Origin of the sequence: Streptomyces sp. NRRL B-1347, assembly GCF_000720325.1 — a bacterium.
Taxonomy (GTDB): Bacteria; Actinomycetota; Actinomycetes; order Streptomycetales; family Streptomycetaceae; genus Streptomyces.
This window is the reverse complement of record NZ_JOJM01000071.1, coordinates 1-41,330: the sequence shown is the minus strand read 5'-3', so window position 1 is coordinate 41,330 and position 41,330 is coordinate 1. Positions and strand designations below refer to the sequence as shown.

39 protein-coding genes are annotated in these 41,330 nt (G+C 73.2%); 24 read left to right on the top strand and 15 right to left on the bottom strand.

What is annotated here, in order from left to right; translation table 11 throughout:
- Positions 1-108: 108 nt before the first annotated feature.
- Together IG74_RS0137555 and IG74_RS0137550 are read right to left on the bottom strand one after the other, a co-directional pair.
- Complete coding sequence (locus tag IG74_RS0137555; protein WP_051856214.1) at positions 109-1,029, bottom strand: SCO1860 family LAETG-anchored protein; 921 nt, start codon at positions 1,027-1,029, stop codon at positions 109-111.
- Between the two features lie 332 nt (positions 1,030-1,361).
- Positions 1,362-2,450, bottom strand: a complete 1,089-nt coding sequence (locus IG74_RS0137550) for an amidohydrolase family protein (RefSeq protein WP_030686630.1) — start codon at positions 2,448-2,450, stop codon at positions 1,362-1,364.
- Between the two features lie 98 nt (positions 2,451-2,548).
- On the opposite strand from IG74_RS0137550, the gene IG74_RS0137545 reads away from it, so the two are divergent.
- From IG74_RS0137545 to thpD, 5 genes are all read left to right on the top strand, one after another.
- On the top strand, positions 2,549-3,652 hold the full coding sequence (locus IG74_RS0137545) for a pyridoxal-phosphate-dependent aminotransferase family protein (RefSeq protein WP_030686628.1): 1,104 nt from the start codon (positions 2,549-2,551) through the stop codon (positions 3,650-3,652).
- 385 nt (positions 3,653-4,037) lie between these two features.
- Positions 4,038-4,595, top strand: coding sequence for a diaminobutyrate acetyltransferase (gene ectA / locus IG74_RS0137540; protein ID WP_030686626.1), 558 nt, complete (start codon positions 4,038-4,040; stop codon positions 4,593-4,595).
- A gap of 73 nt (positions 4,596-4,668) precedes the next feature.
- Positions 4,669-5,940 carry a diaminobutyrate--2-oxoglutarate transaminase gene (ectB, locus tag IG74_RS0137535; protein ID WP_030686624.1) on the top strand — a complete coding sequence of 424 codons (1,272 nt, stop codon included), beginning with the start codon at positions 4,669-4,671 and terminating at the stop codon, positions 5,938-5,940.
- Positions 5,941-5,985: 45 nt separating this feature from the next.
- Positions 5,986-6,390 carry an ectoine synthase gene (locus IG74_RS0137530; protein WP_030686622.1) on the top strand — a complete coding sequence of 135 codons (405 nt, stop codon included), beginning with the start codon at positions 5,986-5,988 and terminating at the stop codon, positions 6,388-6,390.
- 69 nt (positions 6,391-6,459) lie between these two features.
- Positions 6,460-7,359: an ectoine hydroxylase gene (thpD, locus tag IG74_RS0137525; protein ID WP_030686620.1), complete on the top strand. Its 900-nt coding sequence runs from the start codon at positions 6,460-6,462 to the stop codon at positions 7,357-7,359.
- A 75-nt stretch (positions 7,360-7,434) separates the two neighbouring features.
- On the opposite strand, the gene IG74_RS0137520 is transcribed toward thpD, so the two are convergent.
- Positions 7,435-8,496 (bottom strand): alkene reductase, encoded by a 1,062-nt coding sequence (locus tag IG74_RS0137520; RefSeq protein WP_030686618.1) that lies wholly within the window; start codon positions 8,494-8,496, stop codon positions 7,435-7,437.
- A 193-nt stretch (positions 8,497-8,689) separates the two neighbouring features.
- Here IG74_RS0137520 and IG74_RS0137515 point away from each other — a divergent pair, with 193 nt between their 5' ends.
- Complete coding sequence (locus IG74_RS0137515) at positions 8,690-9,184, top strand: MarR family winged helix-turn-helix transcriptional regulator (protein ID WP_030686616.1); 495 nt, start codon at positions 8,690-8,692, stop codon at positions 9,182-9,184.
- On the opposite strand, the gene IG74_RS0137510 is transcribed toward IG74_RS0137515, so the two are convergent.
- From IG74_RS0137510 to IG74_RS0137500, 3 genes are all read right to left on the bottom strand, one after another.
- The gene (locus IG74_RS0137510; RefSeq protein WP_030686614.1) at positions 9,174-10,265 is read right to left on the bottom strand and encodes an aminotransferase class V-fold PLP-dependent enzyme; all 1,092 of its coding nucleotides are present in this window, start codon (positions 10,263-10,265) and stop codon (positions 9,174-9,176) included. The genes IG74_RS0137515 and IG74_RS0137510 overlap by 11 nt on opposite strands.
- A gap of 96 nt (positions 10,266-10,361) precedes the next feature.
- Positions 10,362-11,096 (bottom strand): DsbA family oxidoreductase, encoded by a 735-nt coding sequence (locus tag IG74_RS0137505; protein WP_030686612.1) that lies wholly within the window; start codon positions 11,094-11,096, stop codon positions 10,362-10,364.
- A 54-nt stretch (positions 11,097-11,150) separates the two neighbouring features.
- Complete coding sequence (locus tag IG74_RS0137500) at positions 11,151-11,561, bottom strand: winged helix-turn-helix transcriptional regulator (RefSeq protein ID WP_051856210.1); 411 nt, start codon at positions 11,559-11,561, stop codon at positions 11,151-11,153.
- A 62-nt stretch (positions 11,562-11,623) separates the two neighbouring features.
- Between IG74_RS0137500 and IG74_RS0137495 the strand changes: the two genes are divergently transcribed.
- Complete coding sequence (locus IG74_RS0137495; protein ID WP_030686607.1) at positions 11,624-12,742, top strand: Gfo/Idh/MocA family protein; 1,119 nt, start codon at positions 11,624-11,626, stop codon at positions 12,740-12,742.
- 94 nt (positions 12,743-12,836) lie between these two features.
- Here IG74_RS0137495 and IG74_RS0137490 read toward each other — a convergent pair whose 3' ends face one another.
- Positions 12,837-13,463, bottom strand: a complete 627-nt coding sequence (locus IG74_RS0137490) for a DUF1349 domain-containing protein (RefSeq protein WP_030686605.1) — start codon at positions 13,461-13,463, stop codon at positions 12,837-12,839.
- A 5-nt stretch (positions 13,464-13,468) separates the two neighbouring features.
- Positions 13,469-14,998 carry an aldehyde dehydrogenase (NADP(+)) gene (locus IG74_RS0137485; RefSeq protein ID WP_030686603.1) on the bottom strand — a complete coding sequence of 510 codons (1,530 nt, stop codon included), beginning with the start codon at positions 14,996-14,998 and terminating at the stop codon, positions 13,469-13,471.
- Between the two features lie 166 nt (positions 14,999-15,164).
- Between IG74_RS0137485 and IG74_RS0137480 the strand changes: the two genes are divergently transcribed.
- The 5 genes from IG74_RS0137480 (at position 15,165) to IG74_RS0137460 (ending at position 20,561) form a co-directional block, all read left to right on the top strand.
- Positions 15,165-15,938 carry an IclR family transcriptional regulator gene (locus tag IG74_RS0137480; protein ID WP_030686600.1) on the top strand — a complete coding sequence of 258 codons (774 nt, stop codon included), beginning with the start codon at positions 15,165-15,167 and terminating at the stop codon, positions 15,936-15,938.
- A 96-nt stretch (positions 15,939-16,034) separates the two neighbouring features.
- Positions 16,035-17,048: a hypothetical protein gene (locus IG74_RS0137475; RefSeq protein ID WP_030686598.1), complete on the top strand. Its 1,014-nt coding sequence runs from the start codon at positions 16,035-16,037 to the stop codon at positions 17,046-17,048.
- Positions 17,045-18,319 (top strand): sensor histidine kinase, encoded by a 1,275-nt coding sequence (locus IG74_RS0137470; protein ID WP_030686596.1) that lies wholly within the window; start codon positions 17,045-17,047, stop codon positions 18,317-18,319. Before IG74_RS0137475 ends, IG74_RS0137470 begins: the two co-directional genes overlap by 4 nt.
- Before the next feature lie 70 nt (positions 18,320-18,389).
- On the top strand, positions 18,390-19,049 hold the full coding sequence (locus IG74_RS0137465) for a response regulator transcription factor (protein ID WP_030686594.1): 660 nt from the start codon (positions 18,390-18,392) through the stop codon (positions 19,047-19,049).
- Between the two features lie 63 nt (positions 19,050-19,112).
- Positions 19,113-20,561, top strand: coding sequence for a peptidoglycan D,D-transpeptidase FtsI family protein (locus IG74_RS0137460; RefSeq protein ID WP_030686592.1), 1,449 nt, complete (start codon positions 19,113-19,115; stop codon positions 20,559-20,561).
- 9 nt (positions 20,562-20,570) lie between these two features.
- Here IG74_RS0137460 and IG74_RS0137455 read toward each other — a convergent pair whose 3' ends face one another.
- From IG74_RS0137455 to IG74_RS0137435, 5 genes are all read right to left on the bottom strand, one after another.
- Positions 20,571-21,323, bottom strand: coding sequence for a type II CAAX prenyl endopeptidase Rce1 family protein (locus IG74_RS0137455; protein ID WP_051856208.1), 753 nt, complete (start codon positions 21,321-21,323; stop codon positions 20,571-20,573).
- Between the two features lie 128 nt (positions 21,324-21,451).
- On the bottom strand, positions 21,452-22,090 hold the full coding sequence (locus IG74_RS0137450) for a TIGR03086 family metal-binding protein (RefSeq protein WP_078869395.1): 639 nt from the start codon (positions 22,088-22,090) through the stop codon (positions 21,452-21,454).
- A 110-nt stretch (positions 22,091-22,200) separates the two neighbouring features.
- On the bottom strand, positions 22,201-23,592 hold the full coding sequence (locus IG74_RS0137445; RefSeq protein WP_030686585.1) for a S28 family serine protease: 1,392 nt from the start codon (positions 23,590-23,592) through the stop codon (positions 22,201-22,203).
- 60 nt (positions 23,593-23,652) lie between these two features.
- Complete coding sequence (locus IG74_RS0137440) at positions 23,653-24,819, bottom strand: hypothetical protein (RefSeq protein WP_030686583.1); 1,167 nt, start codon at positions 24,817-24,819, stop codon at positions 23,653-23,655.
- Entirely contained in the window at positions 24,816-25,778 is a 963-nt protein-coding gene (locus IG74_RS0137435) for a 5-dehydro-4-deoxyglucarate dehydratase (RefSeq protein WP_030686581.1), read from the bottom strand. Before IG74_RS0137435 ends, IG74_RS0137440 begins: the two co-directional genes overlap by 4 nt.
- Before the next feature lie 277 nt (positions 25,779-26,055).
- On the opposite strand from IG74_RS0137435, the gene IG74_RS0137430 reads away from it, so the two are divergent.
- From IG74_RS0137430 to IG74_RS0137395, 8 genes are all read left to right on the top strand, one after another.
- Positions 26,056-26,865, top strand: coding sequence for an NAD-dependent epimerase/dehydratase family protein (locus IG74_RS0137430; protein ID WP_030686578.1), 810 nt, complete (start codon positions 26,056-26,058; stop codon positions 26,863-26,865).
- Positions 26,866-26,966: 101 nt separating this feature from the next.
- Positions 26,967-28,196 carry an alpha/beta hydrolase family protein gene (locus IG74_RS0137425; protein ID WP_030686576.1) on the top strand — a complete coding sequence of 410 codons (1,230 nt, stop codon included), beginning with the start codon at positions 26,967-26,969 and terminating at the stop codon, positions 28,194-28,196.
- A gap of 213 nt (positions 28,197-28,409) precedes the next feature.
- Entirely contained in the window at positions 28,410-29,171 is a 762-nt protein-coding gene (locus tag IG74_RS0137420; protein ID WP_030686574.1) for a DeoR/GlpR family DNA-binding transcription regulator, read from the top strand.
- Between the two features lie 131 nt (positions 29,172-29,302).
- Complete coding sequence (locus IG74_RS0137415) at positions 29,303-30,673, top strand: ABC transporter substrate-binding protein (protein WP_030686572.1); 1,371 nt, start codon at positions 29,303-29,305, stop codon at positions 30,671-30,673.
- Positions 30,670-31,620, top strand: a complete 951-nt coding sequence (locus IG74_RS0137410; protein WP_030686569.1) for a carbohydrate ABC transporter permease — start codon at positions 30,670-30,672, stop codon at positions 31,618-31,620. Before IG74_RS0137415 ends, IG74_RS0137410 begins: the two co-directional genes overlap by 4 nt.
- The gene (locus IG74_RS0137405) at positions 31,617-32,492 is read left to right on the top strand and encodes a carbohydrate ABC transporter permease (protein WP_234334573.1); all 876 of its coding nucleotides are present in this window, start codon (positions 31,617-31,619) and stop codon (positions 32,490-32,492) included. Before IG74_RS0137410 ends, IG74_RS0137405 begins: the two co-directional genes overlap by 4 nt.
- Positions 32,489-33,478 carry a zinc-dependent alcohol dehydrogenase family protein gene (locus IG74_RS0137400; RefSeq protein ID WP_030686564.1) on the top strand — a complete coding sequence of 330 codons (990 nt, stop codon included), beginning with the start codon at positions 32,489-32,491 and terminating at the stop codon, positions 33,476-33,478. Before IG74_RS0137405 ends, IG74_RS0137400 begins: the two co-directional genes overlap by 4 nt.
- 208 nt (positions 33,479-33,686) lie before the next feature.
- Positions 33,687-34,925: a TerD family protein gene (locus IG74_RS0137395; RefSeq protein ID WP_030686562.1), complete on the top strand. Its 1,239-nt coding sequence runs from the start codon at positions 33,687-33,689 to the stop codon at positions 34,923-34,925.
- A gap of 74 nt (positions 34,926-34,999) precedes the next feature.
- Here the strand turns inward: IG74_RS0137395 and IG74_RS0137390 are convergent, their stop codons facing one another.
- Positions 35,000-36,451 carry an alkaline phosphatase PhoX gene (locus IG74_RS0137390; protein WP_030686560.1) on the bottom strand — a complete coding sequence of 484 codons (1,452 nt, stop codon included), beginning with the start codon at positions 36,449-36,451 and terminating at the stop codon, positions 35,000-35,002.
- 215 nt (positions 36,452-36,666) lie between these two features.
- Between IG74_RS0137390 and IG74_RS0137385 the strand changes: the two genes are divergently transcribed.
- The 4 genes from IG74_RS0137385 (at position 36,667) to IG74_RS0137370 (ending at position 39,571) form a co-directional block, all read left to right on the top strand.
- On the top strand, positions 36,667-37,434 hold the full coding sequence (locus IG74_RS0137385) for an SDR family NAD(P)-dependent oxidoreductase (RefSeq protein ID WP_030686556.1): 768 nt from the start codon (positions 36,667-36,669) through the stop codon (positions 37,432-37,434).
- Positions 37,435-37,638: 204 nt separating this feature from the next.
- On the top strand, positions 37,639-37,875 hold the full coding sequence (locus IG74_RS0137380) for a hypothetical protein (protein WP_030686554.1): 237 nt from the start codon (positions 37,639-37,641) through the stop codon (positions 37,873-37,875).
- 60 nt (positions 37,876-37,935) lie between these two features.
- Positions 37,936-39,093 (top strand): hypothetical protein, encoded by a 1,158-nt coding sequence (locus IG74_RS0137375; protein ID WP_030686551.1) that lies wholly within the window; start codon positions 37,936-37,938, stop codon positions 39,091-39,093.
- A 25-nt stretch (positions 39,094-39,118) separates the two neighbouring features.
- Entirely contained in the window at positions 39,119-39,571 is a 453-nt protein-coding gene (locus IG74_RS0137370; protein WP_030686549.1) for a hypothetical protein, read from the top strand.
- Positions 39,572-39,700: 129 nt separating this feature from the next.
- Here the strand turns inward: IG74_RS0137370 and IG74_RS0137365 are convergent, their stop codons facing one another.
- Positions 39,701-41,188, bottom strand: coding sequence for a hypothetical protein (locus IG74_RS0137365; protein ID WP_030686547.1), 1,488 nt, complete (start codon positions 41,186-41,188; stop codon positions 39,701-39,703).
- Positions 41,189-41,330 lie beyond the last annotated feature (142 nt).

Genomic DNA, 41,330 nt, shown 5'->3' with positions numbered 1-41,330 from the left:
GGGAAAGGGCCGCTGCGGAGCAGCGGGGTTCCGGCCCGGGCCTGGTGGTGCCCGTGACGGGCGGGTGGGTGGGAGAGGCCCGCCCCCGGCGGAAGCGCCCCGGAGGAGTCAGCGGCGGCGGGTGTAGAAGAGGGTCCCGCCTCCGGCCAGGAGGAGGACCACGGCCCCGCCGGCCACGTAGGGCGTCAGGGAGGAGCCCCCGGTCTCCGCGAGGTCGTCCTTCCGGGGAGCCTCCTTCTTGGCCGTGACGGGCTCGGCGGGCTTCCCGCCCTGGGGCTCGGGCAGCGGCTTGGCCCCGGGCCCGGGGGCCTCACACGTCGCCCCCGCGAGGGTCACCGTGCCCTTGACCGCGGCGACGCCGAGCTTCAGCGGATCGACGGACACCTGGAGCCGGAGCGCGGTCGCGGCGGCCGTACGGGACGTGGTGCGCGTCGCGGAGAGGTCGAGCCGGACCTCGCCGACGCCGGGGACGGACACCTGGGTCGTACCGGCGGACTTGACGCTGACCTTCTTGCCGAGGACGGTCACGCTGCCGACGAACGTCGACGAGGCGACGGGCCGCTTGCCCGCGGTGCACACGGCCTTGGAGGTGACCTGGTCGACCGCCACCAGGGGCAGCAGCGGCAGGCCCGGCACGTGCACCTTGGCGCGGGCGACGTTGCTGTAGCCCTCGGCGGTGCCGCCCTTCACGGTGGCGCGCGCGGTGGCGACGTCGGCCCGGAGCACGCTGAACGGCTGCCCGCCCTCGACGCCGTCGAGCTTCGCGGTGAGGGTGGTCCGGCTGGCGCTCGCGGGCGCGCTCACGTCGTTCAGGGCGACGTTGAGCGGTGCCCGTACGGTCTTGTTGAGCAGGGAGACCTCTAGGCCGGTGCGGAGCACGACGGCTCCGGCGCGGCCGCCTCGGTGGTCGTCCGTCGCGTGCGCGGTGGCCGCGGTGCCGAGCGCCGCGGGACCGGCGGCGACCACGGTGGCGGCGGCGAGCGCGCCGATGCGGCGCGTGGGCAGGCGGCGGAAGGCGTTGCTGGTCAAGGTGGTGGAACCCCCACATGAGTCATGAAGGCGCCGCCGCGCACGCCACACGGGGACATCGCGTGCGCGGGGCGCCACTGAGGCCGGCGCGCGCCGGGAGGCGCCGCCGACTCCGGCATCTTTACGCACTGAGAGTGAACGGGCAGCAACCTGGCGTGAGTTCACTCCATCGGGAGGTTTCCGCCCCTGCTTTCGAATCGGCTGACACGGGCGTTCCCCCGAACCCCCCGCATCACGTCGGCGCGTGGGGCACCGGGCACGGCGGGACCCCGTCCAACGAGCCCGGCATCCCGTTCGTCACCGTCCGTCAACGCCGTGCCCGTGAAGGGTCGTCAGCCGACGACGCGGCCGGCGAGCACCACGCGCCGGGGCGCGGCGAGCACTCGTACGTCCGCTCGCGGATCGGTCTCGTACACGACGAGGTCACCGGGCGCGCCCTCGACGAGCCCGGGGCGCCCCAGCCAGGCCCGCGCGCCCCACGTCGCGGCGGAGAGGGCGTCGACCGCGGGGATGCCCGCCTTGGTGAGCTCCGCGACCTCGCCGCCGATCAGGCCGTGCGCGAGGGAGCCCCCGGCGTCGGTGCCCGCGAACACCGGCACTCCGGCGTCGTACGCGGCCCGGACGGTGTCGTAGCGGCGCGCGTGGAGGCGGCGCATGTGGTCCGCCCACTTCGGGAACTTCCCCTCGCCGCCCGCGGCGAGCCGGGGGAACGTTGCGATGTTCACGAGGGTCGGCACGATCGCGACGCCCCGCTCCGCGAACAGCGGGACGGTCTCCTCGGTCAGGCCCGTCGCGTGCTCGACGCAGTCGATGCCCGCCTCGACCAGGTCGCGGAGCGAGTCCTCGGCGAAGCAGTGCGCGGTGACGCGGGCGCCGAGCCGGTGCGCCTCGGCGATCGCCTCCTGTACGGCGCCGCGCGGCCAGCACGCCGTGAGGTCGCCCGCCTCGCGGTCGATCCAGTCGCCGACGAGCTTGACCCAGCCGTCCCCGCGGCGCGCCTCCCGCGCGACGTACGCGGTGAGGTCGCCGGGCTCGATCTCGTGGGCGTAGTTGCGGATGTAGCGGCGGGTGCGGGCGATGTGGCGGCCCGCCCTGATGATCTTCGGCAGGTCCTCGCGGTCGTCGATCCAGCGGGTGTCGGACGGCGAGCCCGCGTCGCGCAGGAGCAGCGCGCCCGCGTCGCGTTCGGTGAGCGCCTGCTTCTCGGCCTCATCGGCCGGGACGGCTCCGTGGGCGTCGAGGCCGACGTGGCAGTGCGCGTCGACGAGGCCGGGCAGCACCCAGCCCTCGACCGTCACCGCGTCGCGTGCGGCGGGGCGTTCGAACGTCACCCGCCCGCCGACCACCCACAGCTCGTCCCGTACGTCCTCGGGCCCGACGAGCACCCGCCCCTTCACGTGCAGCACCGCGTGATCGCTCATGGACAGCAGCTTAGGAGGCGTAGGACCTGACCTGGGGTGCTCGGTAGGCTCGGTCGGGACAGCCCGTCCCGACACCGCGCGAAGTGAGCCGAAGCACCATGACACACCCCCTTCTCGACCTGGCGCCGCTGAGCGCCGCGCACTTCGCCGCCATCGAGGACCGCGTCGCCCGGCTCCTGGACACCCGGCAGGACGTCGTGATCATGCAGGGCGAGGCGCTCCTGCCGCTGGAGGGCTGCATCCGGGGCGCCGCACGGCCCGGCACCACCGCCCTGAACGTGATCACGGGTCCGTACGGGCAGACCTTCGGCGACTGGCTGCGCGACTGCGGGGCGACGGTGGTCGACCTCGCGGTGCCGTTCCACACGGCGGTGACCGCCGCGCAGGTCGAGGAGGCCTTCGCCGCGCACCCCGAGATCGACTTCGTGTCCCTGGTGCACGCCGAGGCGGCGACCGGCAACACCAACCCGGTCGCGGAGATCGGCGAGGTGGTGCGCGCGCACGGCGCCCTGTTCATGCTGGACGCCGTCGCTTCCGTGGCCGCCGAGCCGCTGCTTCCGGACGCGTGGGGCGTGGACCTGTGCGTGATCGGCGCGCAGAAGGCCATGGGCGGGCCCGCGGGCGTGTCCGCGGTGTCGGTGAGCGAGCGGGCCTGGGAGCGGATCGCCGCCAACCCGCAGGCGCCGCGCCGCTCGTACCTGTCGCTGCTCGACTGGAAGCAGCGCTGGATCGACGGCGGCCGCAAGGCGCTCCTGCACGCGCCCGCGCAGCTGGAGATGCTCGCCCTGGAGGCGTGCCTGGAGCGGATCGAGTCCGAGGGCCTGGACGCGCTGATGGCGCGGCACGCGACGGCCGCCGCGGCGACGCGGGCCGGCGCGGTGGCGCTCGGCGGGGGCCTGGAGCCGTACGTGTACGAGGCCGGGGACGCGGCGCCCGTCGCGACCACACTGCGCGCCCCGCGCGGGGTCGACGCGGCCGAGCTCGTGGCCAGGTCCCTCGCGGCCGACCCGGTGCTGCCGCTGGTCACCGGCGGTGGGGCGCTCGCCAAGGAGATGATCCGGGTCAACCACTACGGCCCGGACGCCACCCGCGGCACGGTGCACGCGTCCATCGCGGCGCTCGGCGCGGCGATGGGCGAGCTCGGGCTCGCCGTGGACCTGGAGGCGGCCCGCCGCGCCGTCACCGAGACCTGGCAGGCCTAGCCCCGTCCCGCCCCGCTTCCCGTCCGTCGGCTGCCCGTCAGGGGCCCGACGGGCGGGGTTGTTTTTTGTCCGAGGTTTAGCAGGGCGCTTTTCAGGCCCCTTTAACTCTGCCTTCATGAATTCCTTAAGAGAACAGCTTCCCGTATTCGTCTGCCCGCTTTCCATCTCTCTAAACACTAGGGTTTCGTCAGCGTAAATCGGCGCAATACGGAGCTGTGACGCACTCCACATCACGCCCGATTGGCCCGGAATGCCGCGGGTAAATCACCACAAACCCCAAAGATCTCATGCGGGCGGGCGCGCCTGCGCGATAACACATGAAGGCGCGCCACGTAACCCCTTCCCTCGATGCAATCCCAGAAATTGCTCGGTAAATTCAATCCGCATGACCGCTGCACAAGCCGATCTACCGACCGACCTGCAAGCGAATTTCCTCGGAATGCCCGAAGGACTGCGACTCGACACCCCGGATGTCGCCGACGGCGCCGCGATCTGGCGCCTCGCCCGTGACTCGAAGGTCCTCGACCTCAACTCCTCGTACAGCTATCTGCTGTGGTGCCGCGACTTCGCGGCGACGTCCGTGGTGGCCCGGGACGCCGACGGCGAGCCGGTCGGCTTCATCACCGGCTACGTCCGCCCGGACGCGCCGCGCACCCTCGTGGTCTGGCAGGCGGCCGTCGACCACGCGCACCGCGGCCGCGGTCTCGCCGGCGCGCTGCTCGACGGGCTGACCGCGAAGGTCGTGGTGCCGCGCGGGCTCACCACCCTGGAGACGACCATCACGCCGGGCAACACCGCGTCCGAGCGCCTGTTCACCTCGTACGCGAAGCGGCACGGCGCCGGCGTCGAGCGCACGGTCCTGTTCGACGCGGCCCTGTTCCCCGGCGACGACGGCAGGCACGAGCCCGAAGTCCTGTACGTCATCGGCCCGTTGGCCCCCTGAGCCGCTGCGGCGCACCGCCTCCCCCTCCTCTCCTCACTCCTCGCACGCCCCTTCATCTCCCAGGAGATTCGCTGTGACCATCACCCAGCCGGACCTGAGCGTCTTCGAGACCCTTGAGTCGGAGGTGCGCAGCTACTGCCGCGGTTGGCCCACTGTCTTCGACCGCGCGCAGGGCAGCCGCATGTACGACGAGGACGGCCACGAGTACCTGGACTTCTTCGCCGGTGCCGGGTCGCTCAACTACGGGCACAACAACCCCGTCCTGAAACGGGCGTTGCTCGACTACCTGGAGCGCGACGGCGTCACCCACGGCCTCGACATGTCGACGACCGCCAAGCGCGCCTTCCTGGAGTCGTTCCAGAACCTGATCCTGCGCCCGCGCGACCTGCCGTACAAGGTCATGTTCCCGGGCCCGACGGGCACCAACGCGGTGGAGTCCGCGCTGAAGCTGGCCCGCAAGGTCAAGGGCCGCGAGTCGATCGTGTCGTTCACGAACGCCTTCCACGGCATGTCGCTCGGCTCGCTCGCGGTCACCGGCAACGCCTTCAAGCGGGCGGGCGCCGGGATACCGCTGGTGCACGGCACGCCGATGCCCTTCGACCACTACCTGGACGGCAAGGTCCCCGACTTCCTGTGGTTCGAGCGGCTCCTGGAGGACCAGGGCTCGGGCCTGAACAAGCCCGCCGCCGTGATCGTGGAGACCGTGCAGGGCGAGGGCGGCATCAACGTGGCGCGCGCCGAGTGGCTGCGCGCCCTCGAAGCCCTCTGCCGCCGCCAGGACATGCTCCTGATCGTCGACGACATCCAGATGGGCTGCGGCCGCACCGGCGCGTTCTTCTCCTTCGAGGAGGCGGGCATCTCGCCGGACATCGTGACGGTCTCCAAGTCCATCAGCGGCTACGGACTGCCGATGGCGCTGACCCTCTTCAAGCCGGAGCTTGACGTCTGGGAGCCGGGCGAGCACAACGGCACCTTCCGCGGCAACAACCCGGCGTTCGTGACGGCCGCCGCCGCCCTCCAGACGTATTGGTCCGACGGGCCCGCGATGGAGAAGCAGACCCGCGCCCGCGGCGAGCAGATCGAGCAGACGCTGGTCGCGCTCGTCGACGAACACCGCGCCGACGTCGTGGAGTACCGCGGCCGCGGCCTGGTGTGGGGCATCGAGTTCCGCGACAAGGAGCGCGCCGCCCGGGTCGCCAAGCGCGCCTTCGAACTCGGTCTGCTCATCGAGACGTCGGGCCCCGAGAGCGAGGTCGTCAAGCTCCTGCCGGCCCTGACCATCACGGCCGACGAGCTCGACGAGGGCCTGCGCACCCTGACCCGCGCCGTCCGCGAGACGGCCTGACCCCCCTCGTACCAACCCCCCTCGCAAGAAAGGCACTGACTCACCGTGATCGTCCGCTCGTTCAAGGACATCGAAGGCACCGACCGGCACGTGAAGGCCGCGTCGGGCACCTGGGAGAGCAAGCGCATCGTGCTCGCCAAGGAGCGCGTCGGCTTCTCGCTGCACGAGACCATCCTGTACGCGGGTACGGAGACCGCCATGTGGTACGCGAACCACGTGGAGGCCGTGGTGTGCACCAAGGGCGAGGCCGAGCTCACCGACCACACGGACGGTGAGACGTACCGCATCACCCCCGGCACCATGTACCTGCTCGACGGGCACGAGAAGCACACGCTGCGCGTCAAGGAGGACTTCCACTGCCTGTGCGTCTTCAACCCGCCGGTGACGGGCCGTGAGGACCACGACGAGAACGGCGTCTACCCGCTGCTCACCGAGCCGGAATCCGACTAGCCGAGGCACCGGGCAGCACACCCCGACATCCCCACACGGGCCGCAACGAGAGGAGAGGCAGGCACCACCATGACCACCGCACCCGAACGCACCGGCGATCTGTACCCGACCCGAGGCGCCGAGGAGGTGCTCGTCGAGCGCAAGGACCCCGTGGTGTGGTCCGCGCCGGGCACGCGGGGGCCGTTCACCGACGAGGACCTCGCGGGGTTCGACCGGGACGGCTTCCTGGCCGTCGAGCAGCTGCTCGCGCCCGACGAGGTCGCCGCGTACCACGCGGAGCTCGAACGGCTGGTCAACGACCCCGAGATGCGCGCGAACGAGCGCTCCATCGTCGAGCCGCGCTCGCAGGAGATCCGGTCCATCTTCGAGGTGCACAGGATCAGTGAGGTCTTCGCGCGCCTGGCCGCCGACCCGCGCGTGGCGGGGCGGGCCCGCCAGATCCTCGGCTCGGACGTGTACGTCCACCAGTCGCGGATCAATGTGAAGCCGGGCTTCGGGGCCTCCGGGTTCTACTGGCACTCGGACTTCGAGACCTGGCACGCGGAGGACGGCCTGCCGAACATGCGGACCGTCTCGGTGTCGATCGCGCTCACCAAGAACCACGACACCAACGGCGGGCTCATGATCATGCCGGGCTCGCACCGGACGTTCCTCGGCTGCGCGGGCGAGACGCCGAAGGACAACTACAAGAAGTCCCTGCAGATGCAGGACGCGGGCACGCCGTCGGACGAGGCGCTGACCGGCCTCGCGTCCGCGTACGGCATCAAGCTGTTCACGGGCGAGGCGGGCTCGGCGACCTGGTTCGACTGCAACGCCATGCACGGCTCGGGCGACAACATCACCCCGTTCCCGCGCTCGAACGTCTTCATCGTGTTCAACAGCGTGGAGAACACGGCGGTGGAGCCGTTCGCGGCGCCGGTCAGGCGGCCGGAGTTCATCGGGGCGCGGGACTTCACGCCGGTGAAGTGACCCCGTGCCGAACGTGCGAAGGCCCGGCACCGCGGGGTGCCGGGCCTGCGCGCGCCGGATCCGGTGCGCGAGGGTTCAGAGGGCCGGATAGTCCGTGTAGCCCTTCGCGTCGCCGCCGTAGAACGTGGCGCGGTCGGGCTCGTTGAAGGGGCCGCCCGCCCGCAGCCGCGCCGGCAGGTCCGGGTTGGCGAGGAACAGGGAGCCGTACGAGAGAAGGTCGGCCGTGCCGTCCTCGATGAGCGCGAGCTCCTCGGGGCCGGTCGGCCCCTCGGTGGCCGGGTTGAGGATGAACGGCCCGTCGAAGCCCTTGCGCAGGGCGGTGACCAGGTCCCTGATCGGGCCGACCTCCATGACGTGCAGATAGGCGAGGCCGAGCGGGGAGAGCTGCTCGACGAGGGCGAGGTAGGTCTCGTCGGGGTCCGGCTCGTGGATGCCGTTGAGCGGGTTGCCGGGCGAGAGGCGGATGCCGGTGCGGGCCGCGCCGATCTCGGCGGAGACCGCCTTGGCGACCTCGACGGCGAAGCGGACGCGGTTCTCCACCGAGCCGCCCCACTCGTCGGTGCGCCGGTTGGAGCCCGGCGCGAGGAACTGGTGGATCAGATAGCCGTTGGCCCCGTGCAGCTCGACGCCGTCGAAGCCCGCCTCGATCGCGTTGCGCGCGGCGGCCACGAACTCGCCGACGGTGGCGCGCACCTCGTCGCCGGTCAGCTCGCGCGGCGTGACGTAGTCCTTGGGGCCCTCGTGCGTGTACACCTGGCCCGCGGCGGCTATCGGGGACGGGCCGACGGGCACGAGCCCGTCGGGCAGGAGCACCGGGTGGCCGATGCGCCCGGTGTGCATGAGCTGGGCGAAGATCCGGCCGCCCGCGGCGTGCACGGCGTCGGTGACCTTGCGCCAGCCCGCGATCTGCTCGGCGCTGTGCAGGCCGGGGGTGTCCGGGTAGCCCTGGCCGACGGCCGACGGCTGGACGCCCTCGGTGATGACGAGGCCCGCGGTGGCGCGCTGTGCGTAGTACTCGGCGTTGAGGTCCGTCGGCACTCCGCCCGCGGCGGCCCGGCTGCGGGTCATCGGGGCCAGCGCGATGCGGTTGGCGAGCGGGGTGCCGGCGAGGTCGATCGGGTCGAACGCGGTGGTCATGGCGGGCTCCAAAGCATGCGTAGCTGGTCTTGGCCCACCATTCTTGGTCGGCCAAGTAATTCAACCGAGAGCCACTGTAGCGCATTCCTTGGTCGGCCAAGGTAATCTCGGAGGAGACGTCGGGAAGCGCGGGGAGAAGACGTCGACGACACCGGACGGCCGCCCTCGGCCCGCACCGACCAGGAGCTTTGTGATGAAGACCGAATCCGAGCGGGCCGAGCCCGCGTGTCCGTCCGCGGCCGCGGGCGGCCCCGTCAGCACCGCCATCGCCCGGGTCGCGCGCCTGCACCGCACCGCCGCGGGCAAGCTCCTGAAGGGTGCCGGGCTCTACCCCGGCCAGGAGCTGATGATGATGCACCTCTGGGAGTCGGGGGCCGTGCGTCAGTCGGAGCTCATCAGGCTGGTGGAGCTCGACCCCTCGACGGTCACGAAGATGCTCCAGCGCCTGGAGCACGCCGGGCACGTCCGGCGCCGCCCCGACCCCGCCGACCGGCGTGCCGTGCTCGTCGAGGCCACCGACGACAGCAGTGACCTCATGCGCGCGGTGGAGCGCGCCTGGACCGACCTGGAGGAGCACACGCTGGCGGGCCTCGACCCGGACGAGCGCGCCCAGCTGCGGCGGCTGCTCTCCCGGGTCGAGGCCAATCTGTGCGCGGAGACGGCCGACTGCCCGGGCGTCAGCCGCTGAGGGCGGCGAGGAGACGGTCCACGTCCGCCGCCGTGTTGTAGAAGTGGAAGGCGACTCGCAGGTTCCCGGCGCGGTCCGACACCTCGATGCCCGCCGCGCTCAGCTCCGGCTGGCGGGCGCCGAGTCCCGGCACCGCCACGACGGGTGAGCCCGGCGCGGGCACCGGCTCGTGGCCGAGTTCGGCGAGCCCGGCGCGGAAGCGGTCCGCCAGGGCCAGGTCGTGCGCGCCGATCGCGGCCACGCCCAGCTCCTCCACCAGCTCCAGGGAGTGCCGCGCGCCCGCGTACGCGAGCAGGGCCGGGCTCTCGTCGAACCGGCGCGCGGAGCGGGCGAGTTCCTCGACGGGGCCGTAGCAGCTGTCCCAGGGGCGCTCCCCCGCGACCCAGCCCGCGAGCAGGGGCCGTAGTCCGCCGAAGCCCTCGGCCTCCTCGGGCGCGACGAAGAACGCGACGCCGCGCGGGCAGGTGAGCCATTTGAACGCGACGGACGCCGTGAAGTCGGCCGTCGCGACGTGGTCGCCCAGGTCCATCCAGCCGGTGGCCTGCGAGGCGTCGAGGTAGACGCGGGTTCCGTGGGCGCGGGCCGCCGCGCGGAGCGCGTCGAGGTCCGCGATCCGGCCGTCGGCCGACTGCGCGACGCTGACCGCCACCAGGTCCGTGCCCGGGCGGACCGACTCGGCGAGCCGCTCCAGCGGTACGGCGCGCACCTTGAGGTCCGCGCGCACGTGGAAGGGGTTCACCGTCGAGCTGAAGTCGCCCTCGGCGGTGAGGACTTCGGCGCCCTCCGGCAGCGAGGCGGCGACCAGGCCGCTGTAGACGGCCACCGACGCGCCCGCCGCGACCCGGCTCACCGGCACGCCGACGAGGCGCGCGAAGGCGGCCCGGGCCGCCTCGACGTCCGCGAACATGTCCGCGGGCCGGCCCTGGGCCACGGAGAGGGCGCCCTCGTGCATCGCGGTGACGGCACGGGCCGGGAGCAGGCCCGTGCTGGCACTGTTCAGATACGTGGTCCTGGGAGCGAATTCGGAGCGTACGAGAGTCGGGTCGAGGCTCTGGCCGGTGCGCGGTCCGGTGGTCTCCATGAGATCACTGTGCCCCCTGAGCGCGCGCCGGTCCATCACGGTTGTGTGAGCGGTACCGGTAAGCACCGCTAACCCGTGGCTGCGGGACCGGGCGGGTCAGGCCTGCGGCACCGCGCAGCCGTCGGGGCCGCAGGCGTCCGCGTCCTGCCCGCCGGTGGCGCCCTGGCCGAGCACCGTCAGCGGCGAACGGCTGCCCCAGGCCTGTTCGAGGGCCTGCTGGAACACCTCGGCGGGCTGGGCGCCGGAGACGCCGTACGTGCGGTCGAGGACGAAGAACGGCACGCCGTTCGCGCCGAGCTCCGCGGCCTCGCGCTCGTCGGCGCGCACGTCGTCGGCATAGGCGGCGGGGTCGGCGAGGACCGCGCGGGCCGCCTCGGGGTCGAGGCCCGCCTCGGCGGCGAGGGCGACCAGGCGCTCGTCGTCGTCGAAGACCGACTCCTCCTCGGCGAAGTTCGCCCGGTACAGTGCGGCGATCAGCGCGTCCTGCCGGTCCGCGCCCTCGGCCTTGGCGAAGTGCAGCAGCCGGTGCATGTCGAAGGTGTTGCCGTGGTCACGGCCCTTCGTGCGGTAGGTGAGGCCCTCCGCGCCCGCCTGGGCGCCGACGCCCTCCTCGGCCGCCTCGGCCTGGGCCGTGGACATCCCGTACTTGCGCTCCAGCATGGTGAGCACGGCGGTGGTGTCGCCCTTGGCGCGGCCCGGGTCGAGCTCGAAGGAACGGTGCACCACCTCGACGGAATCGCGGTGCGGGAACTCCGCGAGGGCCCGCTCGAAGCGTGCCTTGCCCACGTAGCACCAGGGGCAGGCGATGTCGCTCCAGATCTCGACGCGCATGGTGTGACTCATCTCCAGGTCGTGCGATGCGGAGACGGCCTCCGCTCCTGGGGTTCAACCCCCGGCGGGGCCGGTCCATTCCTCGGCCCGGGTGAAATGTGCCGTGTTCGCCCGGATCCAGCTGCGCAGGTGGGCCAGCGGCTCCAGGGCGCCCCGGCCCAGCGGGGTCAGCTCGTACTCGACGCGGGGCGGCACCTCGGCGTAGACCGTGCGCAGCACCAGGCCGTGGTCCTCCAGGCGGCGCAGCGTCTGAGTGAGCACCTTGGGGCTGACCCCCTCCAGCTTGCGGCGCAGCTCGCCGAAGCGGCGCGGCCCGTCGGCGAGGGCGGTGATCGCCAGGCCCGTCCACTTGTTGGCGAGCAGTTCGAAGACCTCCCGGCCGGGGCACAGCAGGCCGTAGATGTCGTGCCGGTACGCGGCGTCCGTCCGGGCGCCGGCTGCGGAAACACCGCTCTGACCTGTCATGGTTTCCAGAATATAGTTGGTGCCCTTGCGGGTGATCAGGGGTCCGCTCCTACGTTTCCGGCATGGAGATCCGCACCCAGAACCCGATCAGGACCGGCATCGTCGGCCTGTCCGCGCGCGGCGGCTGGGCCCCGCAGTCGCATCTGCTGGCCCTCGCCCGACTCGACGGCTACGAGGTCCTCGCGCTCGCCGCGTCCAGCCCCGGCGCCGCGGCCGCGGCGGGCGCGGCGTACGGCGTCCCGCGTGCGTACGGCAGCGCCCACGAGCTGGTCCGGGACCCCGACGTCGACCTCGTCGTGGTCAGCGTCCGGGTGCCGCTGCACCGCGAGGTGATCCTGGCGGCGCTGGCGGCGGGCAAGGCCGTCCTGTCGGAGTGGCCGCTCGGCAACGGCCTCGCGGAGGCCGAGGAGCTGGCCGCCGCCGCGGCGGCCGCGGGCGTGCGCACCTTCGCCGGGCTCCAGGCGCGCTCGGCGCCCGCGGTGCGGTACGTGCGCGACCTGGTCGCCGACGGCTTCGCGGGGGAGGTCCTGTCCACCAGCCTCGTCGCGTCGGGGCGCCGCTGGGGTGCCACCTTCGAGCCGGGCGGCCGCTACCTCCTGGACCGGGACAACGGCGGCACGATGCTCACCATCCCCTTCGGCCACACCGTCGACGCCCTGGCCATGGTGCTCGGGGAGTTCACCGAGGTGTCGGCGACGACGGCGACGCGGCGGCCCGTCGTGCGCGAGGAGGGCTCGGGGCGCACCGCGGCCATGACGGTCCACGACCAGATCGCGGTGAGCGGACGGCTGACGTCCGGTGCCGTCGCCTCCCTGCACTTCCGGGGCGGCCTCGCGCGCGCCACCACGTTCCACTGGGAGATCAACGGCACCGACGGCGACCTGGTGGTCACCGGCGAGCACGGCCACCTCCAGCAGGCCCGCCTCACCGTGCGCGGCGCCCGGGGCGCGGCGCGCGGCACGCGGGAACTGCCCGTGCCCGAGCGGTACTTCGCCGTGGCCGCGCTCGACGACGTGCGCGACCAGGTGCCGTACAACGTCGGCGCGCAGTACGCCGACGTCCTGCGCGACCTGCGCGACGGCACGTCGACCGTGCCGGATTTCGGGCACGCGGTCCGGCGTCAGCGGCTGCTCGACGGGATCGAGCGGGCCGCCGGCGCGGGTTCACGTGTTGCGCTGTGACCGGAGGCCTGCGGGTCCGTTGTGGCTGGTCGCGCCCACGCGGCGGAGCCGCAGGTGGTCACAGCTCCGCGCCCCCTCCAGGGCGCTCACACCTTCAGGAGCCGTCTCGCAGGCCCTTCGGCCAGTTGGGGCGGAACTCGATGTGGTCGAAGGTCACCACGCAGCCCTCGCCCTGCGGCGACTGCGCGAGGAAGCCGACCAGCGCGGCGCCGGCCGAGGCCTCGTCGCCGAGCTGGAAGATGCGGACGAACGTCCAGTGCTCGCCGTCCGTCGACGCGTGGAACGCGAACGCCGCGCCGGTGCGGCTGATCCGCAGCCACACGCTGGAGCCGTCCACGACGAAGGCGTTGGCGTCGTCGGAGCGGCCGCGGGTGACGACGGTGCAGATCGTGGGCAGGTCGGGCGAGCGCTCCAGGCAGAGCTTCGCCCACTCCCGCTCGCCGACGTGCAGATAGAGCACGCCCGCGTCGAAGGCGGCGGCGAAGCCGACCGTGACGCGGGCGATCAGCTGGAAGTCGCCCTCGGGCGCGCCGAGCAGCCGGGGCGCGTCGGAGGCGGGGTCGAGGGCCTCGCCGGTGGGCGGCACGAAGCGGTCCTGGCGGGGGCCCGCCCAGCCGGTGAGGACCCCGTCCTCGTAACCCCAGTCGCCGTCGGGCCCGTACGGTCTGAGCGGGAAGGGCAGTTCGGGCAGCGCGAGGCTGCCGGTGTCCTTGGCGTTCATGCCCGTCAGTGTTCCAGGCGGCCGTCGTAACGGCGGGGCAGACCCAGGGGATTGGCGTCGTGGAGCTCGGGCGGAAGGAGCGCGTGGGGGGTGCTCTGGTAGACGACGGGGCGCAGCCAGCGCTCGATGGCGGTGCCGCCGACGGACGTGGCGGTGCTGGTCGTCGCCGGGTAGGGGCCGCCGTGGTGCTGTGCGGGGGCCACGGCGACGCCGGTGGGCCAGCCGTTGACCAGGACGCGGCCCGCGAGCGGCGTCAGTTCGGCGAGCAGCTCGGTGCCCCGCCCCTCGCCCGCGGCCTCCTCGGCCGAGAGCTGCACGGTCGCCGTGAGGTTGCCGGGGAGCCGGGCGAGCACGGCCGTGATCTCCTGCGGGGACGCGTAGCGGGCGACCACGGTGACCGGGCCGAAGCACTCCTCCAGGAGCAGGTCGTGCGTGCCCCCGGCGGCCAGGTGCGCCGCCGGGACGGTGAGGAAGCCCGCCGCCACCGTGTGCACGCCGCCCGCGCCGGGCGTCACCGGCGCGCTCACGTCCGGGAGTCCGGCGCGCTCGGCGACCCCGGTGACGAAGGCGTCGCGCATGCGGTGGTCCAGGAGCACGCCCGGTTCGGTGTCGCTGACGGCGTCGGTGAGGGACTTCACCAGGCGGTCGCCGTCCGCGCCCGCGGGGGCGAGGACGAGGCCCGGCTTCACGCAGAACTGGCCGACGCCGAGCGTCATGGAGCCCGCGAGGCCGGTGCCGATCTGCTCGGCGCGCTCGGCGGCCGCGGCCTCGGTGACGACGACCGGGTTGAGCGAGCCCAGCTCGCCGTGGAAGGGGATCGGCACGGGGCGCGCGGCGGCCGCGTCGAACAGGGCGCGCCCGCCGCGCACCGAACCGGTGAACCCGGCGGCGGCGACCAGCGGGTGCCGGATCAGTTCGAGGCCCGCGTCGAAGCCGTGCACGAGGCCGACGACGGCCTGCGGGACGCCGTGCTCGGCGGCCGCGCGGCGCAGCACGGCCGCGACGAGTTCGGAGGTGGCCGGGTGGTCGGGGTGCGCCTTGACGACGACGGGGCAGCCCGCGGCGAGCGCGCTCGCGGTGTCGCCGCCGGGCACGGAGAACGCGAAGGGGAAGTTGGACGCGCCGTAGACGGCGACGACGCCGAGCGGGATCCGGTAGCGGCGCAGGTCGGGGGTGGGGGGCGTGGTGGTGTCGTCGGGGTGGTCGATGGCGACGCCCAGGTAGGCGCCCTCGTCCACGACGTCCGCGAAGGCGCGCAGCTGGAAGCAGGTACGGGCGAGCTCGCCGCCGAGCCGGACCGGGCCGAGCGCGGTCTCCGCGTCGGCGGCCTCCACCAGCGGGCCCGCGGCGCCTTCGAGGAGGCGCGCCGCGGTGCGCAGGAAGGCCGCGCGGGTCGTGCGGTCCGCGAGGGCGGAGCGCGCCGCGTGGGCGGCGGCGACGGTCCTGCCGACCTCGTCGGCCGTGGCTTCGACGGCGACCTGCTCGCGCCGCTTCCCGGTTCGGGGGTCGACACTCCAGACTGGTGCTGCTGCCACCGGGGGTCCTCCAGGTTTCCCAGACATCCGCGAATGACGTGGCGTGAGCCGCCGCCGTTTACTGCCGCCCGTCAAGGCCGTTCGATATACTGAACGCCGTCTCCCATGGTGAATCCCCGGGGGACAGTGGAGACTATTTCTCGTCGCACGTGAGGGGTCAAGGGCGATGGCGGGTGCTGAGACGGGCGGGGGCGCGCAGGTCAAGTCCGCGGTGCGGACGGTGGAGTTGCTCGAGTTCTTCGCGGGCCGCCCCGGGATGCACTCCCTCGCCGACGTCCAGGAGGCGGTCGGCTACCCGAAGTCCAGCCTCTACATGCTCCTGCGCACGCTCGTCGAGCTGGGCTGGATCGAGACGGACGCCACCGGCACGCGGTACGGCATCGGGGTGCGGGCGCTGCTCGTCGGCACCTCGTACATCGACGGCGACGAGGTCGTCGCGGCGGCCCGGCCCACGCTCGACCGGCTCTCGGACGACACCACCGAGACGATCCACCTCGCCCGGCTCGACGGCACGAACGTGGTGTATCTGGCCACCCGTCAGTCCCAGCACTATCTGCGCCCGTTCACCCGCGTGGGCCGCCGCCTGCCCGCGCACTCCACCTCGCTCGGCAAGGCCCTGCTCGCCACCCACACCGACGAACAGGTGCGCAAGCTCCTGCCGGAGACCCTGCCGTCGCTGACCGAGAACACGATCACCGACCGCGAGCAGCTCATCGAGGAGCTGCGCGCCGTGCGGGAGCAGGGCTTCGCCGTGGACCGCGAGGAGAACACCCTCGGCCTGCGCTGCTTCGGCGTGGCCATCCCCTACCGCACCCCCGCGCGGGACGCGATCAGCTGCTCCGTGCCGGTGGCCCGGCTCACGCCCGCGCACGAGCAGATGGTCAAGGACGCGCTCTTCGACGCCCGCGACCGGCTCACCCTGGCCACGCGGCGGCTCTGACCTCCGCTTTCCCGGCGGTCCTCCTCCCCCGTGCGGCGGAGGCGGTTCGTCGCCCGGCAGGAGGTGGCGCGGGCGGCCGCGCGGGAGCGTGGAGGCATGACCCGCCTCATCGCCCCCGCTCCCGCTCCCGCCCCCGGCCTCCCCGCCGACGGCCGGCCCACCAGGGCCCGCCGCGCGCTGCGGGCCGTCGCCGTCGCCTCCTGTCTGCCGTACCTCTCCCTGAAGGTCGCCTGGATCGCCGGGAGCCACGTCGGCATCCCGGAGGGCAGCGCGCTCCTCGACCACCGCGGCGTGATGATCGCCGCCAACACCCTGACCGTGCTCATGGACGCGGCCGTGATCGTCCTCGCGCTGCTGCTCACCCGGCCCTGGGGGCACCGCGTCCCGGCCTGGCTGCTCGCCCTGCCGATGTGGGCGGCCACCGGGCTGCTCGCCCCGATCATGGCCGGGTTCCCGGCGCAGCTCGCGGTGCGGGCGCTCGGCGGCTCGGTGAACAGCGCCGAGGACACCGGCCGCGAGCCGTTCCTCGACGAGTGGGTCTTCGGGGTGGTGTACGGCGGCTTCATCCTCCAAGGCCTCAGCCTGGGCCTGCTGTTCGCGCTGTACGCCCGCGACCGGTGGGGCCACGTGTGGCGCGGCCGGGTGGCGGGGCTCGCGGCCCCCGGCCGGGCCGCACGGCGGTGCGCGCTCGCCGCTGCCGTCCTCGCGCTGTACCCGGTCGCTCTGCGGCTGCTGTGGGCGGGCGGCTCGACGCTCGGCCTGAACGAGACCCGGGCCGCGGAGCGCACCAGCGACTTCTACGTCCTCCAGGCGCTGGACGCCTGCTATCTCGCGGCGGCCGTCGCGGGCGCCCTGGCGCTCGCCTTCCGGTGGGGGCGCACGCTGCCCGTGCGGGTGCCGCTGGCGCTCACCTGGCTGGGGTCGGGGGCGGTGGCGTGCTGGGGCGCCTGGCTCTTCCTCGCCTCGCTGGGGCCCGTGGACGACGTGGCCGACCAGCCGACGGCGGCGATGCTCCTGTCCTACGCTGTACAGATGATCATCGGAACGCTCGTGGCCACCGTCGGCGTGCGCCTGCTCAAGGAGCGCGCCGGCCGCGGTGGGACCGCGTGAGACGCATCGGCTCCGCCCTGCTCGGGCGGCGGGCGCGGCGGCGGTGGATCCATCTGGTCCTCGGCGGCGCGCTCGCCATGCCGTACGTCTTCGTGGGCTCGATCCTCTCCGGGCCGCTGTTCGGCGACGACCGGTTCTTCGGCTCGTTCCGCGCCCAACTCCTCGCGTTCGGCATCGGGTTGCCGCTGGCCTCGGTCACCGCGCTGTTCCCGCTGACCCGGCCCATGTCGGTGGCGGCGGTGCGGTCGCTGTGCGGGGTGCCGGACGAGGCGCTGGCCGACGGGCCGCCGCGCACCCGGCAGGAGCGCGGCCGCACGGTCGCGTGGTTCACGCTGCACCTCGGGTTCGGCGGGATCATCAGCGGGATGACGCTCGCGCTCGTGCCGTTCGCGTCGTTCCAGCTCGTGCTGCCGCTCACCGTGGGCATCGGGGACTTCTGGCTCGGCCTCCCCGACCACCTCCGCGGCCCCTGGACGCTGGCCCTCGCACCGGTGTCGGGCACCTTGTCCCTCCTCGTGCTCGCCGCGTGCGCCGCGGCCAGTGGCGGACTGCTCGCGCGGTGGGCGCCCCGGCTGCTCGGGCCCACGCCCGCCGACCGGCTCGCCGCCGCCGAGCAGCGCGCCGCCGACCTCGCCGTGCGCAACCGCCTCGCCCGCGAGCTGCACGACTCCGTGGGCCACGCGCTGAGCGCGGTCACGCTCCAGGCGAGCGCGGCCCGCCGCGTCCTCGACCACGACCCGGAGTTCGTCCGCGAGGCGCTCGCCGCCATCGAGGACACCACCCGGCGCACCGTCGGCGAGCTGGACGCGGTCCTCGGCGTCCTGCGCGAGGGCGACCAGCGGGCCTCGACGGCCCCCGCGCCCACGCTCGCCGCCGACCTGGACGGGCTCCTGCGCCGCACCCGCGCGGGCGGCCTGCGGGTGAAGGCCGCCGTCGCCCTCGGCCCCGGGGGCGCCGACACGCTGCCGCCGATGGTGTCCCGGGAGGCCTACCGCATCGTGCAGGAGGCCCTCAGCAACGCCCTCAAGCACGCGGGCGCCGACACCGCCGTGACGCTGCGGATCGCGCGCGACGACACCGGCCTCGACCTGAGTGCCGAGAACCCGCTGCCGTCGGCGCCGCCCGCCGCCCCGGCCGACCGGGCGGGCGGCGGCCACGGCCTGCGCGGCATCGCCGACCGGGCCCGGCTCCTCGGCGGCACCGCCGAGTCCGGGCCCGCGGCCGGGGTGTGGCGGCTGCGCGTACGCCTGCCGCTGCGCCCGCCCGCGTGACCGCACCGCCCGCCCCCTCCCCCGCCCGCCCTGCCCGCTCCACTCGTACGACCGCCCTGGAGGCCCGCCCATGACCGACACCCCGCTGCGCATCGTGCTCGCCGACGACGAGCGCATGGTGCGCACCGCGCTGCGCGTCATCCTCACCGCCGAGCCCGGTCTGGAGGTCGTCGGCGAGGCGGCGACCGGCGCCGAGGCGGTGTCCGTCGTGCGGGAGCTGCGGCCCGACGTGGTCCTGATGGACGTGCGCATGCCGGAGGTCGACGGCATCCGCGCCACCGAGCAGATCCTCCAGACGATGGCGGAGCCGCCGCGCGTCGTGGTCGTCACCACCTTCGAGAACGACGCGTACGTGTACGAGGCGCTGCGCGCCGGAGCGTCCGGCTTCCTGCTCAAGCGGGCCGACGCGGACGCCCTGGTGCAGGCGGTGCGCCTGGTCGCGCGCAGCGACTCGCTGCTGTTCCCCGCGGCCGTGCGCGCCCTGGCCGACGAGCACGCGCGGGCCACGACCGTGCGGGCGCCCTGGGTGGCCAGGCTCACCGGCCGGGAGAGCGAGGTCCTGAGGCTGATGGCGGCCGGGCTCACCAACGCCGAGATCGCCGGGCGCATGGAAGTGGGCCCGGCCACGGTCAAGACGCACGTGGCGGCGGTCCTCGCGAAGACGGGCGCCCGGGACCGCACGCAGGCCGTGATCGCGGCGTACGAGGCGGGCTTCATGAAGAACGCCTGAGAAACAGGACACATCCGCGCAAGCCGGGAACGCCCGGGGCCCCGATGCTCGTCCTTGTCAGGGATGAACAAGACGATCAGGCACACCGCCGTCTTCACGCTGCTCCTGGTGTTCGCGCTCCTCGTGCGGGCCACCTGGGTGCAGTTCCACGACTCGAAGGCGCTCGCGGAGGACAAGCTGAACCGACGGAACGCGATGAAGACGTACGCGCACCCGCTCGGCGACATCATCGTGGCCGGTGAGTCCATCACCGGCTCCAAGCGCACGACGGGCGGCGACCTGGCGTACAAGCGCACGTACAAGAACGGACTGCTGTATTCGTCCGTCACCGGCTACAGCTCGCAGGCGTACGGCGCCACGCAGCTGGAAGGCATCTACAAGGACCTCCTGGACGGCAGCGACAACCGGCTGAAGAACCCGCTCGACACGCTCACCAACAAGCGGGCCGACCCCGGCGACGTCGTGACCACCATCGACCCGGCCGTGCAGAAGGCCGGGTACAAGGCGCTCGGTGACAAGAAGGGCGCCGCCGTCGCCATCGACCCCAAGACCGGCAAGATCCTCGGGATGGTCTCCACGCCGTCCTACGACCCGTCGAAGATCAGCGGCACCGCCGACGGCGACGCGTGGAAGGCGCTCACCGGCGACAAGGACAAGCCGATGGTGAACCGCGCGATCCGGCAGCCGCTGCCGCCCGGCTCGACGTTCAAGCTGGTGGTCGCGGCGGCCGCCCTGGAGGACGGCCGGTACGACTCGGTCGACCAGAAGACCGACAGCCCGGACCCGTACACGCTGCCCGGCACGCGCACGTCCATCCCGAACGAGGTCAAGTCCGCCCCCTGCGAGAACGCCTCGCTGCGCACCGCGCTCCAGTGGTCGTGCAACAACGTCTTCACCAAGCTCGCCGTCGACCTCGGCCAGGACAAGCTGCGGGCGCAGGCGGAGAAGTTCGGCTTCAACGCGGAGAAGCTGGACGTGCCGGTGCGCGCGGGCGTCAGCCTGTACCCCAAGGGCATGGACAAGGCCAGCACCGGCCTCACCGGCATCGGCCAGTTCGACGTGACCGCGACGCCGCTCCAGATGGCCATGGTGTCGGCCGCCATCGCCAACGGCGGTGAGCTGAAGTCCCCGCACATGGTCTCCAGGACCACGGACGCCGACGGCGACGTCCTGAAGGACTACGACGAGGACGCGGGCTCGCAGCGCGTCGTCAGCGAGTCCACCGCCGAGCAGCTCGAATCCGCGATGCAGTCGGTCGTCGAGAAGGGCACGGCGACCAACGCGCGCATCAGCGGGGCGACCGTGGGCGGCAAGACGGGCACCGCGCAGCACGGCGAGAACAACAGCAAGACGCCGTACGCCTGGTTCACGTCCTACGCCAAGGGCTCCGACGGCAAGGAGGTCGCCGTCGCGGTCATCGTGGAGTCATCGGACGCGGCCCGCTCCGAGGTCAGCGGCAACGGCCTCGCGGCCCCCATCGCCACGGCCATGATGCGCGCCGCGCTCCGCTGAGGCCCGCGCTCAGGCCGTGCCGCCCTCGGCAGCCGTGCCGCCCTCGGCAGGGGACAGTTCGGGCGCGGGGATCGTGAGGTCGCGGGCCGAGAGCGCCACGTGCACGGCGATGGGCACCAGCAGACTGCCGGACGCCAGGTACAGGCCGGTCAGGAGCGTCCCGAAGAGCCCGAAGGCGACGATGCCGGTGCCGCCCCGGTACCACCCGGCGAGCGCGTACACGGCAAGGGAGAGCGCGGCCGCCGCGTACAGCGGCAGGCCGAGGGCGCCGACGCCGAAGGCGATGAGCAGACCGCGGTAGACGAGTTCGGAGCAGATGCCGTCGGTCACGGCGGCGGCCACCGCGAACCGCCGCTCCCGCTCGGTCCGCGGCAGCATGGCCGCGATCGCGGCGCGGCCCGGCACCTGCTTGCCCTCCTTGGCGAGGTCCCGGAAGTGGCGCCCGGACAGGGCGGCGGCCACCCCGCACAGGAGGACGAGCGGCACGGCGAACGTCGGGTCGTCGGGCATCGCGATGCCGAGGTCGGCGGCCGACGTGCCGGGCGACAGGAGCAGGGCCGCGACGGTCAGCGCGGCGAAGGCGCACCAGGCGACGATCGTGAACGTGAAGTAGCGGACGAGGGCGCCCGGTTCGGTGCCGCGGCGGCGCGCGAGCGACGCGTACATGCGGCGGCCGAGCCACGGCTCGCCGAGGAGCAGATAGGCGGCGAGCGCGCCGCCGACGGCCGTGGCGGCCACCGAGAGGTCGGGCGAGATCGTCATGGGTCCCCCTGGACTGCGAACGTGCGCACACGCCGGGCGCACGAGAACGTGCTGGTCAGGGCTAGACCGTAGAGCGAGCAAGTCAGTCACACAAGCCAACTCCGGGCGCCGGAATCCCGCCGCCGCGGCTACGGGCGCCAGAGCGGGTCGCGGCCGCTGAGGGCGATGACCCGGTCCAGGAGGGACGCTCCCGGCGGGACGGGCACCGGCGGCCCGAAGAGCGTGCCCCGCGCCGCCGGGTCCTCGGTCGCGGCGGCGGCCAGCAGCTCGTGGGAGACGCCGAGGCTCGCCGCGTCCGGCGCGTACGCCTGGCCCGTGGCCCGCGCCAGGTCCCAGCCGTGCACGACGAGTTCGTCGAGGGCGATGACGCCCGCGAGCTCGCCCGGCAGGTCCACGCCGCCCGCCCGGGTCTGCCCGCTCCACGCGGCGGAGTCGCGCCACACCTCCGCGACCTCCGCGAGGCGCCGCGGCAGCTCGTCGCGCCAGTCGGCGCCGATGTCGGGCAGCCCGCTCGACGGGTCGGTGTCGGTGCGCGCCCCGAGGTCCTTGCGCCCGGCGTCGGTGAACGCGGCGGCGAGCCCGACGAGGTGGCCGATGAGATGACGCACGGCGTAGTCGGGGCAGGGCGTCGGCCCGTCCAGCTGGTCGTCGGTCACGCCCGCGGCGAGGCGCGCGACCAGGCGCGCCTGCGGCCTGAGGTCCGGCAGCTCGTGCGGCTCCCCCGCGGGGTCCACCGCGTCCGGCAGGGGGTTCGTCGTCTCCGGCATGGCCGTCTCCTTCACGCTGGGAAAGCTCGCCCCGGTGGGGCCCTCTCCCTAACGTGACTGCCCCGGCGGCCGGAATTCATCGCCGCCGGGGCACTCGCTGTCGCGGTCGGCTACTTCACGCCGGCCCAGCGCTTGATCGTCGCGATGACCTGCGACTGCTGCGGCTCGGGCAGCTTGGCGATGGACGCGCCGTGGTTGGCGCCCGGCACCTCGTAGCGGTACGAGTCGCGGTGGCTCGGGGTGAACTTCTCCGCGCTCCACGGGTCGTTCTCGCCGTAGATGAACATCATCCGCTGCCCCCGGGTCTTCACCCAGCGGTCGACGTCGGCGATGGTCGCGTTGTTGTACGAGCCGCGCATGGCGGCGGGCAGGACCGAGTTCGGCTGGTAGATGTCCGGGTAGTGGCGCACTCCCTTGAGGTGCTTGAACTTCAGGTCGGCCCAGCCGAGCTGGGTGGCGGCCTGGCGGTAGTAGGGGCCCGAGCTGTTCACGCCGAGGTCCTCGTCGTAGTAGACGCTCAGGCCGTGCCCCTTCGACCAGGAGTAGAGCTCGTCGTCGGTGGCCTTCTTCGCGTCGGGGACGGTGGCGCAGTTGTCGATGGTGCCCGACTGCCAGAAGTTCCACACCTGGTCGAGGACCGCGAACTCATAGGCGCGGTCGGTCGTGCCGAGCGTCTCCTCGAAGGTCTGGCCGTTCGCCTGGGCGTCCGCCTCGAACTTGGGCAGGAGCGTGTCGCGGCGGACGAGCATCTCGCGCTGCACGGCGTTCAGGGCCGTACGGCACTCCTTGGTGCCGACGGATCCGAAGAAGCGCTCGTAGCCGGAGTCGTCCCGGTTGTTCTTGTCGTTGGGCGCGACGAACGCGACCACGGCGGCCAGGTCCTCGGGGTAGAAGCGCTCGTGGTACGTGGCCGTCATGCCGCCCTTGCTGGCGCCGGTGCCGATCCACTTGCCCTTCTCGATGGAGCGCAGGGCCTGGGTGACGCGGTGCTCGTCGGCCGCCTCCTGCTGGACGGTCATCTTCGTCCAGTCGTCGCCCGCCGCGCCCTGGGGGCGGGACTGCAGGAAGTAGCGGTGTTCGAGGCTGACCTGGTTGGCGTCCAGGAGTCTGGTGACGGCGGTGGTGCCCGAGCCGATGCCGTAGCCGGTGGTGTACAGGACGGTCGGCTTGTCCGTCGACTTGTGCCACAGCGTCAGCCGCTGGGTGAAGGTGGCCTTGTGCGGACGCTTGTGGTCGACCGGCTGACGGTAGGTCAAGGAGTAGAAGGGGTAGCCCTCCTTGTCCGTCACCGAGACGACCGTCATCCCCGGTATCTTCTCCAGGCGTTCGCGGACGTCCTCCGCGGTGGCGGACGCCGTGGACCCGGCCCGTACGGAGTCGGCCCGTACGGCCCCCGTCTGCCCGGCCCCGTCCCGCGCGGCCGCGGTCCCGGCGGTGGCGAGCACCGCGGCGCCCGCCGTGAGCCCGGCGCAGACCAGCGCGGATATCCCCTTGTTGCGCACCTTGTCTCCTCTGTTCCCCGCCCCGTGAGCGATGTGGTGGTGCGCGGATCGTAACGGCTGTCAGGCGAGCCGCGACAGGGCCGTCCCGACGTGCGCGAGGTCCTGGTCGGAGGCCAGTCCCGCGTGGTAGAGGCGCAGTTCGGTGGCGCCGAGCGCCGCCGCGCGCCGGGCGTCGGCGGCGAGCGTGGCGGGGCTTCCGCCCAGGCCCGCCACCACCGTGAGGTTGGCGGCGACGACGGTGTGCTCGCGCGCGTGGGCGGCGAAGGGCGCGAGCGGCTCGGCGCCGCCGGTGCAGGGCACGACCACGCCGTCGGCCACGGACAGGACGTGCTCCGGGTCGACCCCGGCGTTGGCCCCGCAGCGGTACCCCACCGGGTCCGCGTGCAGGAGCACCTGGAAGCCGTCGGGCGCCTCGGCGCGCACGGCCGCGACCGCCGCCTCCTGGAAGGTGCGGGCGCTGTGCTCGCGCCACGCGCGCGTGGCGGCCGCGGGACCGGCGCCGATGAGCTGCTCCACGCCCGCCCAGCCGGGCGCCGGCGCGGCGCCGCGCCACACCGGCTCCAGGCCGCGGCGCACGGTGGCGGCGAGCCGGTCGGGGTCCTGGCCGTGCTCGCCGTACCCGGCGCGGCAGGTGGCGCAGAAGCACAGCGACATCGCGTACTGGCCCGCCTCGCCGAGGTCGACGCCCGCGACCTTGTCGTGGGCGTGCAGGTGCGCGAAGCCGTACCAGCCGCACGACTCCAGCTCGGCCCCCGCCGTGCCCGGCCGGACGGCCGCCTCGGCGGCGAGGTTGATCAGATAGGCGCGGTTGGCGGGCCGCGCGACGCAGGGCGCCCAGGGGTAGCGGTCGCCGTAGGCGTTGACCACGCTGGTGTCCGGATGCTCGGCGCCCAGGCGGGAGTTGTGCGCGAGCACCACCCAGGCGTGCACGTCGAGCCCGGCGGCCGCGAGGGCTTCGGCGGCCCGGCCGTAGGCGTCGCCCGGCGCCCAGTCCCCCGCGGGGTACGGCCGCGGCACCCGGCCCCGCCAGCGCTCGCCCGGCGGGTACAGGACGGCGGCGTGTGCCGCGGTGACGACGCGGTGGCGCGGATGGCGCGGGGTGAGGGCGCGCGTGGAGTGGTAGGCGGAGGCGAGGGTCACCTGGCGCACGCCGAGGGCGGCGACGCGGTCGGCGGCTGCGGGGTCGCCGACGACGTCCCAGGGGTAGAGGAACGCGGCCGCCCTCACGCCCCGGTCTCCGCCACCAGGGCCCGGCCCCGCTCGATGAGTTCGGCCAGGCGCTTGACGTGGTCGTCGGACGGCTCGTGCAGCGGCGGGCGCCCCCCGCCGACGTCGAGGCCGCCGAGCCGCACGCCCGCCTTGACCAGCGAGACGGCGTAGCCCTTGCCCTGCGCGCGCAGTTCCACGAAGGGCCGGTAGAAGCCGTCGACCAGGCGGGCGGCCGTCGCGTCGTCGCCGGAGTTCAGCGCCCGGTGGAAGGCGAGCGCGAGGTCGGGCAGGAAGCAGAACACGGCCGACGAGTACAGGCTCACGCCGATGCCCCGGTAGGCGAGCCCGGTCAGCTCGGCGGTGGGCAGGCCGTTGAAGTACAGGAAGTCCGCGGGGCCTTCGGTGCGTACGGCGCTGACGATCCGCTGCATCAGGTCGAGGTCGCCGACGCCGTCCTTGAAGCCGATGACGCCGTCGGTGCGGGCGAGCCCGACGACCGTGCCCGGCGTGAACACGGCGTTGTCGCGCTGGTAGACGATGACGTCGAGGGCGGTCGCGGCGGCCAGTTCGGCGTAGTGCCGCAGCAGGCCCTCCTGGGCGGCGACGACCAGGTAGGGCGGCAGCGCGAGCAGTCCGTCGGCGCCCGCGTCCGCGGCGAGGCGCGCGTACCGCACGGCGAGCGCAGTGCCGTATCCGGTGCCCGCGACCACCGGGACGCGGCCCGCGGTCTCCGCGACGGCGGCGGCGACGCACTCCTGGAACTCCTCGGGCGTCAGCGCGTGGAACTCGCCCGTGCCGCAGCACGCGAACACCGCCGCCGCGCCCGCCTCCACGCCCCGGCGCACATGCGTGCGCAGCGCCTCGACGTCGACGGATCCGTCGGGTCCGAAGGGGGTGACGGGGAAGAACAACGGCCCGCTGGGAACGCGGAGCCGGGAGGCGAGGGATGCTGACGGACCTGACCTGCCTGACGTCACGGGCTCTCCCTTAGCGTGCACGTTTCTGATTCACGTCCATGTCCCTGAACGCGCCCACGCTAGGGCGGCTCTTCGCGCGGGTCAAGCGCGCAACCACTCGGCGCGGGAACGGATCTAGCGGCTCCGCGCCCCCTTGACTGCACCCGCGGTCGCTCCCTAGCGTGTCCATGGATGTGAATGCCGGACACGAGTACGCACGAAGCGCGGCCCGCCCCGCCCCGCCGTTCCACCCCGTCGCCACCCCACCCCGCCGCCTCGCCCCCAAGGAGACCGCCGCATGCCCGCTCCCCGCACCGTCCTGCTGACCGGAGCCGCCGGCGGTCTCGGCACCCTGATGCGCGGCCTGCTGCCCGCGTACGGCTACGAGCTGCGCCTGCTCGACCTGCGCCCGGTCGAGGGCGAGCCCGGCGCGCTCACCGTCGACCTCGCCGACCGGGCGGCGCTGCGCGAGGCCGTGCGCGGCGTGGACGCGGTGCTCCACCTCGCGGGCATCTCCCTGGAGTCCACCTTCGACAAGATCCTCAAGGCCAACGTCGAAGGCACGTACCACCTCTACGAAGCGGTGCGCGAGGAGGGCGTGCCGCGCGTCGTCCTCGCCTCCTCCAACCACGTGGTGGGCTTCACCCCGCGCCCCGTCGGCGCGGACCCGCTGATCCCCGTCGACACGCCGCGCCGCCCCGACACCCACTACGGCCTGTCGAAGTCCTTCGGCGAGGACCTGGCCCAGTTCTACTGGGACAAGCACGGCGTGCAGACGGTGTCCGTGCGGATCGGCGCCTGCTTCGCCGAGCCCGTCGACGTCCGGATGCTGTCGGTGTGGATGTCCCCCGACGACGGCGCGCGGCTCTTCCACGCGGCGCTCACCGCCCCGGACGTCGGGCACACCGTCGTGTACGGCTCGTCCGCCAACACCCGGCTGTGGTGGGACCTGGAGCCCGCGCGGGCGCTCGGGTACGCACCCCTGGACGACTCCGAGCGGTTCGCCGAGAAGCTCGTCGCCGAGCAGGGGGAGCTCGACCCCGCCAACCCCGACCACGCCCACCTCGGCGGCCGCTTCTGCACGAACCCGCCAGTGTGGCCGCATTGAGCCTCATCCCTGGAGGGGAGACCCGCGTCAGCCTGGGGTCGCGCCCGGGTCAGACCGTCGGCTGACGTGCGCGAACAGCACGCCCCCTAGCCTGACTTGACATGACAACGACCCGGAACACCGCGCGCGGCCGTGCTGTCGCGACCGTGCTCGCGCTGGCCCTCGCCCTGCCGCTCGCGGCGGCGTCGGGAGCGCTCGCCGCGCCGCGGGCCGCCGACCGGACCACCACCGCGGACGCGCCCGTCACTCGGCCCGAACTCCCGCGCCCCACCGGCAAGTACGCCGTGGGCCGCGACACCCTGCACCTCGTCGACAAGAGCCGCAAGGACCTGTGGGACCCGTCGAAGCCGCGCGAGCTGATGGCGTCGATGTACTACCCGGCGAGAGGAGAGGGCGGCCACGCCACCGCGTACACGTCGCTCAAGGCCGCCCGCGCCCTGATCGCGCACTACGACCTCGCCGTCCCGCCCGCCGCCTACAGCTCGACGCGCACCTACGCCCGCGCCGGGGCGCCCGCCGCCCGTGGCCGGTTCCCGCTCGTGCTCCTCTCGCCCGGCTTCACCGCGCCGCGCTCGACCCTGACCCACCTCGCCGAGGACCTGGCGAGCCGGGGCTACGTCGTGGCGACCGTCGACCACGCCCACGAGGCCGCGGGCGCGGAGTTCGAGGGCGGCCGCGTCCCGCCGTGCCTGGGCTGCGACCCGAACACGAACGTTCCGGGGCCGCGCATCACCGAGAACCGGGCGCAGGACCTGTCGTACGTCCTGGACCGCCTCGTCGGCAGCAAGGCCGACAAGGCCGACAAGCCGGGCGGCTCCGGCAGCCCCGGCCAGGCGGCCGGGTCCGCCTGGCGGCACGCGAAGATGATCGACCCCGAGCGGATCGGGTCGGGCGGCCACTCCATCGGCGGCGCCGCCACCATCGCCCTGATGAACACCGACCGCCGGGTGCGGGCGGGCATGAACATGGACGGCGGCATCCAGATCAAGCCCGAAGGCCTGCGCGGCCGCCCCTTCCTGATGCTCGGCACCCAGCAGACCACGCAACCGGACGACCCCTACGACTGGGCAGGCGCCTGGCCGCTCATGGACGGCTGGAAGCGCTGGCTCGCGGTCGCCGGGTCCGGGCACTTCACCTTCACCGACGCCCCGGTCGTGCTCCAGCAGCTCGGGGACGTCGACCCCGACGCGCCGATCTCCGGCAAGCGCGCCGCGGAGATCACCCGCGCCTACATCGCCGCCTTCTACGACCAGCACCTGCGCGGCATCGAGCGGCCGCTCCTGAACGGCCCGACCCCCGGCAACCCGGAGGTGAGCTTCCACCAGCCCTGATCCGTACACCCGGTGCGGGCGGCGAACGGACGCCGCCCGCACCGCGAACGGGCACCCACGCCCCCCGTGCCGCAGGTCAGGGCCGCTCCGCACGGGCACATCCGGGCATCATCGAGTCCGCTTTCCGCCTGTCCAGCCCCCTGATCGCCCTGTAGAAACGACCCCAAGGGCCCGAACGGGCACCCGGATCGAGCCAGGGGAAGAGGGGGCGCCATGACGGCGGAGGAGCGCCAGCGGCAGATCGTCAGCACGGCCCGCAGCTCGGGATCCGTCGACGTCAGCGCGCTCGCCGCCGAGCTGGGCGTCGCGAAGGAGACCGTGCGCCGCGATCTGCGCGCCCTGGAGGACCACGGCCTGGTCCGGCGCACCCACGGCGGCGCCTACCCGGTGGAGAGCTCGGGCTTCGAGACCACCCTCGCGTTCCGCACGACCATGCACGTGCCGGAGAAGCGGCGGGTGGCGGCCGCCGCGGCCGAGCTGCTCGGCGACGCCGAGACCGTCTTCGTCGACGAGGGGTTCACCCCGCAGCTGATCGCCGAGGCGCTGCCGAGGAACCGCGAGCTGACCGTGATCACCGCGTCGCTCGCCACGGCGAGCGCCCTCGCCACCGCCGACCACGTCACCGTGCTGCTGCTCGGCGGCCGGGTCCGCCCCGGGACCCTCGCGACCGTCGACCACTGGACGACCCGCATGCTGGCGGGCTTCGTCATCGACCTCGCCTTCATCGGCTCCAACGGCATCTCCCGCGAGCACGGGCTCACCACCCCCGACCCGGCGGTCAGCGAGGTGAAGGCGCAGGCGCTGCGGGCGTCCCGGCGGGCCGTGTTCGCGGGTGTGCACACCAAGTTCGGGGCGGCGAGCTTCTGCAGGTTCGCCTCCGTCGGCGATCTGGAGGCCATCGTCACGAGCACCCGCCTGCCCGCGTCCGAAGCCCACCGCTACGCGCTCCTCGGACCGCAGGTCATCCGCGTCTGAACGGTGCCCGGGCGAGGTCCGGGCCACTCCTGAGCGCCACCCCGGGCGGCGTCCGCGCACCTCCCACTCCCCCGCGGGCCCCGCACGCCCCGCGATGCCCCATATCTCCCCCTTTATCCCAGGAGCGATTCATGCGAACCCAGAGCCGGCGGAGGCCGCGGTCCCTGCTCGCCGCTGCCGCCGCCGGAGTGCTGCTCGCCCCGACGCTGTCCGGCTGCTGGGCCGGCGCGGGCGGGTCCGGATCCGGCGGCGACGCCGTCAACGTCCTGATGGTGAACAACCCTCAGATGGTCGAGTTGCAGAAGCTCACGGCCGCCCACTTCACCGAGGAGACGGGCATCGAGGTCAACTTCACCGTGCTGCCCGAGAACGACGTCCGCGACAAGATCAGCCAGGACTTCGCCAACCAGGCGGGCCAGTACGACGTGGCGACGCTCAGCAACTACGAGATACCCATCTACGCGCGGAACGGCTGGCTGCGCCAGCTCGGCGACTACGCGCGCAAGGACCGCGCCTTCGACCAGAACGACATCCTGCCGCCGATGCGCCAGTCCCTCACCGGCGAGGACGGCAAGCTCTACGGAGAGCCCTTCTACGGCGAGTCGTCGTTCCTGATGTACCGCAAGGACGTCTTCGAGGAGGCCGGGCTCACCATGCCCGCGCGCCCCACCTGGCGCCAGGTCGCCGACCTCGCCGCGAAGGCCGACGGCGCCCGGGACGGCATGAAGGGCATCTGCCTGCGCGGCCTGCCCGGCTGGGGCGAGGTCATGGCGCCGCTGACGACCGTCGTGAACACCTTCGGCGGCACCTGGTTCGACAAGGACTGGAAGGCACGCCTCGACTCCCCCGCGTTCGAGCGGGCCACCCGCTTCTACGTGGACCTCGTACGCGAGCACGGACAGTCCGGGGCGGCACAGTCCGGGTACGCGGAGTGCCTCAACAACCTCACCCAGGGCAAGACCGCCATGTGGTACGACGCCACGGCCGCCGCGGGCTCCCTGGAGTCCGCCAGGTCACCGGTCAAGGGGAAGATCGGCTACGTGGCCGCGCCCGTGGAGCGGACCGAGAGCTCCGGCTGGCTCTACACCTGGGCCTGGGGCCTGCAGAAGGCGTCCCGGAACCACGACAAGGCCTGGAAGTTCATCTCCTGGGCATCCGGCAAGCAGTACGAGGAACTCGTCGGCGAGAAGATCGGCTGGTCCAACGTGCCCGCGGGCAAACGCGCCTCCACGTACGCCGACCCGCGCTACCGCAAGGAGGCGGCCGCCTTCCAGGGCGTGACGCGCGCCGCCATCGCGGGCGCCCGGCCGCGCGACCCGGGCGTGCAGCCCCGGCCCGCGCCCGGCATCCAGTTCGTCGGCATCCCCGAGTTCACCGACCTCGGCACGAAGGTCTCGCAGGAGATCAGCGCGGCCATCGCCGGACGCACCTCCGTCGAGTCCGCCCTCGGCAGGGCCCAGGACCTCGCCGAGAAGATCTCCGAGGAGTACGAGGGCCGATGACCGCCACGACGACAGCCGCCCGCACGCGCCCGCGCGTGCCCGCCTCCGCGCCGCGCCCCTCGCCCCGGCTGCGCGCCTGGGCCACCCGGGCCCCGCTGCTCCCCGCCCTCATCTTCATGATCGCCGTGACCCAGCTGCCGTTCGTGGCCACGCTGGTGATCTCGTTCTTCGACTGGAACGCGCTCTACCCCGACGCGCGCAGCTTCACCGGCCTCGCCAACTACCAAGAGGTCCTCACGGACGCCGACCTGCGCAAGTCCGTGCTGACCACGATCGTCCTCACGGCGACCGTGGTCCTCGCGAGCCTCGTCATCGGACTCGGGCTCGCCCTGCTCCTGAACCGGAGGTTCCGCGGCCGGGGCGTGGTCCGCACCCTGCTCATCGCGCCCTTCCTGCTCGTGCCCGTCGCGGCCGCCCTGCTGTGGAAGCACGTCCTCTACAACCCCGAGTACGGCCTGTTCAACGGGGTCCTGCACGGGCTGGGCGGGGACGGCGCGGCGCAGCCCGACTGGATCTCCAACACCCCGCTCATCGCCGTCGAACTGGCCCTGATCTGGCAGTGGACGCCGTTCATGATGCTGATCCTGCTGGCCGGGCTGCAGAGCCGCGACCCCGAACTCATCGAGGCGGCCCGCATGGACGGCGCGGGCCACTGGCAGGTGTTCCGCCATCTGACCTTCCCCCACCTGCGCCGCTACCTCGAACTCGGCGCCCTGCTCGGCTCGATCTACATCGTGCAGAACTTCGACGCCGTCTTCACGATCACCTCCGGCGGCCTCGGCACCGCGAACCTGCCCTACACCGTCTACCAGAGCTTCTACCAGGCCCACGAGAACGGCCTGGCGTCCGCCGCCGGTGTACTCGTCGTCATCGGCTCGATCGTGATCGCGACCTTCGCGCTGCGCGTGGTGTCGTCGCTGTTCCGCGAGGAGGTGTCCCGCGCATGACCGCCCCACGCGCCCCCCGACCGGTCCGTACGGACCGCACGGACCGCACCGTCCGCGCCAGGAGGCTCGGCCTGGGTCTCGCCGCCTGGCTGGCCGGGATCGTGTTCTTCCTGCCGATCGCCTGGATGGCCCTGACGTCCTTCCACTCCGAGGAGGACGCGGCGACCAACCCGCCCTCGCTCGCCGCGTCCCTCACCCTGGACGGCTACCGCGAGTTCTTCGGCGCCGGCGGCGGCGCGAGCCCCTGGCCCTCGCTGATCAACTCCCTGGTGGCGTCGACGGCGTCCACCCTGCTCGTCCTGGTCCTCGCGCTGCCCGCGGCGTACGCGCTGTCCGTCCGCCGGGTCCGCAAGTGGACCGACGTCCTGTTCTTCTTCCTCTCCACGAAGATGCTGCCGGTGGTGGCGGGCCTCCTTCCGATCTACCTCTTCGCGAAGAACACCGGCCTCCTCGACAACATCTGGCTCCTGGTCCTGCTCTACACCTCGATGAACCTGCCGATCGCCGTCTGGATGATGCAGTCGTTCCTGTCCGAGGTGCCGGTCGCCGTCATCGAGGCCGCCCAGGTGGACGGGGCGCGCCTGCCCACCGTCCTGGCCCGGATCGTCGCGCCCATCGCCCTGCCCGGCATCGCCGCGACCGCCCTGATCTGCTTCATCTTCAGCTGGAACGAACTGCTCTTCGCCCGGGTGCTCACCGGCGTCGTCGCCCAGACCGCACCCGTGTTCCTGACCGGCTTCATCACCAGCCAGGGCCTGTTCCTGGCGAAGGTGTGCGCCGCGTCGCTCGTCATCTCCCTGCCGGTGCTCGCCGCGGGGTTCGCCGCCCAGGACAAACTGGTCCAGGGCCTGTCGTTGGGAGCCGTCAAGTGAAGGCCGCCATCATCGAGTCCGTCGGCACCGCTGTGGTCGGCGAGGTGCCCGACCCCGTACCCGGGCCGCGCGACGTCGTCGTCGAAGTCGCCGCGTGCGGCCTGTGCGGAACCGATCTGCACATCCTCCAGGGCGAGTTCGCGCCGACGCTGCCCGTCGTACCGGGGCACGAGTTCGCGGGCACGGTGGTGGCGGTCGGCAACGCCGTCACGGAGCTGCGGACCGGCGACCGCGTCGCCGTCGACCCCTCCCTCTACTGCTACGAGTGCCGCTACTGCCGCACCGGCCACAACAACCTGTGCGAGCGGTGGGCGGCGATCGGCGTCACCCGGGCCGGGGGCGCCGCCCAGTACGCGGTGGCCCCCGTCGCCAACTGCGTACGGCTGCCCGAGCACGTGCGCACCGAGGACGCGGCGCTCATCGAGCCCCTGTCCTGCGCGGTTCGCGGCTACGACGTGCTGCGTGCGCGGCTGGGCGCGCACGTGCTGATCTACGGGTCCGGGACCATGGGCCTGATGATGCTGGAGCTGGCCAAGCGGACCGGCGCGGCGAGCGTGGACGTCGTCGACCTCAACCCCGACCGGCTCGCCACGGCCGCGCGCCTCGGCGTCACCGGCACCGCCACCGGCGCCGACGCCCTCGACCGGCCCCAGGGCTGGGACATCGTCATCGACGCGACCGGCAACGCGGCCGCGATCCAGGACGGGCTCGGGCGGGTCGCCAAGGCGGGCACGTTCCTCCAGTTCGGCGTCGCCGACTACGCGACCCGCGTCACCGTCGACCCGTACCGCATCTACAACCAGGAGATCACCATCACCGGCTCGATGGCCGTCCTGCACAGCTACGAGCGGGCCGCGGAACTGTTCGCGAGCGGGGTCCTCGACCCGGACGTCTTCATCAGCGATCGGGTGCCCCTGACGGACTACCCGCAGGCACTGGCCCGCTTCGCGGCAGGCGAAGGCCGCAAGATCGTGGTGCTGCCCTGAGCGGGTTCACCGGCGCTCCGCACCGCGCCAGCGCGATGAAGCGGGGTGCCAGGGGCGGCGGCCCCTGGTTCGGGAAGGGGCGCCCGCGCGCGGAGCGTGCTGACGGACACAGCGGGGCGCCCCGCGAGGGTCACTCGGGTGGGCGGAAAAGGCACCGGGGTAAGGGAACGGCAAAGTCCCCCCGCTCGTTACCCCAGGCATGACAGCTATGACCCCCGGCTCGAACATCCCGCTCGCCGCGACCCGCGTCGCCGTGGACGTCTCCGCCCCCGTGCGGCTAGACGTATCGGGCCTGCTGCTCACCGCCGACGGCAAGGTGCGCTCCGACGACGACTTCATCTTCTACAACCAGCCCACGGGCCCCGGCGTGACGTACCGCTCCGGCGGCGGCAGCACGCCGGACGCGATCACGGTGGACACCGGCGCCGTGCCGCCCGGCATCGAGAAGATCGTCGTCACGGCGAGCCCGGACGCCGCCGGCCAGACCTTCCAGGGCGTAGAGCCCACCGCCACCATCCGCAACGCGGACGACGGCTCGGTCCTCGCCACCTTCACCCCGCCCCGGCTGGGCGCGGAGACGGCCCTGGTCATCGTGGAGATCTATCTGCGCAACGGCGCCTGGAAGGCCCGCGCGGTCGGCCAGGGCTATGCGAACGGCCTCGCGGGCATCGCGACGGACTTCGGCGTCTCGGTCGAGGAGCCGGCCCCGGCGGCCGCGCCCCCGCAGCCCGCCGCGCCCGCCATGGCGCCCCCGACCGGCGCGCCGGTCCAGGGCCCGCCGCCGCCCGCCGCCGCCCCGCAGGCCGCCGCCCCGCAGGCCGCCGCCCCGCAGGCCCCCGCGGCCCCGGCCGCCCCCGCCCCCGGCGCCGGGAAGATCAATCTGGACAAGGGCCGCGTCAGCCTCCAGAAGAACCAGACGGTGTCCCTGGTCAAGGGCGGCCGCCCGCTGCTCTCCCAGGTCAAGATGGGCCTCGGCTGGGAGCCCGCGTTCCGCGGCAAGGACATCGACCTGGACGCCTCGGTCATCGCGTACGGCCCGCAGCGCAACCACATCGACAGCTGCTACTTCGGCAAGCTGTCGATCCTGCACGGCTCCGTCAAGCACTCCGGCGACAACCTCACGGGCGAGGGCGGCGGTGACGACGAGGTGATCGTGGTGGACCTCGGCCGTCTCCCCCAGGAGGTCAGCGGCCTGGTCTTCACGGTGAACTCGTTCTCCGGCCAGAAGTTCACCGAGGTCGCCAAGGCCTACTGCCGCCTCATCGACGCGGCCACCGGCGAGGAGCTGGTCCGCTTCGACCTGACGAACGCGGAGGCGCAGACCGGCGTCATGATGGCCAAGCTCATCCGCCAGTTCTCCGGCGAGTGGGAGATGACGGCCATGGGCGACTTCGTGAAGTCCCGCACGGTCCGCGGCATGGTGAAGCCCGCCGCGCAGGCCCTGTAGGAGAGCACCGCGAGGCGGGGGCCGACGTCAGCGCCGGCCCCCGCCTCGGTGTGCTCGCGCCCGCCGGACGAGGGTCAGGGGCGCTGGCGGCGCCACGGGCCGGTGATCGCGAGCATGATGCCGGGGGTCTGGATGTTGGCGTACAGCGTCCTGCCGTCCGGGGAGAAGGTAACGCCGGTGAACTCGCTGTACGCGGGCTTCTCGGGCGTGCCCTCGTTGAGTTCGTTGCGGGCGATCGGATAGGTGCGGCCGCGCTCCGTCGCGCCGAACAGGTGCTGGACGCCGTCGCCGTCCTCGGCGATGACCAGTCCGCCGTACGGCGAGACGGTGATGTTGTCCGGGCCGTCGAAGGCACCGTCCTTGCCGGGCTCCTGGTCCACGCCGAGCAGCACCTTCAGGGTCAGGGTGCGGCGGCCCGGGTGGTAGAACCACACCTGCCCGTCGTGCTGCGCGCCGGGGCTCTCGGCACGGGCGTACGAGGAGACGATGTACGCGCCGCCGTCGCCCCACCACATGCCTTCGAGCTTGCGGGCGCGCGTGACGGCTCCGGCGGTGAACTGCTTGCGGACCGGGACCGTGCGGGCGTCGCGGTCGGGGACCTCCACCCAGTCGACGCCGTAGACGGTGCCGATCCGCGTGGCCCGGGACAGGTCGTCGACGAACCGGCCGCCGGAGTCGAAGCACTTGGGCGCCTTCAGGACGCCCGCGTCGTCGGCGAGGCGGCGCAGCCTGCCGCGGCCGTGCTTGAAGCCGTGCGGCGGGGTCCAGCGGTAGAACAGGCCGTTGGGGCCCGAGGCGTCCTCCGTGAGGTACAGGTGGCCGCGCTTGGGGTCGACGACGACGGCCTCGTGGGCGTAGCGGCCGAGGGCCTTGACCGGCTTGGGGTCGCGGTTGGCGCGCCGGTCGTAGGGGTCGACCTCGAAGACGTAGCCGTGGTCCTTGGTCATGCCGTTCTGGCCGGCCTTGTCCTCGGTCTCCTCGCAGGTCAGCCAGGTGCCCCAGGGAGTGGACCCGCCCGCGCAGTTGGTGCTGGTGCCCGCGACGCCCACCCACTCGGCGACCTGGCCGCCGCGCCGGTGCTCGACGACCGTGCAGCCGCCGGCGGCCGCCGGGTCGTAGACGAGCCCCTCGGTGAGCGGGACCGGGTGCTTCCACTTGGTGCGGGCGCCGCTCAGCTCGTGGTTGTTGACGAGCAGCGTCACCCCGCGCGGCCCGTCGAAGGTGGCCGTGCCGTCGTGGTTGGAGGGCGTGAACTCGCCGGTCTCCAGCGTGGTCCTGCCGCTGTGCGTGAGGACGCGGTACGAGAATCCGGCGGGCAGGGCGAGCAGGCCCTTCGGGTCGGGCAGGAGCGGGCCGTAGCCGGGCCCGCCGTGGCCTGCGGCGTCGGCGGCGTCCGTCACGTCGAGGTCCTGCGCGGCGAGGGCGCCGGGCGCGGTGGCGAGCGCGCCGACGCTGCCGGCGAGCGCGACGCCCGCCCCGGTGAGCGCGGATCGTCTGGCGAAGTCCCTGCGGGTGAGCGACGACATGGTTTCTCCTCGGACCTGAGGGAGCGAATGCGGGGCGTTCGGGCCCGTCCTGGGGGCGTGCGTACCACCGGGCCGCTGTCGGCGCCAGATTCCCGCTCACGTATAAACGGCGGTTGAACGCCGTCCGACTTCGGCGGTCGACTTCCGGAGCACGGCATTCCAGGGGATGTCGAGGAATGCCGGGGCACGTCAAGTGACAACAGGGGGAGATCCGTATGACTCTGCAGAACACCGGTCGCCGCGTTCTCGTCAGCGGCGCCTCGCGCGGCCTCGGCCGGGCCCTCGCCCGGGCGTTCGCGGACAACGGCGACCGCGTCGCGGTGCACTTCGGGGCGCGCGAGCCCGAAGCCCGCGAGACGCTCGACTCGCTCGCCGGTGACGGACACGCGCTGGTCGGCGGCGATCTGTCGGACCCCGCGAGGGCGAAGGACGTCGCGGACCGGGCGGCCGACGCGCTCGGCGGCATCGACGTGCTCGTCAACAACGCCGCCGTGAACCTGCCGCACCCGCCCGTCACCACCTCGTACGAGGACTGGGCGGCCCTGTGGCAGCGGCACACCGCCGTCAACCTGCTGGCCACGGCGAACCTCAGCCATCTCGCCGCGCACCGGATGATCGGCCAGGGCACGGGCGGCCGCATCGTCAACATCGGCTCGCGCGGCGCCTTCCGGGGCGAGCCCGACCACCCCGCGTACGGCGCGACCAAGGCGGCGGTGCACGCGCTCGGCCAGTCCCTGGCGGTGGCGCTCGCCCCGCACGGCATCGCGGTGGCGTCGGTCGCGCCCGGCTTCTTCGCCACCGAGCGCGTCGCGCACCGGCTCGACGGCGCGGAGGGCGAGGCCATCCGGGCGCAGAGCCCCTTCGGGCGCGCGGGCACCGCGGAGGAGATCGCGGCGGCGGTCCTCTGGCTGGCCTCGCCCGCCGCGGAGTGGGCGTCCGGCACGGTCATGGACCTCAACGGCGCCTCGTACCTGCGGACTTGAGCACTCCGCCGCGGGGTCCGTACGCGCACCGTTCAGGTGTACGAAGATGACGGGCGCGTAACTGGTCGGAAGGGACTTCGTAAACAAGGTCAACAGACGCGGACCGGCTGTAAAGCCATGATTTACCGCAGACCGCCTTGACCGCCGATGTCCACGGCAATAAACAACCCCTACCTGCATCACCCACGCGGGAGGCGAGCCGGAGTGGACGCACGCCAGGCACGCCGCCTGCACGAGGACCAGCTGATGAGGCTGGCCAATGTGACCGGGGTCGGGGTCGGGAGGGACGAACACTCGGGCGCGGACGTGATCATCGTCTTCGTCACCCGCCGAGTGCCTCGCGACCGGCTCCGGGACGAAGACGTGGTCCCGGACACACTCGAAGGCGTCCCCGTGCGCGTCCTTGCGATCGGCGACGTCGGCGCACAGGGCGGCCCCTGACGGCGCGTTCCGGGCCCGGACCTCCAGCCAGGGGAAACTCAGGAAAAGGGGTGGTCTGGCGTGAGCCAGTCCGAATGGATGCGAGGACCCACCGGCGGCACCCTCAGCGACAGCTCCCGGCAGCAGGCGCTCGGCGACTTCCTGCGCCGCGACGAACCGCTCGCGAACGTCGTCGGCTTCGGGCACGGCGTGAAGTGGACCGGAGGGCAGCCCACCGGCGAGCCCGCCGTCCTGGTCTTCGTGACCCAGAAGGTGCCGGAGTCACTGCTTCCCGAACGGGATGTGATTCCGCGTCAGATGGACGACGGCACGCCCACCGACATCATCGCCGTCGGCCACATCGCCGCCCAGCGGCGGCAGCGCGCCGGCGTGCGGGCCGACGACCGCGCACAGCGCGCGTACGACGGCGACGGCGCCATCGGCGAGCAGCTCGCCGGCATCGGACAGCCGCGGCTGGAGGAGCCCGGCGGACTCGGCGCGTTCGAGCCGCAGCTGCTCAAGCGCCGGATGCGGCCGTGCCCCTCGGGCTTCTCCGTCGGCAACGTCCGCGTGACCGCGGGCACGCTCGGCAGCGTCGTCTACGACTTCCTGCCCGGCGCCTCCGTCGATCCGCCCGCCGCGGGCCTCGGCGTACCGGCGAAGTTCTACATCCTGTCCAACAACCACGTGCTCGCCGACTCCAACCGGGCCCAGCTCGGCAGCCCCGTCGTGCAGCCCGGCGTCTTCGACGGCGGCCAGGACCCCGCCGACCGCATCGCGACCCTGGAGCGCTTCATCACGATCCAGTTCGCGCCGCAGATCCCGCTCGACCGGCACAACAACGTGGTGGACGCGGCCCTCGCGGCCGTGAACTTCCAGGACGCCACGCGGGAGCAGTACTTCAGCGGGGCGCCGCGCGCCTGGCGGCGCAAGACCAACGTGGCGGTGGGCGACCGCGTGAAGAAGTCCGGCCGCACCACCAACATCAGCTTCGGCCGCATCATCTCCGTCGACGCGACCGTCGACGTCAACTACGGCACGGCGGGGACCGCCCGCTTCAAGGACCAGATCCTCACCACGAACATCTCCGCGGGAGGCGACTCCGGGTCCCTGGTGACGACCTTCGACAACGTCGCGCTCGGGCTGCTCTTCGCCGGTTCGTCGACCGTCACCGTGATCAACCACATCGAGAACGTCCGCGCGTTGCTGCGCGTCGAGATAGCGGAGCAGCTGGCCTGACGGCCGGGAAGGGAGGGCCCACCCCATGACCACCCAAGCACGCAAGCAGAAGGACCGGTCGCGCGCGGAGCACCACTTCTTCAACCCGCAGGGCGCGCAGGTCAAGACCCGTGACGAGGCGTTCGCCGCGCCCGCGCAGCTGGAGGTCTCCGCGGAGGCCGTCGCGACGGCCTGCAAGCTCACCCTCCACAACGGGCAGGTCACCTTCGAGATGGAGGTGAAGTACAACCCCAACACGTATCCGCACGTCGTCATCGGCGGCCAGATCACCGCGGGCATCTGCGGCGCGCCCTGGGACATCACCGGCGGCCACATCGGCGACACGCTGCGGCTCGACGCGAAGCGGGCGGGGCAGGGGTCCTGCGCGTCGACGATCACGATCGTCGGGCAGTACCAGAATCCGCCGGCGTACCGGGGCACGTACGGCTTCGAGGGCGCGACGTCCTCGTTCCGCCACACGACGCGCTACGAGTGTTAGGCGCCGACCCAGCGGCTCGCACGCCGTCGTCCGGAGAACGGCGGCGTGCGAGCGACGGATCCAGCCCGTCCGGCGTTTGAGGACGAGCGGGCCGGCGCGCTGACGGGGCGGGGGAAGGGCCGGTGTGGGCTAGGGCTGTTGCGACCTGGCCTTGAAGGCCGCCTTGCGGGCCTCCTTGGCCACCTTCTTGTCCGAGTGCAGCCGCCCCATCGCCTCGAGCACCTCCGCCGTCGCGGGGTGGTCGACGCGCCACGCCGCCGCGAAGAACCCGCTGTGCTGCGCGGCGAGCCCCTCGACGAGCGCGCGCAGCTCGTCGGAGTTCCCCTCCGCCGCCAGCTGCGCGGCGACCGTGTCGATGGTCAGCCAGAAGACCAGGCCCTCGGACGGGGCGGGCACGTCCGCCGCCCCGTGCTCGGCGAGCCACACGCGCGCGAGGCCGCCGAGCTCCGCGTCGTCGAGGACCTCGCGCAGCGCGGGCTCGGCCGCGTCCCCGACGAGGGAGAGCGCCTGCTGGCAGTGGAGCCGCCGCAGCGGCGCGCCCTCGTCCGCCCCGCGCGCGGCGGCGAGCAGCTCGCGCGCCGCGGCCAGCGGCTCGCGCCCGCCGAGCCACCGCTCGATCTCGGCCTGCGCGGCGGCCCGCGGAAACGCGGCGGTGGCGTCGAGCAGCGAGTCGGCGCCCTTGTCCGCGAGGTCGCCGACGGCGGGCGCGTCGACCCCGGCGTCCAGCATCCGCGCCCGCACCCCGTACAGGCCGAGCGGCGTCAGGCGGACCATGCCGTACCGCGTGACGTCCTCGTCGTCGACGGGCGGCAGCGGCTCCCCCGCGGCCTCGGCGGCCTCGGCCGCCTCGTCGACGTCCGCCATGAGCGCCTCGTCCACGGGCTGGTACTCGACGAGCCCGACGGGTTCGAGCATCCGGAACTGGTCGTCGAGCCGCATCATCGCGTCGGAGACCTGCTCCAGGATGTCATCGGTGGGCTCGCCCATGTCGTCCGGCACGATCATGGACGCGGCGAGCGCGGGCAGCGGCACCGCGCCGTCCTCCGGGGCGCCCTCGCTGACGGTCAGCAGGTACAGGTTGCCGAGGACGCCCTCCAGGAACTCGGCCTCCGCCTGCGGGTCCCAGCCCAGTTCGGCGAAGTCGACCTCGCCGCCGCCCTGGATGACGTCGACGAGGTCCTCCAGGTCGGGCACCGTCGCGTCGGCGAAGACGGTGTCCAGGGCGCCGAGCCAGATGCCGAGCACGTCCTGCGGTCCGCCGGAGGTGATCAGCGCGAGCTCCTCGCCGGTGGCCACGGTGCCCTCGGCGTCGTCCTCGTCGGCGTCCTCGACCTCGACGAGGCCGGTGTCGACGGCGACCCGCCAGGCCTCGCTGGCGTACGCCGCCGCGTCCCCGGGCTCCAGTCCTTCGGCCCCGTCGACGAGCCCGAGCTCGGCCGCCGCCGCGGGCAGCTGCTCGTCGACGAGCTCGCCGCCCGCGCCGACCCGCGTGTCGGGCCCGGCCCAGCGGGCGAGCCGCACGGCACGGGCGAGCAGGGGGGTCGCGAGCGCGTCCCGCGCGAGCTCCGCTTCTGAGTGCAGCAGCACCGGCGGCAGGGTGGCGGGGCTTTGGGACATCGGCTGGTTCTCCTGACGGGCCTGACGGGGGTACGGGTCTGCTGCGTGCAGCGTAGACGGGTTTGCCCCGTTGCCGCCCACCGCGCCCCCGGGCCCGGCTCCCCCGGGACACATCCCGGGCCCCACTCCCCCCCCCGACGCC

Coding starts and splice junctions, on each gene's coding strand:
- thpD (WP_030686620.1), top strand. CDS start 6,460: ATGACCACCGCACCCGAACGCACCGGCGATCTGTACCCGACCCGAGGC.
- IG74_RS0137520 (WP_030686618.1), bottom strand. CDS start 8,496: ATGACCACCGCGTTCGACCCGATCGACCTCGCCGGCACCCCGCTCGCC.
- IG74_RS0137410 (WP_030686569.1), top strand. CDS start 30,670: ATGACCGCCACGACGACAGCCGCCCGCACGCGCCCGCGCGTGCCCGCC.
- IG74_RS0137475 (WP_030686598.1), top strand. CDS start 16,035: ATGACCCGCCTCATCGCCCCCGCTCCCGCTCCCGCCCCCGGCCTCCCC.
- IG74_RS0137465 (WP_030686594.1), top strand. CDS start 18,390: ATGACCGACACCCCGCTGCGCATCGTGCTCGCCGACGACGAGCGCATG.
- IG74_RS0137490 (WP_030686605.1), bottom strand. CDS start 13,463: ATGAACGCCAAGGACACCGGCAGCCTCGCGCTGCCCGAACTGCCCTTC.
- IG74_RS0137545 (WP_030686628.1), top strand. CDS start 2,549: ATGACACACCCCCTTCTCGACCTGGCGCCGCTGAGCGCCGCGCACTTC.
- IG74_RS0137420 (WP_030686574.1), top strand. CDS start 28,410: ATGACGGCGGAGGAGCGCCAGCGGCAGATCGTCAGCACGGCCCGCAGC.
- IG74_RS0137370 (WP_030686549.1), top strand. CDS start 39,119: ATGACCACCCAAGCACGCAAGCAGAAGGACCGGTCGCGCGCGGAGCAC.
- IG74_RS0137430 (WP_030686578.1), top strand. CDS start 26,056: ATGCCCGCTCCCCGCACCGTCCTGCTGACCGGAGCCGCCGGCGGTCTC.
- IG74_RS0137505 (WP_030686612.1), bottom strand. CDS start 11,096: ATGCGCGTCGAGATCTGGAGCGACATCGCCTGCCCCTGGTGCTACGTG.
- IG74_RS0137390 (WP_030686560.1), bottom strand. CDS start 36,451: ATGTCGTCGCTCACCCGCAGGGACTTCGCCAGACGATCCGCGCTCACC.
- IG74_RS0137460 (WP_030686592.1), top strand. CDS start 19,113: ATGAACAAGACGATCAGGCACACCGCCGTCTTCACGCTGCTCCTGGTG.
- IG74_RS0137365 (WP_030686547.1), bottom strand. CDS start 41,188: ATGTCCCAAAGCCCCGCCACCCTGCCGCCGGTGCTGCTGCACTCAGAA.
- IG74_RS0137515 (WP_030686616.1), top strand. CDS start 8,690: ATGAAGACCGAATCCGAGCGGGCCGAGCCCGCGTGTCCGTCCGCGGCC.
- IG74_RS0137450 (WP_078869395.1), bottom strand. CDS start 22,090: ATGCCGGAGACGACGAACCCCCTGCCGGACGCGGTGGACCCCGCGGGG.
- IG74_RS0137500 (WP_051856210.1), bottom strand. CDS start 11,561: ATGACAGGTCAGAGCGGTGTTTCCGCAGCCGGCGCCCGGACGGACGCC.
- IG74_RS0137385 (WP_030686556.1), top strand. CDS start 36,667: ATGACTCTGCAGAACACCGGTCGCCGCGTTCTCGTCAGCGGCGCCTCG.
- IG74_RS0137455 (WP_051856208.1), bottom strand. CDS start 21,323: ATGACGATCTCGCCCGACCTCTCGGTGGCCGCCACGGCCGTCGGCGGC.
- IG74_RS0137550 (WP_030686630.1), bottom strand. CDS start 2,450: ATGAGCGATCACGCGGTGCTGCACGTGAAGGGGCGGGTGCTCGTCGGG.
- IG74_RS0137415 (WP_030686572.1), top strand. CDS start 29,303: ATGCGAACCCAGAGCCGGCGGAGGCCGCGGTCCCTGCTCGCCGCTGCC.
- IG74_RS0137480 (WP_030686600.1), top strand. CDS start 15,165: ATGGCGGGTGCTGAGACGGGCGGGGGCGCGCAGGTCAAGTCCGCGGTG.
- IG74_RS0137425 (WP_030686576.1), top strand. CDS start 26,967: ATGACAACGACCCGGAACACCGCGCGCGGCCGTGCTGTCGCGACCGTG.
- IG74_RS0137495 (WP_030686607.1), top strand. CDS start 11,624: ATGGAGATCCGCACCCAGAACCCGATCAGGACCGGCATCGTCGGCCTG.
- IG74_RS0137510 (WP_030686614.1), bottom strand. CDS start 10,265: ATGGAGACCACCGGACCGCGCACCGGCCAGAGCCTCGACCCGACTCTC.
- IG74_RS0137395 (WP_030686562.1), top strand. CDS start 33,687: ATGACCCCCGGCTCGAACATCCCGCTCGCCGCGACCCGCGTCGCCGTG.
- ectA (WP_030686626.1), top strand. CDS start 4,038: ATGACCGCTGCACAAGCCGATCTACCGACCGACCTGCAAGCGAATTTC.
- IG74_RS0137405 (WP_234334573.1), top strand. CDS start 31,617: ATGACCGCCCCACGCGCCCCCCGACCGGTCCGTACGGACCGCACGGAC.